50 protein-coding genes and 1 tRNA gene (1 of these 51 running past the window's edge) are annotated in these 57,671 nt (G+C 37.8%); 18 read left to right on the plus strand and 33 right to left on the minus strand.

The window, feature by feature from the left end:
* Nucleotides 1-201 precede the first annotated feature (201 nt).
* A complete protein-coding gene (locus ACHUE4_RS10140) occupies nt 202-1,656 on the minus strand; it encodes a phospholipase D family protein (RefSeq protein ID WP_394189604.1) in 1,455 nt (484 codons plus the stop codon).
* Between the two features lie 651 nt (nt 1,657-2,307).
* Here ACHUE4_RS10140 and ACHUE4_RS10145 point away from each other — a divergent pair.
* Genes ACHUE4_RS10145 through ACHUE4_RS10155 form a run of 3 tightly spaced genes read left to right on the plus strand, consistent with a single transcriptional unit; the run spans nt 2,308 to nt 3,866 of the window.
* A complete protein-coding gene (locus ACHUE4_RS10145) occupies nt 2,308-2,904 on the plus strand; it encodes a TetR/AcrR family transcriptional regulator (RefSeq protein WP_394189606.1) in 597 nt (198 codons plus the stop codon).
* Nucleotide 2,905: 1 nt separating this feature from the next.
* A complete protein-coding gene (locus ACHUE4_RS10150; RefSeq protein WP_394189608.1) occupies nt 2,906-3,604 on the plus strand; it encodes an SGNH/GDSL hydrolase family protein in 699 nt (232 codons plus the stop codon).
* 40 nt (nt 3,605-3,644) lie between these two features.
* Entirely contained in the window at nt 3,645-3,866 is a 222-nt protein-coding gene (locus ACHUE4_RS10155; RefSeq protein ID WP_394189610.1) for an SDR family NAD(P)-dependent oxidoreductase, read from the plus strand.
* A 240-nt stretch (nt 3,867-4,106) separates the two neighbouring features.
* Here ACHUE4_RS10155 and ACHUE4_RS10160 read toward each other — a convergent pair whose 3' ends face one another.
* From ACHUE4_RS10160 to ACHUE4_RS10170, 3 genes are all read right to left on the minus strand, one after another.
* Nucleotides 4,107-4,538 carry a cytidine deaminase gene (locus ACHUE4_RS10160; protein ID WP_394189612.1) on the minus strand — a complete coding sequence of 144 codons (432 nt, stop codon included), beginning with the start codon at nt 4,536-4,538 and terminating at the stop codon, nt 4,107-4,109.
* Nucleotides 4,539-4,918: 380 nt separating this feature from the next.
* On the minus strand, nt 4,919-5,464 hold the full coding sequence (locus tag ACHUE4_RS10165) for an RNA polymerase sigma factor (RefSeq protein WP_394189614.1): 546 nt from the start codon (nt 5,462-5,464) through the stop codon (nt 4,919-4,921).
* 122 nt (nt 5,465-5,586) lie between these two features.
* On the minus strand, nt 5,587-6,849 hold the full coding sequence (locus tag ACHUE4_RS10170) for a CNNM domain-containing protein (protein WP_394189616.1): 1,263 nt from the start codon (nt 6,847-6,849) through the stop codon (nt 5,587-5,589).
* Nucleotides 6,850-7,102: 253 nt separating this feature from the next.
* Here ACHUE4_RS10170 and ACHUE4_RS10175 point away from each other — a divergent pair, with 253 nt between their 5' ends.
* The gene (locus tag ACHUE4_RS10175; RefSeq protein ID WP_394189618.1) at nt 7,103-8,500 is read left to right on the plus strand and encodes a dipeptidase; all 1,398 of its coding nucleotides are present in this window, start codon (nt 7,103-7,105) and stop codon (nt 8,498-8,500) included.
* A gap of 47 nt (nt 8,501-8,547) precedes the next feature.
* Here the strand turns inward: ACHUE4_RS10175 and ACHUE4_RS10180 are convergent, their stop codons facing one another.
* Nucleotides 8,548-9,126 (minus strand): nitroreductase family protein, encoded by a 579-nt coding sequence (locus ACHUE4_RS10180; RefSeq protein ID WP_394189620.1) that lies wholly within the window; start codon nt 9,124-9,126, stop codon nt 8,548-8,550.
* 30 nt (nt 9,127-9,156) lie between these two features.
* Nucleotides 9,157-9,507 carry a DUF3307 domain-containing protein gene (locus ACHUE4_RS10185; RefSeq protein WP_394189622.1) on the minus strand — a complete coding sequence of 117 codons (351 nt, stop codon included), beginning with the start codon at nt 9,505-9,507 and terminating at the stop codon, nt 9,157-9,159.
* A 144-nt stretch (nt 9,508-9,651) separates the two neighbouring features.
* Between ACHUE4_RS10185 and ACHUE4_RS10190 the strand changes: the two genes are divergently transcribed.
* Nucleotides 9,652-10,797, plus strand: coding sequence for an HD domain-containing phosphohydrolase (locus ACHUE4_RS10190; RefSeq protein ID WP_394189624.1), 1,146 nt, complete (start codon nt 9,652-9,654; stop codon nt 10,795-10,797).
* Between the two features lie 55 nt (nt 10,798-10,852).
* On the opposite strand, the gene ACHUE4_RS10195 is transcribed toward ACHUE4_RS10190, so the two are convergent.
* On the minus strand, nt 10,853-12,682 hold the full coding sequence (locus ACHUE4_RS10195; RefSeq protein WP_394189626.1) for a sensor domain-containing diguanylate cyclase: 1,830 nt from the start codon (nt 12,680-12,682) through the stop codon (nt 10,853-10,855).
* 85 nt (nt 12,683-12,767) lie between these two features.
* Here ACHUE4_RS10195 and ACHUE4_RS10200 point away from each other — a divergent pair, with 85 nt between their 5' ends.
* Both ACHUE4_RS10200 and ACHUE4_RS10205 read left to right on the plus strand, forming a co-directional pair.
* Nucleotides 12,768-13,325 (plus strand): glycerol-3-phosphate acyltransferase, encoded by a 558-nt coding sequence (locus tag ACHUE4_RS10200; protein ID WP_394189628.1) that lies wholly within the window; start codon nt 12,768-12,770, stop codon nt 13,323-13,325.
* A gap of 112 nt (nt 13,326-13,437) precedes the next feature.
* Entirely contained in the window at nt 13,438-14,295 is an 858-nt protein-coding gene (locus tag ACHUE4_RS10205) for a DegV family protein (RefSeq protein ID WP_394189630.1), read from the plus strand.
* A 189-nt stretch (nt 14,296-14,484) separates the two neighbouring features.
* Here the strand turns inward: ACHUE4_RS10205 and ACHUE4_RS10210 are convergent, their stop codons facing one another.
* Nucleotides 14,485-14,973, minus strand: a complete 489-nt coding sequence (locus ACHUE4_RS10210; protein ID WP_394189797.1) for an amidase domain-containing protein — start codon at nt 14,971-14,973, stop codon at nt 14,485-14,487.
* A 48-nt stretch (nt 14,974-15,021) separates the two neighbouring features.
* Between ACHUE4_RS10210 and ACHUE4_RS10215 the strand changes: the two genes are divergently transcribed.
* Nucleotides 15,022-15,435 (plus strand): hypothetical protein, encoded by a 414-nt coding sequence (locus ACHUE4_RS10215; RefSeq protein ID WP_394189632.1) that lies wholly within the window; start codon nt 15,022-15,024, stop codon nt 15,433-15,435.
* Nucleotides 15,436-15,512: 77 nt separating this feature from the next.
* Here the strand turns inward: ACHUE4_RS10215 and ACHUE4_RS10220 are convergent, their stop codons facing one another.
* The 4 genes from ACHUE4_RS10220 to ACHUE4_RS10235 all read right to left on the minus strand — a co-directional run bounded on the left by ACHUE4_RS10220 (nt 15,513) and on the right by ACHUE4_RS10235 (nt 18,504).
* Nucleotides 15,513-16,073 carry a DUF6241 domain-containing protein gene (locus tag ACHUE4_RS10220; RefSeq protein WP_394189634.1) on the minus strand — a complete coding sequence of 187 codons (561 nt, stop codon included), beginning with the start codon at nt 16,071-16,073 and terminating at the stop codon, nt 15,513-15,515.
* Between the two features lie 86 nt (nt 16,074-16,159).
* Complete coding sequence (locus tag ACHUE4_RS10225; RefSeq protein ID WP_394189636.1) at nt 16,160-16,933, minus strand: HD-GYP domain-containing protein; 774 nt, start codon at nt 16,931-16,933, stop codon at nt 16,160-16,162.
* 136 nt (nt 16,934-17,069) lie between these two features.
* Complete coding sequence (tnpB, locus tag ACHUE4_RS10230; protein WP_394189638.1) at nt 17,070-18,203, minus strand: IS200/IS605 family element RNA-guided endonuclease TnpB; 1,134 nt, start codon at nt 18,201-18,203, stop codon at nt 17,070-17,072.
* Between the two features lie 228 nt (nt 18,204-18,431).
* A tRNA-Ala gene (locus tag ACHUE4_RS10235) sits at nt 18,432-18,504 on the minus strand.
* Between the two features lie 128 nt (nt 18,505-18,632).
* Between ACHUE4_RS10235 and ACHUE4_RS10240 the strand changes: the two genes are divergently transcribed.
* The gene (locus ACHUE4_RS10240; protein WP_394189799.1) at nt 18,633-19,655 is read left to right on the plus strand and encodes a DUF2804 domain-containing protein; all 1,023 of its coding nucleotides are present in this window, start codon (nt 18,633-18,635) and stop codon (nt 19,653-19,655) included.
* A 50-nt stretch (nt 19,656-19,705) separates the two neighbouring features.
* On the opposite strand, the gene ACHUE4_RS10245 is transcribed toward ACHUE4_RS10240, so the two are convergent.
* Together ACHUE4_RS10245 and kynA are read right to left on the minus strand one after the other, a co-directional pair.
* The gene (locus ACHUE4_RS10245; RefSeq protein WP_394189640.1) at nt 19,706-20,431 is read right to left on the minus strand and encodes a glycerophosphodiester phosphodiesterase; all 726 of its coding nucleotides are present in this window, start codon (nt 20,429-20,431) and stop codon (nt 19,706-19,708) included.
* A gap of 11 nt (nt 20,432-20,442) precedes the next feature.
* Nucleotides 20,443-21,303, minus strand: coding sequence for a tryptophan 2,3-dioxygenase (kynA, locus tag ACHUE4_RS10250; protein WP_394189642.1), 861 nt, complete (start codon nt 21,301-21,303; stop codon nt 20,443-20,445).
* A gap of 301 nt (nt 21,304-21,604) precedes the next feature.
* Between kynA and helD the strand changes: the two genes are divergently transcribed.
* Together helD and ACHUE4_RS10260 are read left to right on the plus strand one after the other, a co-directional pair.
* On the plus strand, nt 21,605-23,833 hold the full coding sequence (gene helD / locus ACHUE4_RS10255) for an RNA polymerase recycling motor HelD (RefSeq protein WP_394189644.1): 2,229 nt from the start codon (nt 21,605-21,607) through the stop codon (nt 23,831-23,833).
* Between the two features lie 124 nt (nt 23,834-23,957).
* On the plus strand, nt 23,958-25,145 hold the full coding sequence (locus ACHUE4_RS10260; RefSeq protein WP_394189646.1) for a GTP-binding protein: 1,188 nt from the start codon (nt 23,958-23,960) through the stop codon (nt 25,143-25,145).
* Nucleotides 25,146-25,252: 107 nt separating this feature from the next.
* On the opposite strand, the gene ACHUE4_RS10265 is transcribed toward ACHUE4_RS10260, so the two are convergent.
* Both ACHUE4_RS10265 and ACHUE4_RS10270 read right to left on the minus strand, forming a co-directional pair.
* Nucleotides 25,253-25,480 (minus strand): hypothetical protein, encoded by a 228-nt coding sequence (locus ACHUE4_RS10265; RefSeq protein ID WP_394189648.1) that lies wholly within the window; start codon nt 25,478-25,480, stop codon nt 25,253-25,255.
* 77 nt (nt 25,481-25,557) lie between these two features.
* Nucleotides 25,558-26,427 carry a GNAT family N-acetyltransferase gene (locus ACHUE4_RS10270; protein ID WP_394189650.1) on the minus strand — a complete coding sequence of 290 codons (870 nt, stop codon included), beginning with the start codon at nt 26,425-26,427 and terminating at the stop codon, nt 25,558-25,560.
* A gap of 121 nt (nt 26,428-26,548) precedes the next feature.
* Between ACHUE4_RS10270 and ACHUE4_RS10275 the strand changes: the two genes are divergently transcribed.
* Complete coding sequence (locus tag ACHUE4_RS10275) at nt 26,549-27,616, plus strand: acyltransferase family protein (protein WP_394189652.1); 1,068 nt, start codon at nt 26,549-26,551, stop codon at nt 27,614-27,616.
* 36 nt (nt 27,617-27,652) lie between these two features.
* On the opposite strand, the gene ACHUE4_RS10280 is transcribed toward ACHUE4_RS10275, so the two are convergent.
* The 4 genes from ACHUE4_RS10280 to ACHUE4_RS10295 all read right to left on the minus strand — a co-directional run bounded on the left by ACHUE4_RS10280 (nt 27,653) and on the right by ACHUE4_RS10295 (nt 34,727).
* Nucleotides 27,653-29,476: an ABC transporter ATP-binding protein gene (locus ACHUE4_RS10280; RefSeq protein ID WP_394189654.1), complete on the minus strand. Its 1,824-nt coding sequence runs from the start codon at nt 29,474-29,476 to the stop codon at nt 27,653-27,655.
* Nucleotides 29,457-31,199 carry an ABC transporter ATP-binding protein gene (locus tag ACHUE4_RS10285; RefSeq protein ID WP_394189656.1) on the minus strand — a complete coding sequence of 581 codons (1,743 nt, stop codon included), beginning with the start codon at nt 31,197-31,199 and terminating at the stop codon, nt 29,457-29,459. Before ACHUE4_RS10285 ends, ACHUE4_RS10280 begins: the two co-directional genes overlap by 20 nt.
* 746 nt (nt 31,200-31,945) lie before the next feature.
* Nucleotides 31,946-33,784, minus strand: a complete 1,839-nt coding sequence (locus ACHUE4_RS10290; protein WP_394189658.1) for a methyl-accepting chemotaxis protein — start codon at nt 33,782-33,784, stop codon at nt 31,946-31,948.
* Between the two features lie 49 nt (nt 33,785-33,833).
* On the minus strand, nt 33,834-34,727 hold the full coding sequence (locus ACHUE4_RS10295) for a DMT family transporter (protein WP_394189660.1): 894 nt from the start codon (nt 34,725-34,727) through the stop codon (nt 33,834-33,836).
* 346 nt (nt 34,728-35,073) lie between these two features.
* On the opposite strand from ACHUE4_RS10295, the gene ACHUE4_RS10300 reads away from it, so the two are divergent.
* Entirely contained in the window at nt 35,074-37,101 is a 2,028-nt protein-coding gene (locus tag ACHUE4_RS10300) for a sensor domain-containing protein (protein ID WP_394189662.1), read from the plus strand.
* Nucleotides 37,102-37,178: 77 nt separating this feature from the next.
* On the opposite strand, the gene ACHUE4_RS10305 is transcribed toward ACHUE4_RS10300, so the two are convergent.
* Both ACHUE4_RS10305 and ACHUE4_RS10310 read right to left on the minus strand, forming a co-directional pair.
* Nucleotides 37,179-37,634: a threonine/serine exporter family protein gene (locus tag ACHUE4_RS10305; RefSeq protein WP_394189664.1), complete on the minus strand. Its 456-nt coding sequence runs from the start codon at nt 37,632-37,634 to the stop codon at nt 37,179-37,181.
* A gap of 10 nt (nt 37,635-37,644) precedes the next feature.
* Nucleotides 37,645-38,391 carry a threonine/serine exporter family protein gene (locus tag ACHUE4_RS10310; protein ID WP_394189666.1) on the minus strand — a complete coding sequence of 249 codons (747 nt, stop codon included), beginning with the start codon at nt 38,389-38,391 and terminating at the stop codon, nt 37,645-37,647.
* A gap of 173 nt (nt 38,392-38,564) precedes the next feature.
* Between ACHUE4_RS10310 and ade the strand changes: the two genes are divergently transcribed.
* Nucleotides 38,565-40,325, plus strand: coding sequence for an adenine deaminase (ade, locus tag ACHUE4_RS10315; protein ID WP_394189668.1), 1,761 nt, complete (start codon nt 38,565-38,567; stop codon nt 40,323-40,325).
* A gap of 208 nt (nt 40,326-40,533) precedes the next feature.
* On the opposite strand, the gene ACHUE4_RS10320 is transcribed toward ade, so the two are convergent.
* The 10 genes from ACHUE4_RS10320 to ACHUE4_RS10365 all read right to left on the minus strand — a co-directional run bounded on the left by ACHUE4_RS10320 (nt 40,534) and on the right by ACHUE4_RS10365 (nt 52,493).
* Complete coding sequence (locus tag ACHUE4_RS10320; protein ID WP_394189669.1) at nt 40,534-41,754, minus strand: hypothetical protein; 1,221 nt, start codon at nt 41,752-41,754, stop codon at nt 40,534-40,536.
* A gap of 13 nt (nt 41,755-41,767) precedes the next feature.
* Nucleotides 41,768-42,601 carry a hypothetical protein gene (locus ACHUE4_RS10325; protein WP_394189671.1) on the minus strand — a complete coding sequence of 278 codons (834 nt, stop codon included), beginning with the start codon at nt 42,599-42,601 and terminating at the stop codon, nt 41,768-41,770.
* Nucleotides 42,598-43,287, minus strand: a complete 690-nt coding sequence (locus ACHUE4_RS10330; RefSeq protein WP_394189673.1) for an ATP-binding cassette domain-containing protein — start codon at nt 43,285-43,287, stop codon at nt 42,598-42,600. Before ACHUE4_RS10330 ends, ACHUE4_RS10325 begins: the two co-directional genes overlap by 4 nt.
* 2 nt (nt 43,288-43,289) lie before the next feature.
* Entirely contained in the window at nt 43,290-43,673 is a 384-nt protein-coding gene (locus ACHUE4_RS10335; protein ID WP_394189675.1) for a GntR family transcriptional regulator, read from the minus strand.
* Nucleotides 43,674-43,908: 235 nt separating this feature from the next.
* Nucleotides 43,909-46,074: a beta-propeller domain-containing protein gene (locus ACHUE4_RS10340; protein ID WP_394189677.1), complete on the minus strand. Its 2,166-nt coding sequence runs from the start codon at nt 46,072-46,074 to the stop codon at nt 43,909-43,911.
* Between the two features lie 353 nt (nt 46,075-46,427).
* On the minus strand, nt 46,428-48,299 hold the full coding sequence (gene abc-f, locus ACHUE4_RS10345; protein WP_394189679.1) for a ribosomal protection-like ABC-F family protein: 1,872 nt from the start codon (nt 48,297-48,299) through the stop codon (nt 46,428-46,430).
* Between the two features lie 103 nt (nt 48,300-48,402).
* Nucleotides 48,403-48,534: an RAxF-45 family protein gene (locus tag ACHUE4_RS10350; RefSeq protein ID WP_394189681.1), complete on the minus strand. Its 132-nt coding sequence runs from the start codon at nt 48,532-48,534 to the stop codon at nt 48,403-48,405.
* Nucleotides 48,535-48,573: 39 nt separating this feature from the next.
* Nucleotides 48,574-49,779 carry an acyl-CoA dehydrogenase family protein gene (locus ACHUE4_RS10355; RefSeq protein WP_394189683.1) on the minus strand — a complete coding sequence of 402 codons (1,206 nt, stop codon included), beginning with the start codon at nt 49,777-49,779 and terminating at the stop codon, nt 48,574-48,576.
* 15 nt (nt 49,780-49,794) lie between these two features.
* A complete protein-coding gene (locus ACHUE4_RS10360) occupies nt 49,795-50,967 on the minus strand; it encodes a saccharopine dehydrogenase family protein (RefSeq protein WP_394189685.1) in 1,173 nt (390 codons plus the stop codon).
* A 47-nt stretch (nt 50,968-51,014) separates the two neighbouring features.
* Nucleotides 51,015-52,493, minus strand: a complete 1,479-nt coding sequence (locus ACHUE4_RS10365) for an aldehyde dehydrogenase family protein (protein WP_394189687.1) — start codon at nt 52,491-52,493, stop codon at nt 51,015-51,017.
* A gap of 176 nt (nt 52,494-52,669) precedes the next feature.
* On the opposite strand from ACHUE4_RS10365, the gene ACHUE4_RS10370 reads away from it, so the two are divergent.
* Nucleotides 52,670-53,470 (plus strand): TIGR00266 family protein, encoded by an 801-nt coding sequence (locus ACHUE4_RS10370; protein ID WP_394189689.1) that lies wholly within the window; start codon nt 52,670-52,672, stop codon nt 53,468-53,470.
* Nucleotides 53,471-53,666: 196 nt separating this feature from the next.
* Here ACHUE4_RS10370 and ACHUE4_RS10375 read toward each other — a convergent pair whose 3' ends face one another.
* On the minus strand, nt 53,667-54,863 hold the full coding sequence (locus tag ACHUE4_RS10375) for an MFS transporter (protein ID WP_394189691.1): 1,197 nt from the start codon (nt 54,861-54,863) through the stop codon (nt 53,667-53,669).
* A 268-nt stretch (nt 54,864-55,131) separates the two neighbouring features.
* Here ACHUE4_RS10375 and ACHUE4_RS10380 point away from each other — a divergent pair, with 268 nt between their 5' ends.
* From ACHUE4_RS10380 to ACHUE4_RS10390, 3 genes are all read left to right on the plus strand, one after another.
* Nucleotides 55,132-56,742 carry an ATP-binding protein gene (locus ACHUE4_RS10380; RefSeq protein WP_394189693.1) on the plus strand — a complete coding sequence of 537 codons (1,611 nt, stop codon included), beginning with the start codon at nt 55,132-55,134 and terminating at the stop codon, nt 56,740-56,742.
* Nucleotides 56,726-57,418 carry a response regulator gene (locus ACHUE4_RS10385; protein ID WP_394189695.1) on the plus strand — a complete coding sequence of 231 codons (693 nt, stop codon included), beginning with the start codon at nt 56,726-56,728 and terminating at the stop codon, nt 57,416-57,418. Before ACHUE4_RS10380 ends, ACHUE4_RS10385 begins: the two co-directional genes overlap by 17 nt.
* 139 nt (nt 57,419-57,557) lie before the next feature.
* Nucleotides 57,558-57,671, plus strand: the 5' portion of a protein-coding gene (locus tag ACHUE4_RS10390; RefSeq protein WP_394189697.1) for a Bug family tripartite tricarboxylate transporter substrate binding protein. The gene runs 894 nt beyond the window's last position; 114 of the gene's 1,008 nt are visible here — the first part of the coding sequence; its start codon is at nt 57,558-57,560; its stop codon lies off the right edge, out of view.

The raw sequence follows: 57,671 nt of genomic DNA on the forward strand, positions 1-57,671 counted from the left end.
TAGCAAACGAAGTGCGGTAGGGATTTAGAAAACGGAATTTTAGTGTTTTTTGTGTAAACTTTCTTGACAGAAGTCCAGCTATTCTCGAATTCGGATGCCTCATTCAAGTATTCATGAATTTCACACAATTGTTTTCTGCTAAAAAGCTCTATGCAACGTTTCTGCATAGAGCTTTTTATTTCTTATTTGCAATCCTGCCGATTAATAAGTTGTCACTTTAAATAATTTTTGAATGGAATAGATACCACGTTGCCAAACTGTAAACTCATCTTGGTATTCTTCCAGTTCTACTGTATATAAAGCATCCTCATTATTCCAAAGTCTTTCAAAATAACTTTCCATTTCCGTAGCCAATTCACTGTCATTCGGTGCAATCACTCTGAGATTAGCCTCTAAATTATAATCATCGAGCGTACGATCCGTATAATTTCCAGAACCATTTGAAATAATGGTATGGTCTTCATTTTGAATCCAAATTGCTTTCGTATGATATTGTCCAATCACTGTATTGTACCAGCGGACATTCATTTTCCCTTCTGTATCTTCAACCATTTCTTGAACGACTGGTCGATTGGGTAGACCTGATTTTTGTTGACCAAAAGAGTTTTCATTTGGATCAAGGATGACGTTAATCTCTACTCCGCGATTTGCCGCATCAATTAAGGTAGTGACAATATCTCGCTTCGCAATAAAGAACATCCCTAACCAAATCTTGTCCCCTTTTTTCGTGTTTTCTAAATCAGCAAGCAGTGCATCTAGAATTTTCTTCTCGGTCAGGTATTGAACCTCATACTGTCCGTCTGATTTCTCCTTATCGACTCGAGGAAGTTCTGGCCCGCCGGAATATCGCGAAACAGCTTCTTCCGCTTCCAAAATATCATTTAATACTGGCCCACTTACCTTCAATGCAATATTGCCATGGAATCCACTCGCATCATGAGGATTCGAAGAAGTGACCATACCTTCTTTTTCAGTTATTACTGCTTTTCGATGGTTGGCTTTTACGTTTAATAAAGTCATATAAGAGGCAACCGTCATTTTTGGTGCATCACTTGCCATTGCATTATCAATCCATCCTTCCCCACCAATATCAAACCATTGGAAGAGAATTCGATAGATGCCTGAGTAAACAGGTGTTGAATCTCTTAAAGGATCCAAATCAGTATAGACAATCTCAACACCAGCTTCTCTCATCTTTTTAAACCATTCGTTTTCATATGATCCATAACCACGATTAATCGGATCTGTTATAAACACAATCGGCATATCCGGATTTTCTTTTTTCTTATCCGCTAACTTCGAAGATAGCGTATCTGCAATCTTCGGAAAATCTTCTTTTTGATCGTAAAAACCATCAAACAAGAAAAAATCAACAACGATGAAATCATCAGCTTCTTCAATCATCTGATAGACTTCGTCGAATATATTTAGTTCATGAACCATGCCCGTCCCTTTTTTATCTTGAGCAAAGGTTAAATCCGTTATCATTTCGATATTGTCTGTTTTATGCAATTCTCCTTTATATGAAATCCCTTCAGGCAAAGGCTTAAATGTATGCCATAAAATAACAGCGATATATATTAATGCGAAAACACCTATTGAGCCCATGATAATACGCTTACGCTTGCTCCATTCTTTACGCGGCTTTTTAGCCATCCGCGGTTCCCCCTCATCAAACAAATGTATTACTACGGATATTCCCGTCTATTTGTTTTAACAAACCAAAATCATCTTCATAAAATAGATTTATAAAAATAAAGTTTCGCATCAAACTTTATCATGAACATATTGGTGCTGCACGCTTCGCTTACGCAGCATTTACTGTTGGCGTATCCTTTTGAACAATTACAACTGAGATGGCGATTTTTCTAACTGAGATTGCCTAAATTCTAACTGAGGCATCGATAATTCTAACCAAGAACCCAAAAATTCTTACTATGCGCGATTCACCCATAAAAAAGCTCAGCCCCTCTTAGTAAGTTTTTAGGTTGATGGGAAGAGAATCTAAAATAACAAGCTACATACCATTTGAATTCATACGTTAATTCACACAGGAATTAACGTACAAAATAGCTCAGAGTAATAAACTAAGCCGTTCTCTTTTGAGGTACCCGCCACTATAAAAACATATATAATCACCTCTATAAACGCAGTGCAATTCGGATAAGAATTCGCACTGCGTTTTTATTAATATTCATTAAATAGTTACATTTTTGTGAATAATACACCAAATTCTTCTTTGATTCGGAAAATGGTGTATATTTTAATTAGAACAAGCGTTCAATATTGAAAGGAGTTTCTATAAAATTGAACAAAAGAAGTTATAACAGCGAAAAGGTAAAATATGACATATCAGAAAAGGCAATTATTTTATTTTCTCAAAAAGGATACATTCAAACGTCAGTGGAGGACATTTCAAAAGCTTCTGGCTATAGCAAAGGACATATATATTATCATTTTGAAAGCAAAGAAAAACTTTTTGTTTTATTAGCACAGAACACTATGCATGATTGGTACTCTAAATGGATGGAGAAGGAACCTTCCTATACGTCTGCTACAGATAAATTATATGGTATGGCAATGCATGTACTCTATAACTATCAAACTCCATTATTAAAAGCAGGACAAGAACTGGCCTCAAATCCTAATTCTAGTTTAGAATCTGTAAAAAAATTATACGAATTAGCCATTATTCCAATGGGTGCCTATCGTTCCATCTTTCAAGAGGGATTGGACAAGAAAGAATTTGTATCTGGGAATATAGACGAATGGACTGTGCTCTTAGGAACCTGGCTTGGGGGTTTATGCCAACTCACAAACACTCAAGAATTGAATTCACTGGAGCCTCTTTTTAAAAAAGCAATTACTATGTTTTTAAAATCAATTAAAACAAGGGGGAATTAGTATGAAAATCGCATTAATCGGTGACAGTTTAACAGAAGGTCGCCCAGGAGTTTCTTTTGTTAAATTTTTAAAAGAAAAATTTCCAACTATTACTTTCGTTAACCTCGGCAAACCTGGAGAGTCAGTTAAAAGCCTGCATACTCGTTTAACAAAAACAAAATTAAATTCCGATTATGACCTTGCTTTCGTTTGGATTGGTGTAAACGATGTTTATTCTAAATTGTTGAGTTTACAAGCACAGCCAGTGGCGAAAGACCATGAGGAATTCAAAGACTATTACAAAAAAATATTAGATTTAGTTCTCGTATCTTCCAAAAAAACTGTGGCAGTTTCACCAGCATTAGTTGGTGAAACAAATAATCCATCTAACAAAGAAATTATGGAATTAACATATCTTATCGAATACATCACAAGTAAAAATGCAAATATTAGTTTTTTAAACCTTCATTCTGTGTTTGAAGAGCACCTAGCTAAAGTAAATAGTTCAGATTATATCAGCACCAAAGTATTAACAGTAATGAAAGATGTGTTGTTTTACAAAAAACACTCTCGAATTGACAAGTTATCTAAAAAAAGAGGGCTACACTTCACTTTGGACGGGATACATTTAAATAGTTCTGGTGCTCAAATTGTGGCAGATGTTTACGCATCCGCGATAAACCAATTTCTATACAAAAATAAAGATGCGATTGATGAATAATTGCTAGTTCATAAAATTTTTATTAAATTGGGGGTTACTCATGGAGGGGTTCAAGAAAATTGCTATTGTAACTGGTGGTGCATCTGGGATTGGTAAGGCGCTTTGCAGCGAACTAGTATATCAAAATGTATTTGTAATAATTGCAGACATAAATGACACAGAGGGAAAGCTTTTTGAAAAAGAACTTAATAAGAACTCAAATAATTCTAGATATATAACCTTGAATGTTACTGATTTTAGAAGTGTTTTCATGTCTTTCTAAAAACTCAAGACACCTTTGCGATTTATAGCGCGATTTCATACCTATAATTATAAAAGTAATCAATTATACCAATAAAAAAGCAGTGCGAATTCATATGCGAATTGCACTGCTAATTGATTTACTTTTATACATACTTTTATAGCTGCGGGTACCTCAAAAGAGAACGGCTTAGTAGTAAACTCTGAGCTTTTCTTTTTCATGGAGCTCGTTCAATTAAGCGCATGTTTGTTGAAGGAGAAATTAGTGTAGATCACTTGTATATTTTTCTGGTAATAACCTCATTACATTGCACTTTACTAATTTACCATTATAGGGAATGATAACATCTGTATTTTTTCCATAATCACTAATTAACTCCCGACACATACCACAAGGAGCAACCACCCAACATTTTTCAATATCTTCGTGTGGATGAGGGTGAGCCACTGCAACAATCGTTTCAAAATCGTGATCTCCTTCTGAAATAGACTTACCAATAACCATTGCTTCCCCACATACTGTTATTCTTCCAACATTCGCTTCTACGTGAACTGCCGAAAAAACATTTCCAGATGGTGTTCTAACTGCTGCACCAATGTGATGTCGCCCATACCTATAATTCTTTTCTATAACTTTTTCGGCTTCTTTAATCAGTTCATAGTCTCTATCTTCTAAAGGTCTAACTTTTAACATAGTTCTCCTCCTTACTAGTTCAGTTCAAGCCTTTTATTCACCAAACTTTCATCCGTTGATATAACAGATCAAAAACAATTTTGCTTCTTCTCTTTATAATTTAATATAAAATACCCTTTTCCCAAGGTATATTTTTCAACACCATTAAACAACAGTTAATCACTTAATCATAACCAAAGTGACAATAGTTATTTTCATCCTGTAATTTAAATGCTTTTTACATTTGTTAAATGGATAGCGAAAGCAGGGTGCACTTTTCTTATCAACAGAAAAATCGAGTATAAAACCTTTTCGGTTTTATACTCGATTATTAATACCAATCCTATTGATTCTTTACTTTATCCCCTATTTGCCTTTTTAAGGCTACACCACATTCAAAATCAAGCTGGAATATAGTCTGTAATCGCGGAATCGGCAATTAGCATTTCTTTTAATCGTTGTTTGGCACGGAATAGGCGGGATTTCACTGTACCTATTGATACCTTCATGATTTCTGCAATTTCGATTAGTGAATATTGATGTACATAAAAATACATGACTGTTGTTTGGTAAATGGAGTCGAGTTCCGAAATTTTGTCTCGCACCATTTGAGATAAATCGCTTTTTTCTAAAAGTTCTTCAGATGAAAGGGTTTCACTCGGGACTAAATCGAGAACCGGGACATCTAGTGTTTCTGGCTGATTCATTACATGCTTACTAATTCGTACATTTTTACGGTAACGGTCTCTAAATGTATTCATACAGATGGTTGTTAACCATGCTTTAAGATGATCAACATCCTTGACGTTCGTTTCATATCTGACTACTTTCAACCATACTTCCTGCATCAAGTCTTCTGCTTCTGTTTGGTTTCGAGTTAACTTTAAACATAGATGGTACAAATACCGATTGTATTCGTCGTATACATGATCAAGTGTAACATTCATTTTTTGTCCTCCGTTCGTCCTTGCTGTTAACTCTATAATGCCAAAGACGAACCTTACCCTCTATCGGAATCTCTTTCAAAATTCTTACAAACGTGTAATAAAGCAAAAAAAGAACAGAAGGACTAGTTGTCCTCCTGTTCTTCCTCTTCTTCTTTTTCTTCTTGAATTGTAATCGTTAATTGCATAATACGGTTTCGGTCCATCTCGTTTACTTCAAAACGAAGATTTTCATAAGTGAATTGTTCTCCGTTATCAGGCATATGGCCTAGTTGTTGAAGGACAAATCCGCCGATGGTGTCGTGGTCATTTGGAATTTCGATTTTGAACATTTCATTCACATCTTCAATTTCAAGGCGACCGTGACAAATGAGTCGATGCTCTGTCATTTCAAAAACCAAGATTTCTTCATCTTCATCAGATTCATCTTCGATTTCTTGTCCAATCATTTCTTCGATGATGTCCTCATGCGTAACGATTCCCAAGGTTCCACCATATTCATCTAACACGATAGCCATGTGTTTTTTCTTGGCTAACATTTGTTTAAATACTTTTTCAACGCTGACCGATTGAACAACAAAAAGCGGATCACGATCGATAAGCGATTCTAATTCAAGGGTTGGATCCATTGACCATTCGATAAATGTCTTTGAGTAAAACATTCCGACGATATGGTCCATGCTTTCTTCATATACTGGGTATCTTGTATAGTAATGTTCCAATATAATATCTCGTACTTCATCATATGTAGCGTTTGCAGGAATTCCTACAATTTCCATACGGTGTGTTTCCAATACATCTTGAACATCTTTATTCGGAAAATCAAGTACACCTTTTAAGCGTTCTGATTCCTCTTCTTCAAATGTTCCTTCCGTAGAAGCGATATCTACCATTGTGCGAAGCTCTTCTTTTGTAAGTGTTGCTTCTTTCACTGCGCCTTTAGAAATTATGCGAATAAAAACGTTCGTAAATTTTGCAATTAAGAAAGTAACCGGACGCATAATTTGAACAAGTAAAGCAATGATCGGTGCTACCAAATACGCAATACGATCAGCAAAAGTAACGGCTAATGTTTTTGGAAGTACTTCTCCAAAAATAATGATAATTAATGTTAATCCAGCGGTTGCAATGGCAATATCCCAACCGTATTCCAAAGCAATTAACGTTAATAATGTAGGCATAGCAATATTTACGATGTTGTTACCAATTAAAATCGTCGTAATCATGCGGTCCGGTTTCGCGATGAGCACGAGGAGCTTTTGCGCCATACGGTCTCCTTGCTCAGCACGAAGCTGGACCTTCATCCTATTTACTGCTGTGAGTGCCGTTTCACTACCTGAAAAGAAAAACGACAACACTAAACTAATGGCTAAACCTATAAACTCCAACCGTGTTTCCTCCTATATGAGTCAAAAAACCCGCTCAATTTCAATATCTATAACTATATCATAATCAGAATTTCCATGTCTCAAATGGGAATTCATTTTTTATAAAAATATTAAAGTGAGTTCTTACTATATACATCTCTTCAGTGATCATTCAAAATTTCTATCTGAATAACGAACTGGTGCTTTACGGATTTCAAGAAATGATTATGATATACTACTCCTATTCTCGAACTATTTAGAAAAGAGGGATATCATGAGTCATTTAAACGAATTGAACAGCTATTTTGAAACAAAACGCGAGGAACATTTAGATGAATTAAAACAGTTTCTTCGCATCCCTAGTGTTAGTTCTTTATCGGAACATAAAGAAGATATGCGCACTGCAGCAGAGTGGTTATCCAAATCATTACAAGATGTTGGATTAGAAAATGTATCGATAGATGAAACGAAAGGTCATCCAGTTGTTTATGCTGACTGGCTTCATGCAGAAGGTAAACCCACTATTTTGGTCTATGGACACTACGATGTGCAACCCGTTGATCCATTGAACCTATGGGAGACAGAACCTTTTAATCCAACCGTTCGGGATAATAAATTATATGCCCGTGGAGCAAGTGACGATAAAGGACAAGTATATATGCATGTAAAGGCTATCGAGGCTTTATTTAAAACAAATGGCACTTTGCCAGTAAACGTTAAGTTTTGTATTGAAGGTGAAGAAGAAATCGGTAGTCCGAATCTTCCCGAATATGTAGAAGCTAATAAAGAAAAACTATCAGCCGACATTATTGTTATATCTGATACAGGAATGCAAGGACCCGGAAAACCAGCAGTATGCTATGGTTTGAGAGGATTAGCAGGAGTTCAAATTGAAGTGAAAGGTCCTAAAGGCGACTTACATTCAGGACTATACGGTGGTGGGGTTCAAAATTCAATTCACGCTTTAGTTGAGTTACTTGCGTCGTTCCGTGATCAAGAAGGCACGATTCAAGTGGATGGCTTTTATGACAATGTTCGTGAAGCGACAGCTGAGGAACGTGCAGCATATAAAGAACTCGATTTTGATGAAGAGGCTCTCAAAAAAGAATTACAAGTCGATGAATTATTTGGCGAAAAAGGATTCACACATTTAGAACGCACATGGATTCGCCCTACTTTAGAAGTGAATGGTGTATTCGGTGGATTTTCTGGTGAAGGAATTAAAACAGTATTACCTGCTGAAGCTGGTGCGAAGATTACTTGCCGTTTAGTTCCTGATCAAGATCCGGATGAAATCGTAGCGAAATTAAAAGCACATATTGAAAAACATAAACCAGTTGGTGTAAATGTTGAAGTCACGGAATTTGATAAAGGGAAGCCGTTCATTACTCCTTTTGATCATCCTGCGATTCAAGCAGCTGGACGTTCGTACGAAAAAGTATACCAAGTTCCAACTTCTTATGTTCGTGGAGGCGGTTCGATCCCAATCGTTGCGGCTTTTGATGAAATTTTAGGTTTACCTGTTGTATTAATGGGCTTTGGTTTAGCATCAGAAAATTTCCATGCCCCTAATGAACATTTCCATTTAGAAAACTTCGATCAAGGCTTGCGCGTTATTGGCGACTACTATTATGAACTATCGAAATTTAACTCAAGTGAATTAGTGAAATAAAAAATCCCGAATCCGCATATTGTATGCTGGATTCGGGATTTCGTATTTTATTCAGTTGCGCCAAAGAAAGTGATGAATTCTTCCGAATCCTTACGTTGTTTCGCTTTCGGCATTTCATCGAAGTAACCAAATTGAAGCATACTTATGATACGCTCTCCTGGTTTCACTCCCATTGCTTGACGGAATTTCGGTGCATCGATAAATGGAGGCGTCTTCCAACATGAACCAATCCCTAGATCCCAAGCAAGTAATTGTGCATTTTGAATGTATGCGCTAGCTGCAGCATAATCCTCTAAACGTTCTTTTTGACGAGCATCTTCAGGAACGATGATAAATGCATATCCACCTGGTGAAGTGAATTTTTTCATATTTTTCACTAAATCTTCTTCAGAAAGCTCTTTCCATTTAGGTACGCCGAATTCACGTAAAAGCTCATGTAATTCAGTGAGTTCTTTTCCGCAAGCAACGACTAAGCGCCACGGTTCACGGTTCCCGTGATTTGGAGCCCATTTTGCATCATCCAAAACGGATATTAAAGTTTCGCGCTCTACTGGTTGTCCATTAAAGTTTTTAATTGAGCGTCTTTGTAGAATCGCATCTCTTATTGATAAAGATTGTTCATTCATGTTTGTATGTTCTCCTTTTTATTGCTGAAGTTAAAACCAAATGTGTGCAATCACACCTAAAATAATGAGATGGAAGATTTGGTCAGCCATTATGATTAACCAGCCAGCATCTTTTCCATTTGTTTTCATCACATTTTTTACCCACCACTGCACGAATGTTCGACGGTCTAAAATAATATGACTACCTATCATAAGTATAATAGCAGTTAAAGGTAATAATCCATAATCCAAATAGACTACGGCGGTTACGATTAGTGTATATATGAAAGAGTGGACCAAAAGTGGAATCCATTGTTTGGTTTTATTCATTGCCATCCAACTCGTTTGAAACAAATAATCGCCGATAAAATGGCCGATTAACATATAACTAAACACCGTCATCCAAGATCCTCCTAAGTGCTAAAGAACTATTTCCCCAACCAATAATCCTTACTATGTCATTCAATAATCCTATGGTAATATTATCATACCAACTAATCGGCAAGAAAAAAAGAACCGCTTTTGAGCAGGAAAGGATTTTCCATGATGACAAATGATAAACCTATCTCCAACTTCAGTGAACAAAACGAGCTACAGTCCGAAGAAATGCTCGCTGTTATCTTTGAATACATGGGAAAAATAACTGCTGAAAATGATTTAGATAAGTTACTGATGATATTAGCTGACCTAGGTAAACGGCTAATCATTGCAGATCGCTGTACTGTTTGGCTCTATCAAGCCGCTGAACATCAGCTATGGACCATTGTAGCACATGGCATTGATAAGGTTGTTATTCCCGCAGATAGTGGTTTTGTTGGCCATAGCTTTATGACTGGAGAGCCGGTCATAGTTGAAGATGCGTACCAGGATGAGCGCTTTAATGATGCGATTGACCGGAGCACTGGTTATTTAACCAAGTCTGTCGTTTGTATCCCTTTTCGTAATTCAGAAGGCGAAATCATCGGTGCCTTTCAAGCTATAAATAAAATGACCGCCAGTCAAACATTTTCAGAGAAAGATATCGAAGTTTTAACTCTAGCTGCTTCGTATTCTGGCAAGTCCTTTGAATCATCCATTCTTCGAAATGAATTAATAGAAACGCAAAAAGAAATGATTGAAACGATGGGTGAAATCGGTGAAAGTCGTTCAAAGGAAACTGGTCATCATGTTCGACGTGTCGCGAAATATTCATATGAACTAGCTAAATTAGCAGGATTGCCCGAACAGCAAGCGAGACTACTAAAATTAGCTTCGCCAATGCATGATATCGGCAAAGTAGCAATTCCTGATCATATTTTATTAAAGCCTGGAAAATTAACAGACGAAGAGTTTGAGTTAATGAAGACACATACGTCAATCGGCTATTATGTGTTTAAACATTCACAACGCGACTTATTAAAAACAGCTGCGATTATTTCACATGAACACCATGAAAAATGGAATGGAACTGGCTATCCAAATGGGTTAGCTGGGAAAGAGATTCATATTTTCGGAAGAATAACAGCCATTGCTGATGTATTCGATGCTTTAGGTAGTGATCGCGTTTACAAAAAAGCATGGCCGCTTCAAGATATTATCGATCACTTAAAGGAACAACGTGGCCAACACTTTGACCCTACTCTTATCGATTTGTTCTTAGGCAACATTGATACATTTTTAGATATTCGAAATGAATTATCCGACGATATTTAAAAAGGCTGCGAGACGATTTTCATAAAGTCATCTCACAGCCTTTTTCTGTATATCTTCACATCATCGTCACTTTGTTTTTCCCACTCATTTTAGTTGCATAAAGAGCTTTGTCTGCTTGTTCAATCCAATCATTTGGCTTATTAAAGTCATGTACGCTTGAAGAAGTACCGCCAATACTAATCGTCGCGACCCCGAAAGTTGAACTGGTTTTATGTTCAACTTCCGCATTTCTCATTTCTCTACAAATCTTTTCAGCCATTTGTCTGCCTTCTTCTTCCTTCATATTTGGAAGAATGATGCCAAATTCTTCTCCCCCATACCGAGCAACAAATCCATCATTGCCCACTATTTCTTTAAACATGGATGCAGCTTTTTTAATTAACTCATCACCCATGACGTGTCCATAGGTGTCATTATATTTTTTGAATTCATCTAAGTCGACTAACAACAGAGTTAACGGTGATCCAATCTTAATAGCATCCATCGAAAGTTCCTTCATTTTTTCATCAAAGAATCTTCTGTTATTCACACCTGTTAATCCATCAAGTAAAGTTAATTCTATTAATCGAGCATTGGTTTCACTAAGCTCTTGTGTTCTTCGTTCGATTTTTTCATCTAACGTTTGATTTAAATGAAGGAGATCACTTGTTAAGTTTTCAGATTCCTGGAACTTTTGTGCATAATTTCGACTTAAATTTAAAGACTGAACAAAAATGTAAATAAAGAATCCGTACGTCGCTATATTAGAACCTTCAATCCAATCGAGTGATAAGAATACGTCATTTAGTACAGTAATAAAGAAAAATATACTAGCTGTTAAGTTAAGAATGGCTGTTCTTCTTTTTCGTTTAACCGCTAAAATTAACACATAGAGCGTGTAAATCATGGTAATGGCTGCAATTATCAAGAAGTAGTCAAAAGCAGTCCGATAAAAAACAGGATTTGTTACTACAGTGAGCAGTATTAAGATAGATGTGATCATAACTGAACCTTGTATCACCCATTTTTTCAATTCGTTTGGATATAAATTACGAAGGAAGAACAAATATAGTAAATAGCCTCCATACATAATGAGAAATTCGAAACGATGCTGCCAAATCCACGAAATATTTGGAAACAATACAGCGATAAACAAAGGTTCCACAAAAAGTGCTCGTAAGGCTACTAAAATACTTAGTAAACCAAAATACAAAAAGGCTCTTTCTTGTCTTCTAAATGCAAAAATACCAAATTGGTAAATTCCCATAATTAAAATTCCACCGATGACAAATAAAGTAGAAGCCACTAATTCGGTGTAATAAGCAGTCACAGCATTAGCTGCCCCAAAATAAATTGGGTTATTTGCGCCACCGATTGGGTGTTCAAAATTAGCAATATGCATGATTAAGCGTACTTCTGTATCTTTAGGGGTGAAAAAGGCAACTTCTTTTATAAACGCAGCTTCACTTGATTGTCTTGTCGTTCCAACAAATCCATTGGAGGCAACTTTAACTCCATCAACCATTAGTGAGTACGAGGAGTATTGATGCGGAATGTAAATCCCCATAACATTTCCTAACCGATTTTCTGGGATTTGAAGTGTTAAAGAATAGGTCGCATACCCATTTCGATCATTCGTAAGTGATGTCCAATCGCTCGGAACGGAAATAAGTTGAGGCGTTTTTAATCGATTCGTTTCTTCAATTTGAGACTCAGTTAAAAACTGTTCCCAGTAAAAAGTCCATTCTCCATTGAGTAAGACTAATTCGTCCTCATTCAATGGACTTTTGGTTAAATCCAATTCCCCATTAACAGCAAGCATGTCATTGGAATTTTGTATAGTTGGCGTTGCGCACCCCGTAAGAAGGAGAACAATTATTAATGTAATTTTCATTATAGGATGCATAAACACCCTCCTCTCTATTTATTTTGATTTCCCAATTTAGTGGTTTCGTTCATAATAGAAAGAAAGACGAATCAGGGGGTACTATATGATTGTCTATTGGATCTCAAGCTATCTCATTGGAAATTTTATGACAGCATGGTGGGTTGGAAAGAGAAATAAGGTCGATTTACGTGCACACCGTAGTGGAAATCTTGGTGCACGAAACGCTGGAGCTGTCCTTGGGAAGAAAGCATTTTTCATGACATTTCTAGGGGATGCAATAAAAGGAGCACTTGTTATAGTAGCTGGTTTTTATTTTGATTTTTCATTATGGATTATTGCACTAGCCGGATTACTCGTGATTGCAGGTCATTTATATCCTTTTTGGTTAAAAGGTAAAGGCGGAAAAGGCATCGCTACTTTTATAGGCGTTGGACTTGCTATTAATCCAGTATTATTCTGTTCGTTTATATTAGGATTTGTTTTATTTATTCCATTTTTAAAAAGTGCCACTTTAAGTATGTTTTTTGGTTATGTTACGTATATTATAACAGTCTTCATGACACAAGAAGTAACAAATATGTGGCCTCTTCTTATAGCCATTGGTCTTATCTTGTATCGACATCGATTTGATTTTCGACAGTCTTTGGATGAAAGAAAATAGTATCATTTGCATAACTTTATTCAGCTAAAACTAAGAGTTTAGGTTGATTAAATACTTTTAATGTTATAATAATTATAATATTCATACTTTCATATAGATAGGATGTTTTATAATGACAAAGAAACCAATTGCCTGGGTAGTGGATAGCACCGCATATGTTAGTCCTGTGCTAGCAAACCACCCTGATGTATTTGTAGTACCATTGAATATTCACTTTGGACAAGTGCAATATGCTGATGGAATTGATTTAACAACAACTGAATTATATGATCGCATCCGAAATGCTGAAGAGTTTCCTAAAACTTCTCAACCGGCTGCCGGTGAATTTGCGACATTATACGGAAAAATAAGTGAAGCGTATGAGGCCATTATTGCGGTTCACGTTTCTGAAAAATTAAGTGGAACGATTGGCTCTTCTAAATCTGGAGCTGAAATTGCTGAAGTTCAAATGGAAGTTGTCGACTCGTTTGCTCTTTCTTCGGGTATTACCAAACTTGTTGAACGCGGTTTACTCTTACAAGAAAGCGGCATGGAGTTACATGAAATTGCTGCTCAGTTACGAAATGAAGTCCAAAACCTAAGAAACTATATATTGATTGGTAATCTAAATCAATTGTATAAAGGTGGACGCATGAGTGGTGTTCAATTCTTCCTTGGAAGTTTACTTCAAGTAAAACCAATCATTCATTTAAATGAACAAGGCGAATTAAAAGCATTAGATAAAGTTCGTTCTCAAAAGAAGGCAATGAATTATATTGTTGATAAAGCGGTTGAGTCTTATGAAAAAGACGGCACTCGATCGATTGATTTAATGCACGGAAACGTTCCTGAGCAAGCGGAAGAAATTAAAAACTTAATTCAATCAAAAACGCCTGACTTAGAAGTTCGAATCGGAGAAATCAGTTCCGTTCTAGCTGTTCATGCTGGAGAAGGTACGATAGCCGCATTGTGGCATGTGCCTGTGCAATAAATAATATAAAAAGGTTCAGCTAGTCATGAGAAATGACTACCTGAACCTTTTTAAACTGTATTGTTTTGTAATGAATAAGTTTACTCGTCACTTTTGTGATTTTACTCGTCAACTTTGAAACTTTACTCGTCACTTTTGGGAATTTACTCGTCACATTTCAACTTTTACTCGTCAAACCTACAAACTTACTTATGTGAATGAATCTAATATATGAAAAAAGATATAAGTTGTTTTCCCGGGTTCATATGCCATCGAGTTCGTATATCGCCAATCTCGATTAATACTATTGTTTGTGTGTGCGTTTACGCGTGGTTCATTGCCATCAAATCCTGTAACAATAGTGGAGTGATTAAATCTTCCATCTCCTTCAAAGTCATAACAAATGACGTCGCCTAATTGAAGTTCACTTGCAGATCCCACTTTTTTCGCACGTAAACCTTTCGTAGAAGTATCTAAATACCATCGAAATGAATGAGAAACAGACCAACTAAAACTCCATGTTCCACCCTGCACCCACCAACCTTGTGCACGATTTGGGTATCCTCTCATCGGTGCACCACCCGCTCTTAAACACTGCGAAACATAATTCGTGCAATCAACGTCAAAGATAGGATAAGCAGGATTGTATGAATTCCACCACTTGTTTGCATATTGCACAGCAGCTTCACGATTATACAGATTGAATCCCTCCTAGTGAAAGGTTATGTGTTTGGAAGTAAAATTAGAATGGAGTGTCGATGGATGAGAAGAGCGGCATTTGGTGTTTTTGTATCGATGATTATTGGAGGAGTTGGATTCATTATTTTATTTGGCGAAATCTATGCCATATTACTTTCATTATACGCGTTTCCTTTTTTAATTTTTTATGGTCTACCAGTTGCTTGGATGGCTCATCAATTGACACATGAGGATATGGAATGGCCATCTTTAAAAAGACTTCTCGTGTATATCGTGATGGGAGGATGGCTACCGATACTTATCGTATTCATTGGTTATTTAAATAATGAGCCCTATGACCCTCTAGCCGTCATTGTCATTGTACTTTCAATGATTTTTGCATTTGGATTTTGGTTGGGTGAAGAATTATTTGACCGAACAAAATTGAACGAATGTACTGAACCGAATTTAATGAAAGTTTAAGTCTCTAGAATATGACTGAAAAAAAAGGATCAACCCATTCAGGAGTTCTCTTGAATGGGGTTTAGTTTTGTACTTATTTAATTAACATTAAAATATTTAGAGATAAAACGTAGTTCCTCTTCATACGTCAAAATTCCAGTCGCACGTCCTACTGTACCGTTTTGTAGTGACCAAATGCTATTGTGATCTTCATCCACTCCACTGAAGTCATCCTCTTTCCAGCGATTTAAGATCTTCAGATACGTACTTTCATGTTTAAAGTTTTCTTTATTTCCCTCTACAACATCTATCAAACGTACGACTCTTTCTTTGGTAAGTGGAATCATGCCCCACTTTTTATCAGCTTTTACTTTTTGATGAGACATTTGGTGAATCGCATTTTGAACTTCCCCATCTGTCATTGTTTCTGGAAATAGTTCAATGACATCAATTTTTTCTTTATCTTTGATTTCAATGACTTTTTCTCCATCATTTTCAATAGTCTCAGTTACAATAACATCCTTTTTGTTAACGATGATTTGGAGATCCGGTTTAATTTTCATATATATAAGAGTGCCAATCAGTCCAATAAAGGCGATCAGTAAAACCGCTTTTTGAATTTTGTTAAATTTGAGTGGTTTTTTATCTGCGATTGTCATCAACCTCCAATTCCATCTACTAATGGTATTATCACCCAGTTGTTTGTTGATAACAACAATAAATTAGATATTAGAAATTGATGTACTTATAACAAAGCATCAGCTTCCACAATTTCAATCGTTTGATTTCCGATTGTTGATAAATCGATTTCATATGGAGTTACGGCGATTTGTTCTTCGTCCCTAATAATTCTAATTTCTGGACGGCCGACCGCTTGATAATTGTATTTAGTTACGATGCCTGTTCGTCCATCATTTAATTTTACAGTTAAACCTGGCGGGTATAGTGCAATTGAATTTTTAAATAAATGAATTTGTTTGCTATCGAACTGCGTCCCGCTCCCTGCATAAAGTATTTCCATCCCTTTATGGGGTAACAATGCTGGTCGGTATGGTCTTGGGTTCGTTAATGCATCAAATACGTCAACTACACTAATAATTTTTGCGTACTTATGAATTTCATCATCTTTTAAGCCTCTCGGATAACCTAAACCGTCGACTCTTTCATGGTGTTGCAAAGCACAATGAGCAACAGTGACAGGAATTTCATGCATTTTTCTTAGCATTTCAAAACCTAGTTCACAATGCGTTTGAACCTGAGCATATTCATCTTTGGTTAGCTTGTCTGGTTTGTTGAGTATTTCAAGGGGCACATATACTTGCCCAATATCGTGTAACATTGCCCCTAAGCCGATTTCTTCAATGTTCTTTAATGGCAACCCATTTTCGATGGCCAATTGACACGCATAGATCGACACGTTTAAGCAGTGATTGTATACATAGTTTTCGTGCATTTTAGTCGTAGCTAGTAGGTTAAGTGCATCTTGATTAGTATTTATGCAACTTTGAACTGCCCCCACTTATCGACCTTACGATCTGATTGAAGTGGGAGATTCTTGGGAACAGAGCGTACTTATTGACGTATTTCTTAGTCAACAGAGGTTTCTCTTATTGATCAAGCTATCCCCGTAGATTCCTACGGTTCTACCCTTTTGTTTAAGCCAAAATTAAGGTTCTTAAGCCTTCGGCTAGGATATTTTTGCTGGCATTAATATCTCTATTGTGATGTTCGTGACAAACAGGACACGTCCAATCCCTTATTTCAAGAGATTTCTTGCCATCCTGATGTCCACAATCGGAACATATTTGACTAGACGGGAACCATCTGCTTATTTTCACGATGGTTTTACCATACCATTTCGCCTTGTATTCTAATTTCGATACAAAAGCAGACCACGATACATCAGAGATTGATTTTGCTAACTTATGATTGCGTAACATTCCTTTAATATTCAAATCTTCGATACAGACAATATCGTGGTTTTTGATGATGTCTGTACTTAATTTGTTAAGGAAATCGTCACGTTGGTTCATTATTCTTTCGTGCAATCTAGCGACTTTTATCTTTTGCTTCTGATAGTTTTTTGCATCAAGAAGGCTTATCCCCTTGTTTTTAGCATTCAATGCACGTCTTGAAAGTTTCCGTTGTTCACGCTTTAGTTTCTTTTCCATCTTTGATGTGAACTTATTATTATCAATCTTGCGACCATCAGAAAGAATAGCAAAGTCAGTGATACCTAAGTCTATCCCAATAGATGATTCCGTTTTCTCCAATGGTTGAACGTCTGTTTCGACCAGGATGGATACAAAATATTTGCCACTAGGATTATGTCTAATAGTCGCACGAATAATACGACCTTCTACTTCACGACTTTTTACAAAGTGAACCAAACCAAGTTTCGGTAATTTTATTTTGTTGTCTACAACGGCAATGTTATGATTGGTTTCTTTCGTTGTGTAGGATTGGACCTTACTCTTTTTAGACTTGAAGCGTGGTGCTTTATTTTGTTTGTTGAAGAATCGTGAATAGGAATTAGCCAGGTTTTTAAGTGAGGATTGAAGGGCAATGCTATCAACTTCTTTTAGCCATACGAGCTCGTTTTTTAAATGTGTTAATTCAGCCGAACAAGAATGGTACGATAACCCTTTGCCAGTTTCTTTGTAAGTATCGTTCCACCGTGCTAAAAAGCGATTGAATACGAAACGACTGCATCCGATTGTTTTAGCAATGAGGATTTCTTGTTCTTTGGTTGGATAGATCCGGAATTTGTATGCCTTATTGACTAACATGATTTTCACCCCTACCGATACGAATGTTTGTTCTCATTGTATCATCGTGAGGAAAGTTTTGGCTACCGCCAACCGACATTCATCTCCCACCTACTCATTAAGCATCTCCTTTTTCATTCCTTGAGGTGGGAGATGAATGTCGGATAAAGATAAAAACAAAAGTGATGTTTATTATTTTTGAAAAAAAAAACGACAAAGCTAATTTGTCGTTTAGGAAGATAATATAAATGGAGACTATCGGGATCGAACCGACGACCTTTTGCATGCCATGCAAACGCTCTCCCAGCTGAGCTAAGCCCCCAAAATTCTATGCGTTATAGAAATAAAAAAGTGAGTCAATACCGCTTTTTTCAGATTTTTGTTACAATGTACAGTATACCTTAAATGGAAATTGATTCAAGGTGCGAGAGGGTGTCAGAGATGCAGAAAATGCAACAGCATGCAGAACGTGAAATCAGTACACCAGTTTCTTTATGTGATTCAAAAGGGAATTTAAATCCGGCTGCCATTGGATTTGCTCGACAGCCGATTATCGATAGCAATTTAACTGGGCATTTTATGCGCAAGAAAAAATGGAACTATTGGTGCGTGTATGGTGAAGATATTCTTTTCTCAGCAACGATTAGTCATCTGGACTATGCAGCTGTCTGTTTCGTGTATTTCTTAGATTACGAAACTCAAAGATTTTTCGAGAAAACAATTACCATTCCACTTGGACAACGGATTAATATGCCTAGTAAGGTTTTAGAAACAGTAAAATTTTCAAATAACGATATGAGCATTCAACTTTTACATATGCAAGGCGAAACACATATGACCGTAACAATTTCAGATTTCGATGGTGAATTACTTCATGCGGATTTGCATATTGAACACCCGAAAAATGATGATTCTTTAAACGTGGTCATCCCATGGAATCGACAACTTTTCCAACATACTGCTAAGCATCACACACTTCCAACAAGTGGCTTTGTGAAAATTGGAGAAAAACGTTATACATTTAACCCAGAAGAAAGCTTCGCCGTTTTAGATTATGGACGCGGAGTTTGGCCGAGATCTGCACATTGGAACTGGGCGATGGCTTCACAAAAAGTTGGGGATCAGCGCATTGGCTTAAACTTTGGTGGGAAATGGACCGATGGAACTGGGATGACAGAAAATGCAATTTTCGTGGATGGAAGAATGACTAAAATTCATGAAGATGTATTATTTGAGTATGATCAGAATGATTTTATGAAACCATGGCGCATTCGAACTAAATTTTCTAAGGACGTTGACTTAACATTTACTCCCTTTTTCAAACGTGTCGCTAAAACGGACGCACGTTTAGTCACATCTTCAGTGCATCAACTCGTCGGTTACTTCAACGGTGTTTTGAATTTAGAAGATGGGTCAAGCTTAGCCATCACTCAAATGCTTGGAAGTTCTGAAGAACATTTAGCTAAATGGTAAATGAAAATCCTCACTGCCCGTTAAAGGCAATGAGGATTTTTTTAATTTCTTTAATTGTGTTGACCAATAAAATTCATCATCTTTTCAGGGTAATCTGTAAAGATTGCGTGAACACCTATCTCATGCAATGCTTGAGCGTGCTCGATTTCATTTACAGTAAAAACGCGAATGATGGAACCCTTTAGCAAAGCTTCTTTTGTCATTTTTCGCATCGCTGCTGGTAAAAAAATATGAAGTGCATCTGATGGAATAAACCGAGCATAATCATATGCATCCACTAATACTTCCATCGTCAATAAAGCGACTTCTATATGAGGCGCACTCTTCTTAAACTCACGAATTGCTTCATGATCGAAAGAAGATACTACGACTCTGTCTGCTATTCCTAGTGATTCAATTTCATGTAATACCTTATTGCCTAGTCCTTCATATGGAAAAATATCTGACTTTAGTTCAATGTTAATATGGTGAGATGTGTCTTTAAAAACATGCAACACTTCTTTTAATGTTGGAATTGATTCATTTGCAAATTCTGATGAAAACCAACTGCCGTAATCATGTGCTCTAAGTTCAGCTAACGTTAAGTCTTTCACATTACCTGTGCCCGTAGAAGTGCGGTCGATGGACTCGTCATGAATAACGACAAGCTCCCCATCTTTCGTTAAATGTACATCCAGCTCGACGCCGAAAATCGGAAGTTTAGCCGCTGCATTGAAAGCTGGGATTGTATTTTCCGGATGTGTTCCCGATGAACCTCGATGTGCATAAATTTTCATCCTGTCACCCCTTAAATTTCTGTCCGTAAAGTCCACAGCTCTGGGAAGAAATATTGATCTAACACTTTTTTCAAGTAATGAACTCCTGATGAACCACCCGTACCTGTTTTAAACCCAATGATTCGTTCAACTGTCTTCATATGACGGAAACGCCATTGCTGTAACCAGTCTTCAATATCAACCAATTTCTCAGCTAATTGATACAGTTCCCAATATGAGTCTACATCTCGATAGACCGTTTTCCATGCTTCTAAAACACTAGAATTTGGTTCGTATGGGCTTGAAACATCACGATTTAAAATCTGTTCATCAATAGGCAAGCCGCTGCGTGCTAGTTTACGAATCGCTACGTCATAAAGCCCAGGTTGATTAAATGCCTTTGTTAAAATGCCCAGCAATTCTTCATCTTTTTCATATATTTTAAGAACATGCTTCGTTTTGTACCCTAAAGCAAATTCAATCATGCGATACTGATAAGACTGGAAACCGCTAGCATTTCCTAGAGATGATCTAAATTCCATGTATTCTGCTGGCGTCAATGTAGATAGGACATCCCAGGCTTGTATAATTTGAGCTTGTATTTTTGATACACGAGCCAATTGTTTCAGTGCTGGTTGCACTTCATCCTTTTCAATATGAGCAATAGCTCCACCTAACTCATGCAATATTAGTTTCATCCACAACTCTGACACTTGATGAATCATGATAAATAATGGTTCATCATGATGGTTCGTTAATCCATCTTGTGCTGATAATAGTTTATCTAAATGAAGGTATTCACCATATGTCATATTTTCTTTAAAATCTGTATGTAGTCCCGCTTCTCCTTGAGCAGCAAAGTTTTGACCATGATCCATTTTTGGCTTTTCCATGTTTTCAATCTCCTTCAGCTCAACTTCGTCTCGATCTCATCTACTTAGATTATGACATGCATCTTTCCACATTAACAGAGTTCTTGCAATTTATTGAAAATTCTACTTGCTCTTGTTAATTTCATATGATAAGATTCAATTCTGTTTTCAAACCCCAACATCACTTGTATTGCTAAAAGCGTATCTTTATTTCTACCAAGACAACGGTTCGAAGTTAAAGATGTTAGCTGTCGCTTTAAGCATTACTTTAAGAACCCATCACGAATTGCAGGACGCAAAAATCAAAATATCGGAGGACTGTATGACACAGAAACATCCTGATTTTGAACAAGAGCAAGAGCGCCTGACTTACACCAAACACTATATGAAACAACTCCTCGACGAATCCATGCGCGATGTGAAATCTGCGCAAGAAAATATTCGTCACGCCATGGCCGATTTGGATTACTTAGATTCCAGTTTAAGTTATATGAATATTTTAACGAATGCTCGGTTTTTTGAAATGGCTCGGTCTCAAAAAGAAGGACTCGAAGCTATTCAGCAAAAGCCTTATTTTGCGCGCATTCACTTTCAAAAAGATGGCGAAGACAGTGAAATGTTGTATATCGGAAAAACCTCTTTATTCCATCGCGAAACACAAGAACCGATTATTGTTGATTGGCGCTCTCCCGTCGCAAACGTTTACTACGATGGACGACTCGGCGACATCGAGTATGATGTCCGTGAAGAACGGTTTTCTGGTCATTTATTTTCAAAACGGCAATACATAATTGAACAAGGCGAACTTCAATCCGTTCGTGATATCGATTTAACAACCAATGACGAATTGCTTCAAGATGCACTAGCCGGGAAAGCGGACGTTCGCCTTACTGAGATTGTTTCAACTATTCAGGCAGAACAAAATGAAATTATTCGTGCACACTTAAAACAACCTATTCTCGTTCAGGGTGCGGCCGGTAGTGGGAAAACAACGATTGCACTGCATCGTATTTCTTACTTCCTCTACACAATGGGTGAACACTTTCCTGCCGACAAATTAATGATTCTCGCCCCTTCTAAATTATTCATGGACTATATTGCCGATGTTTTGCCTGAACTCGGTGTTAGTCAAATTTGTCAAACCACCTATGCTGATTACGTCTTACAAGCAACTGGTATTAAAGTGAAATTATCTGATTCCAATTTAAAATTAGCTGCATTGACAGAGCAAACAGTTCCAGATGCGCAGATGCTTTGGCTTTCACAAATGAAAGGCTCCTTAGACTATAGGGGTTTACTCGATTTGTATGTAACTAATTACGAAAAAGAAATCGCCGCTCAATTTGAAGATATTTTCATTGAAAAATATCGAATCATGAAGGGTGCTCGTCTTAAGAAACTATTTCTGGTAGATTTCGCTTATATGCCAATCGAAAAACGGTTGGAACGAATTAAAACCATCTTACTTTCACATGTTCGCCAAAAAAAGAAAGAAATTTTGTTGATGTTAAATCAAAAATACGATGATGCATTAGACAAAGCACTCTTTGGCATACGGGATGACGCAAAACGGAAATCCGAAGTGACAAAATTCATTGATGAACGCGATCGACGTATTCCATTAATTGAAAAAGAATCTAAATCAACCGCTTCGGTTTATATGAGACGTTTCAAAAAAGCTTCCATCAAAACGATGTATCGGAAATTCGTAAGTGATTCCGTATTTTTTGAATTGTATGCATCGAGTTGGAACGAAGAGCAACTTCAAGCTTTCCATCAGCATCATGTTCGCGATACTTGGGAATTAGAAGATTTAGCTCCCCTTTACTATCTTCATTCAAAAGTAAAAGGAATTTCTGACCAATGGAAAATGCGTGTAGTTTTTATTGATGAAGTGCAAGACTATAGCATTTTCCAACTAGCTGCTTTAAAAGAAGGACTGGATACGGATATGTTCACAATGGTCGGCGATTTAGCCCAAGGTATTCACAGTTACCGAGCGTTAACTTCATGGGATCCAGTTGTCGAACTGTTCCCTAGAGCGACCTATACGACTCTCCAAAAGAGTTATCGAACAACGATTGAAATAATGGAAATGGCGAATACCATTTTGCTTCAAATGGAGGAAGAGTTGCCACTTGTTGAACCCGTAGTTCGCCATGGCATTCCACCAGTTTTTCATGAAATGAAAGAAATTGATGCAAAGAAAATAGCGAGTTTACTGACTGAAATAAGAGAGCGTGGGCATCATTCCATCGCACTGATTTGTAAGACCACAAAGGAAGCTGCTCGTGTTGCACATATATTAAACGAGGAATTTCCGGTTCAATTATTAACCGATCACTCTGACATTGATCAGCAGAAGTTATTAATTGTTCCGAGTCATTTGGCAAAAGGATTAGAGTTCGACGCTGTTCTGGTGACGGCTCTTGACGAACCTTTTAGAGCCCATTCAATCGATCGCAAACTTTTGTATGTGGCTATGACTAGACCCATGCATGAACTTCATTTAATTGGACCGAGTTATTCACATTTTCTATTGAATAATTAAAAGACTTTTAGCCGCTTCCTTCTTAACTTGAAGAAGCGGTTTTTTTATTTACTCTTGCAACCTTATAAAAATACGTGTATCTTTAAATCGTAATGATTACTATTTAGGTTTAAGGAGTGAAAGTATGAATAATCAAATTCCCGTTACAGTCTTAAGCGGATACTTAGGGGCAGGTAAAACTACGGTTATGAATCATTTGTTAGCAAATAAAGAAGGAAAGAAAATCGCAGTTATTGTGAATGATATGAGTGAAATTAATATTGATTCACAATTAATACAAAACAAAGGATTTTCTCGAACAGAAGAAAAATTAGTTGAGTTAACGAATGGGTGCATTTGTTGCACATTACGTGAAGACTTAATGATTGAAGTTGAGAAACTAGCAAAACAAGGAAATATTGATGCCATTCTTATTGAATCTACGGGAATTTCCGAACCTATTCCAGTGGCACAAACGTTTACATACATTGACGAGGAAGTCGGGATTGACCTTTCAAAATATTGTCGCTTAGACAGTATGATTACAGTAGTAGATGCTTTTCGTTTTTGGAGTGATTATGAAAGCGGAGAATCCCTCTTGGAGCGAAAACAAACGGATGACGAACATGACGTACGTGATGTATCTGATTTATTAATCGATCAAATTGAATTTGCAAATATCATTTTAATCAGCAAGACCGATTTAGTGTCTACCGAATATGTACAAGCATTTAAATCCTTTTTGACAAAAATGAACCCAGATGCACTTTTAATCCCTATTCAAAATGGGGTTGTAAATCCTTCTGAAATCTTCAATCAAAATTTATTCGACTTTGAAAAATCAAGTCAATCTGCTGGTTGGATGAAGGAGTTAAACGAAGAACATATTCCAGAAACAGATGAATATGGAATCAGTTCATTTGTTTATAAACGCAAACGTCCCTTTCATCCAGAGAGATGGAATGCTTGGCTTAGTGCATTCCCGCAAGAAATCGTTCGCTCGAAGGGGTTTTTCTGGCTTGCTACAAGAAATAAGATGGCCGGTCTACTTTCCCAGGCAGGAAACTCTTTGCAATTCCAAGGAGCTGGCTATTGGATTGCAAGTTTATCAAAAGCAGAACAAAAGCAAATTATGGCTGAAGATGAAACGATTAGCTTAAATTGGCATGATATACACGGAGATCGACAAACGGAAATGGTTTGGATTGGACTCGATATGGATCAATCTGAGATTGAATCGCAACTTGATGATTGCTTATTAACTGATGAAGAAATGAAGAGTGACTGGACAAAGTTCCAAGATCCCCTTCCACCGTTTGTCGCTGCTAATTAAAACGTATAAAAACCACCACTTTAATTAGTGGTGGTTTGAAAATAAATTCGTTGCCTGTGGGGTCTAGCGTGTTTCGGTTTTCCGCAGGAGTCTTCAGAAATAGCCAATCACTTTCCTAAAAGAATAGTTTGCAGATTCAGGCTTACAGCACCGGTATAATTGCTAATTTCAGAAGTAAATTTGTGAAAAAAACACATAATTAAATTCATATTTACAACAATTTTAGTTGATTGGAATGGAGGCGGCGACTCCGGCGGAATCAGCACGAACTGAAGACTTTGAGGGTCAAAGACTAAAAACGCCACATCATGTGGCAACGTCTTTGAAACCAACATCCTGTTGGCCTCCGCGGAAAGCGTCCGCTGCAATGAAAATCAACAATTATTATTTATTTAAAGTCTGAACCACCACTCTAATTAGTGGTGGTTTTTACGTAATAATCTACTTGTAAATTCGTTTTAAATCCTGCTTTTTCGTAGATGGAAAGTGCTCCAGCATTATCGATTTCTACATCCAGCATAACCTTTTCTACTTCTCGATTTTTCGCTTCTGCCAATACAAAATGCAAGATGGCAGAACCGATGCCTTGACCTCGTTTAGACGGATCTGTTGCAAGCGCAGTAATCCAAAACGACTGATCGTCTTCAACAACTGTTACAGTTCCTACGCAAATCTCATTCATCTTTGCAACGTATACATGGCGACTCGGATTTGACTCATTGAAATTCAATAGTGTGTGTACTTCTTCTTCTATATCTCCAAATGCATTCATGAGTATTTGCGTAATTTCATCATGCTCATTTGTTAAAGGTTGCACGTGAACTTGTCTATCTGATTTCTGTTCAGCAGGGGCTGCTTGCATAGTTGCTTCCGAGAAATTCCATTCGTAATTTAATGAATCTAAAAATTGCTTGGCATTCGGTGCGTCTTTAATCGCGAGTGCTAACTCTGATTCTGCCCCACGCATTTCAAGATTTTTATTCAAAGCCGAAACTAAAGCTTTGCCAATTCCTTGCTTTCGATAACTTGGATGCACAAGTGCGCTCCATTCATAAGAATGAACACCAATCATATCAATAGCGGATACGACTCCAACTAATACTTCTTCATCATACGCTACAACTGCAAACCCTTTGACAGATTCATCTGTCATCGCATACAGATTAAGTACTTGCTCATATGAAAGCTGGTCCTGTTTTTCAGTTAATTGAATGAGTTCCATGATTTCTCTCGCTGTTTCTTGGTCGATAGGAAATGAAACAGTCATTAAGGAAATATCCACACAATTTTCCACCTTTCTATCATTTGTATGTCAAGCCCGTGTCAAATTCATAACAACGGTTTATTTCTCTATGAAAAAGGCTATATAATAACAAAAGTTTGATATTTTAAGGAGCCTTCACATGGAGAAGAAACGTTTAAATTGGGTAGATGTCACAAAAGGATTTTTGATGATTTTAGTCGTCATTGGACATTATCCAGGACAATTAGATTTCCCATTAGGAAAGTATATATATTGGTTTCATATGCCTGCGTTTTTCCTGTTAAGTGGGCTATTTTTTAAGCCTGTTTTGGAAAAAGGCAAATCCAAAGAAGTCATCTACAAACGCTTTATGCAGCTTATCGTACCATATTTGTTTTTCCTTGTAACGATTACTGTTATCCGTTATGGGATGGAAATCGGTTCAGGAAATATGGAGCTTTCATGGTACTTGAATGACTTATGGACACTCGTAATTGGTGGGCGTTTCGCACGTGGAGCTTATGGCGTGTTTTGGTTTGTCACTACACTATTCTTTACATTCTTGTTTTTCTTATGGATGACTAAGTATTTCAATCGTACGAAACAGATTATTATTTTGTCGGTATTCTATCTAATTGCACATATTGAAAGTTTGTTTGCAATGCGCGTGATTGGCGGTGCACCAGACGAAGCTTCTCAAACAATCCCAATGATTTGGAATATCGATGTAGCACTTATGGCGGTCGTCTATTTCGCACTCGGGTACTATATGAAACATATTTGGATGAATATCACCACACCTTGGTTCATTGCTGGTTTAATAGTTAGTATTTCAGCAGTTACTTTGGATTGGTACAAGGTCATTGATTATCATTTAAGTATGAAGTTTTTACGTTATGAACACTTTACGCTCGATTTACTCATTCCCATATCAATCACGTTAGTTTTCGTCGGCTTAATGCAACGCATTACAGCAAAGATTTCACTTTCCTGGTTACAAAATATTGAGAAACACTCGATTTCAATTATGTATTTGCATATTTTCACCGATATCGTGTTGAACGATTACTTTGAATACGGCTTAATTGGCTTTACTGCTTTCGGGCTTATTGTGCCAATCGTTGCTTCGATTGTCATTCAAAAACTTGTGCCTCATGGTCGTTTATTCCTTGGCGGCTTTAATCCTAAAAGAAGAAAACGGATTACACCAACCCCATTACCAAACTAAAAAGAAGGTGGAGCTCAAATTGAGTCCACCTTCTTTTTAAATTTTCGATTCAGCAAGCATATGGTAGTACAAGCCTTTACTTTCGATTAACTCATCTTGATTTCCAGATTCCACTAGCTCACCTTGTTCCAGCACATACACAACGTCTGCTTGTCGGATCGTATTCAAACGGTGTGCGATAACGAAACTCGTTCTGCCTTCCATAAGACGTTCAAGTGCTTCTTGAATCTTCACTTCTGTTACTGTATCAATACTGCTCGTGGCTTCATCTAGCAGTAATATGACAGGGTCTGCGATGAGAGCTCTTGCAATTGAGAGTAATTGTTTTTGTCCTTGACTGATTTCTCCGCCATCCGCGGTTAAGATCGTGTCATACCCCAGTGGCAGTTTCGCAATAAATTCATGTGCATTGGCTTTATTCGCAGCTTCCATCACTTCTTCATCCGTAGCATTCAGCTTCCCGTAACGTATGTTTTCCTTCACGGTTGCTTCGAATAAAAATGGATCCTGCAATACGAATGCAATTTGACTTCTTAATGTTTGCCTTGGCAACTCCTGAATTGGTATATCATCTATTCGAATTTGACCTTCATTGGCTTCATAAAAACGTGCTAACAATTGCATAATCGTCGTTTTCCCAGCCCCAGTAGCCCCGACTAAAGCAGCCGTTTCTCCAGGGTTCACAGTGAAATTCACATGACGAATCGTGTGGTCATCATCCGTCTGTTCATATTTAAATGAAACATTCTCAAACTCCACTTTCCCCTTAAGCATCATATCTTGATACTTGGTTGCATCATCTTTCTCAATCGGTTCACCAATAATGACAAATACACGCTCAGCACCTGCAATTGCCGATAATACCGTATTAAATTGATTCGCCAAATCGTTTAAAGGACGCGTAAACTGTCGCGCATATTCAGAGAAAATAACAATCGTCCCGATCGTTACATGCCCGTTTAATGCAAGCAAGCCACCAATACCTGCCACAATGGCAAAACTCGCGTTATTCAACATGTTCATGACTTTCGGAATGAATCCTGAATAAGTAAGAGCCCAAAAGCCGGTTCTACGAAGTCGTTCACTCTTCACCGTAAATTCATCAATGACTCGATTTTCTTGTGAAAATGCTTTTACAATTCGTTGGCCTGAAATTGTTTCTTCAATCATTCCATTTAAATCACCTACGGCTTGCTGTTGCTCTTTAAATAGTTTGCCTGTTCTTCTAGTAATCCACTTCATGGCAATAAACATAATGGGGATAATGGTCATCGTTAAAAGAGTGAGTAACGGACTCAAAATGACCATAACAATAACAGTTCCGGTTAACGTTAATATACTCGAAAACACTTGTATAAATGAGCTATTGAGCGTGGAACTGACATTCTCAATGTCGTTGGTTACACGACTCATTAACTCCCCATGCTGTCTTTTATCAAAAAACGAAACGGGTAGTTTTTGAAAATGAGCAAACAAACTTGTTCTCATACGATAAATCGTTTGTTGTGCAATACCGATCATCCAATAGTTTTGTAAAAACATCGATACAGAAAGGAACACATAAATGACAATCAACCACACAATCTTCGATTGCATACCTGCAAATTCCCCTTCGACAATATGCGTATCAATAATTTTTCCGATAAGAAAAGGACCAATTAACGCTAGTGCAGAACTGATGACGACAAGTAGCAAAACTGTTATGAGAAGGAACCGTTGCTCATCTACTAACTTCCAAATTTGTTTAAAGACAAATTGCCAATCGCTCGGTCGATCACCTTTTTTCTTTTTGACTGGTTTAATATCATCCTTCGAAAGAACTGGTTCATAGCCAAATGGTTTAGAGAGTATGTTGCGCATTTTCAGACACCTCCAGTTCTTGCTGAGACTCTGCGATTTCGCGGTACAATTTAGAGCTTCTTAATAATTCTTTATGCGTCCCATACCCTGAAATTCGGCCATTATCAAGAAGTAGAATACGGTCTGCTCCTTTGGCTGTTCTAATTTTTTGAGTCACAACTAACATCGTCGCATCCTCTTTTTCAAGAGCTTCCCATAGAGCAGTTTCTGTCTTAACATCTAACGCACTCGTGCTGTCATCTAACAAAAGAATCTCTGGTTTACGCACTAGAGCTCGAGCAATAGATAAACGCTGTTTCTGTCCACCCGAGAGATTTACACCTTTTTGTCCTACACGTGTCTCATATCCTTTTGTAAATTGTTCAACAGATGTATGAATTTGTGCTTGTTTGGCTGCTTGTTCCAACTCTTCAATCGATGCCTCTATTTTGCCCCATGCTAAGTTTTGATAAATACTTCCCGAGAATAAAAGTGACTGTTGAGGAACTAATCCAATGGTTTGCCTTAGTTGATCCAAAGACCAATCCTTCACATTTTTCCCATCGATTTCAACCGAGCCACTTGTTACATCAAAGAACCGAGTTATGAGTTGAAGCAATGTTGATTTACCAGAACCAGTCGCTCCCATTATGGCGAGCTTTTCACCTGATTTCATCGAGAAATTAATGTCTTTTAATACAGGTTCCTTCGTATTCAGATAGTTAAAGGAAACATTTTTAAACGTGATTTCTCCGTTTGCAAACTTTCTCATTTCTCCTGTTTGTTCATTGCGTTCTAGCCCTTCATTCACCAGCAAAACTTCTTCCATACGTTCAGCAGAAGCCTTCGCTCGAGCAACCGCCATGATAATAAAAGCGAACATTGAAAAGGCACCGGTCATTCTCATCGCGTAATTGACAATCGCTACAAGCTCTCCTATTTGAGCATCATTCGTTTGTATTCGATCAGCACCAAACCACAAAACTGCAAGCAAACTGACATTCATGACGAATAAAAGAAGCGGTAAAATGATTTCCATCATTCGTAATGCTTTCACCGTATCCATTTTCAATAATCCAGATACTTGCTCAAACCGTGAAGACTCATATTTGCCACGTAAATAGGCTTTGATCAATCGGACAGCTTGAAGGTTTTCTTGGAGAACGCGATTTACTCGGTCCAGACTTACTTGAACGCGAGCAAAATACGTAACCCCTTTTCTGACCATTATGTATAAAAATATAATAAGAAATGGTACTGCTACTACTAAAAACATGGCAAGATATGCATTAACAATAAAAGCCATGATTAAGCTTCCTAACACAAGGAGTGGTGCTCGAAGCATAATACGAAGACTCATAAACAATACGTTTTGAACCATTGTTACATCACTCGTCAATCGAGTTATAAGACCGGAGGATGGAAAACGTGTAAAAGTCGCCATCGTAAATTGTTGCACTTGTTTAAAAAGGGCACTTCTTAAATCAAACGCAAAGCTTTGCGCCGCATGGGAAGCAAAGTAAGAGTTTGTCGCACCTGATAGAAACGCTAAAAAAGCCATCCCCATCATCACGGATCCCCAAACCCAAATGACCGATTGGTCCTGCTTTAAAATGCCATCATCAATTATTTTAGCTATTAACAATGGCTGGACAAGTTCGACCGCAAGCTCTGTAAGCATAAGGAATAGTGCTACAGCTATTGGCCATTTATATGGTTTTACATACGAAAAGACGGTTTTCATATCATTGTGCCTCCTGAAACTTCTTCGCTCTACGAATTAATTATCTGATTGTTCCCATTATGCCACAATGAACAGGATTGGGGTATCTTATCGACACGATAAATATGCATTTTTTGTGAGTGAGCAGTCGCTCAGTTTGAATTTTGGGGTTCTTGGTTAGAATTTTGACGTTCTCAGTTAGAATTTTGGCCATCTCAGTTAGAAAAATCGACATCTCAGTTGTAATTGTTAGAAGTTGCAAAATGTACAAAGCTTCACCAACAAAAAACGACTGCCAAGCATTGCGGGCAGTCCACATTAGGTTTTACTGATCTTATATAGCCCCGCTCGCCTGCGCGTCGCGGGTGTTCCTGTTGGTGAGCGGTCGCTCAGTTAGAATTCCGGGGTTCTTGGTTAGAATTTTGACGTTCTCAGTTAGAATTCTGTCCATCTCAGTTAGAAAAATCGACATCTCAGTTGTAATTGTTAGAAGTTGCAAAATGTACATTGCTTCACCAACAAAAAACGACTGCCAAGCATTGCGGGCAGTCCAAATCAGGTTTTGAAAATCTTATATAGCCCCGCTCGCCTGCGCGTCGCGGGTATTCCTGTTGGTGAGCAGTCTCTCAGTTAGAATTTTTGGGTTCTAGGTTAGAGTTTTGACGTTCTCAGTTAAAATTTTGGCCATCTCAGTTAGAATTTTCGATATATTGGTTGTAATTAACCAAAAAGAAGAGCCCCCTCTTTTCAGAAGGAGCCCACCCACATTAAATCTTAAATTGTTGTACGAGTTGTTTCAGTTCTCCTGAAAGTCCGTTCAATACATCTGCTGAAGATGTGATTTCTTCCATCGATGCATTTTGTTCTTCTGCTGCCGCTGCAACTGTTTGAGCACGTTCAGATGCTTCAGTTGAAAGAGATTCAACTTCACGAACGCGTCCTTCCATTTGATGAGCTGATGCATTCATTTGTTGGAAGATAGCTGTGATTTCTTCTGTTTGAGCAGAAACTTCGCCAATCATCTTGGCAATCTCGTCATAGCTTTCACTCGATTTTTCAGCTAAGCCAATTCCCAGCGCGACTTCTTTCGTTGAACCTTGCATAGACACGATGGCTTCTTTAACTTCGTGTTGAATTGATCCAATTCGAGAGTTAATATCTTTTGCAGCATTTGCAGATTGCTCAGCAAGTTTTCGAACCTCATCTGCTACAACCGCAAATCCTCGTCCATGATCTCCAGCACGAGCAGCTTCAATTGCTGCATTTAATGCCAATAAATTCGTTTGTTCCGCAATAGCAGTGATAAGACCGACAATTTGACCAATTTCTTCGGATTTCACACTTAATCCACTTACGACATCTGCCGTTTTTTCAGAAACAAGTCGGATTTCATTCATCTTCTGACGTGTTTCCTCCATTACATGAAGACCCGTCGTTGTTAACTCAGTCGTTGATACAGCTTTATCTGAAACGTCTTGAATCGCTACGGAAGCTTGTTCCATACCTGTCGACATTTCACCAATCGATTCTCTTACATGACGAACAGATTCAGCTTGGACGTCAGCACCTTCCGATACATCAGCCATCGATTCTGTAATTTGCTCTGTTGCGCGACTCGTTTCAGATGCACTCATTGAAACTTGTTCAGCCGAAATCGCAACTGTTGAAATAGATGCTTGTAGATCTTTTACAAGCTTTTGAAGAGTCATTAGCATTGTATTAAAATGCCCAGCTAAATCACCAAATTCATCTCTATTCTTGATTTGTATTTGATCTACCGTTAAGTCCCCATTTGACATCGCTTTAAATCGATCCATTAACAATCCAATCGGTTTACGAATTAAACGAGTTAAGAAAGCGGCAATCGCCACAGTTGCAAGAATAGCAAACAAAATACTTATAATAAGGGCTAGCATAACGCCATTGAACGTACTGCTGCTTTTTGCTTCCAGTCTTTCAGCTTCTTCTAAATCAATAAACACTAACTCATCCAATGTTCTTTGGATAGAATCATATTGAACATTACCTTCGTAAGTTAGTGCCACTGCACGGTTTGTATTATCTTTCGTACTAAACACTTGCACTTGTTCATTTTTCTCTATGTATTGATCCCATTTCTTCACAATATCTTCATGTAAATTAATGGCCATTGGATCTTGAAGCAATTTCCCGTAGCTTTCAAGCAACGTATTAATTTCTTGAACTTGCGCATCAATGCGTTCTGACGTTTCTCTTTTAACTGTTACATCAGTTGATAGAACATGTCTTTGCGTTAAGCTCATGACATTTTCCATGCGATAGTTTAAAGACTTCACTGCGTCTACTCGAGGTAAAATACGCGTATTTAGTTCTTTTGTGTTGTCATTCAGCACGATTGTACTGTAAACAGCAATTCCGCTTAAAATTAAAAATAATAGAATAATAGATGAGAACGCGATGATCAATTTTTTTCGAATGTTAAATCTAGCATTATATTTTCCGAATTTCGGAGCTTTCATCTTAAATTTTGAAAGTCCAACTCTTGGTTCTTTCACTTTTTTAACTTTTGGTACTTTGGGTACTTTGACTTTAGAGCTTTTGAATGGATTTCTTTTTAATTTACTCATAATATTAGTCCCTGCTTCCTCGTGTCATAATAATTGTATCGGCAAAACTTTACGATTTTTTACCGGAAATTGATAACCATGTGACAAAAAACAACATGCATATTGCACCTACCCATTGCCACATGCCTAGAAGTTGATTTAACCAAATGACTGAAATCACCATTGCGGTTAAAGGCTCAATGCTTGAAAGAATGCTTGTTTCTGTAGCTGAAATGTATTTCATGCTGCTTAGGAATAAAACAAATGCTAACGTACCGAAAATAATAATTGTTAGTAGCAACAAGACTAACTTCAAATCCATCAAATAAATCCACTCAGATGATTCCCAGATTCTTGTTACAACACCCAAAATAATTCCGCCCATTAACATTGACCAACCCACAACTAATATAACGCCCCATTCTTTCATTAAAGCGGTGGGATATAGAATATAAAAAGCAAAAGAAAACCCAACAGCGATTCCCCAAGCAGTGGCAACTGGACTAATAAGGAGCGTTGACAATGTGCCATTAGTTAATAGCAAAAATAAGCCAAATAACGTCCCGATAATTCCAATCACCTGTATTGATGGCGGCCATTTCTTCAATCTCAAAGAGACGAATAGGATGACAAAAATGGGTGCTAAAAACTGAAGCAGTGTTGCAACTACTGCATTACTAGCTTCTATAGCAGCTACAAAAGAGAATTGAACGCCAAGCATGCCGAACACCGCAAAAATTAAGAGACGTTTAACCCAATAAGAATCTTTCAAAATTTGATAAATATCCTTCTTTTGAAAACTTAAAAATAAAAGTAAACCGAATCCTGCAATAAATAATCGCAAGGTCAACATAAATGCCACTGACAGTGGTGAATTATTTAAGATCCATTCCATTAGAGGCCCGGTTGCACCCCATAACATTGCGCCTGTGACAATCAATCCAATACCTTTTAACCGTTCCATGCGACCACCTACCTATATATCATAACTTATATCCTACTCTTCTCACAGATAAATTCTCAGTTTATTAAAAATATTTTATTTCCAACCTTTTATCGACAATTTTAATGGTAAAACTTAAATCTATGGAAAACCAATTCACTTTTTACTCAGACAACTAGCTTTGTGCCATGTTAGATAACTCCAATTTTAATTAAATAAAAGCCTCAATTAACAAATTCACACAAAAATCGTTATACAAAAATATTTATTTCTCTATTTTTCAGAATAAACTTTTTTCAAATTAATGACGTAATCGTAAGACTTCTTTATAATATAAAATAGTATGGTTTACAAGGAGTCCTTAAATATGAATCGATTGCAACAAATATTGGAATCAGGGAACGAAGTATTTAACCACGTACCATTTCCAATGATGCTGACAACTAAAGAAGGGATTGTTCTTTGGTGGAGTCGAGAAGCCGAAAAAACTTTTGGCTATCGGGCAGATGAGGTCGTTGGCCAATTTTATCCTTTTATCGAAGAAGAGAAATCGGCGATGCATAAGGCTACTTGGGATCAAGTGCTTAGAAGTATCGATCCTATTCGATTTGAAGATTTTCTTTTACATACAAAGCAGGGAGAAGAAGTTCCCGTTTCTGCTGTTTTAAAATCGTTAACGATAGATAACGAGAGATGCGTTATGTTTTTATTTGAACAATATAATTCAACAATTACCAATGACACGACCGGCGCTCAGGAATTGGCGAGTATTAAGAACGGTTTGGACCAAACATTTATGCTTACGTATATTGATGAAGAAGGTCTAATTATTTATGCAAATGATTTATTTTTAAAAACGAGTAAATGGACACCAAAAAGAGTTGTAGGGAAATCCTTTTGGCAATTATTCCCTCCAGGAACTGGTGAAATGTTTGCCAATACAATTTGGACTTCATTAAAGAGTAATCGAGTGTGGCAAGGTTCGGTTGAGAAGATTACGAAAGATGGGGAAACTTATTGGGTTGAAATGACGGCCATTCCTGTAACTGCATCTTCTAATGACACAATGTACTATTGTATTTTAGAAAAAGATATTACAGAGAAGAAACGGCTTCAAACGCATCTCGAGCAAATCGCTTACGTTGATCCCGAGACCAATTTGATGAATCGTCATCGCTTGGAATATATCGTTTCAAATTTCATTGAAGAAAAACGTCATTTTTCGTTTGTTTTTTTAGATATCGACAAATTTTTCACATTAAAAGACATGCATGATGAAGATTCCGAAACAACTCTATTACTTGAGTTTGCTAAACGTATGAAAATGTATTTCCAAGATAGCGATATTGCAAGAGTTGGTGTGGATGAATTTGTTGTACTGACCCCTCTTAGTGAGTGGTTCATACAAGGATTTTTAACGTATTTAAAACAACATCCAATTTATATTCGCAACACCGCTATTCCGATTTCAATTAGTGGTGGTATTACACGATACCCGGAAGATCAATCCACTTTCCTTCATTTAATGAAAGCATCGAACGCAACCATTCATAAAGTAAAGCAAGATGGTGGCGGTAATATTGTGAGTCTTTCAAAATCGACTCACCAAGCACTTAGTCGTAAATTAACGATTGAAAAACGATTAATAGAAGCTTTGCATCACAAGGATTTACAAGTTTACTATCAACCACAACTTGATGTCCGTTCGGGTAGTATCAACACTGTGGAAGCGTTAGTACGTTGGGAAGATGAAGTGCTTGGAACTGTGCATCCTAACGAATTAATACCAATCGCAGAAGAGTCAGGTATGATTCATGATATTGGGACGTTTATGCTTGAACAGTCTTGTAAACAAGCTGCTATATGGCAAAAAGAAGGTCGTCCATTAAAAGTGAGTATTAACTCATCTGTGCGGGAATTCCGTGATCATAATATGGTTAAGAAAATTCGCCAAACTCTTGAAAAATACAGTTGTCCTGCTCACCTATTGCAAATTGAAATTACGGAAAAGTTTGCACTTGAAGCTGAAGCGGAACAATCGATTATTCGTCAAATGCGTTTATTGCAACAAGATGGCGTTGCATTTGTACTAGATGACTTTGGGACAGGCTATGCTTCATTCAGATACATGCAGTTGTTACCAATCTCTGAACTCAAAATTGATCAGTCCTTCATATCATCAATAATGCAGCAAGAAAAGCTTCAGAAATTAGTCCATGGTATGATTCAGTTTGGAAAATCAATGAGTATTCGAGTTTTAGCCGAAGGTGTAGAAACAATTGAACAGTTCGAGCTATTAAAAGAACTTGGTTGTGACGCACTGCAAGGATATTATATTGGTCACCCAGTCACATCTGATGACTTAGAACAAACAATTTCATCAAAAAATTCCTGAGTCTATACGACTCAAGAATTTTTAATATGTTGTCTTTCATATTAAAAAATTGTCACAAAAAAACTGTCATGTGAAATTCACTTCACAATGACAGTTTTTCTTTTGGCCATATATCTAAAAATCAATTGCATTAACACTTCTGCAAATACGAGACCCATAGCAATTGCGCCTGACGTCATAAATGCTTTCGAAGCAAAAGCAATAGCCGTTAAATAATCGTTTTCAACAATATTCCGCATGGCGTTATACGCAAGTCCACCCGGTACGAGTAAAATAATTCCCGGTACACTAAAAATAATCATTGGCATTTTAAATCGTTTTGATAATATATGTGCAGCTAATGCGACTACAAATGCACCAGCAAAGGATGCCTGCACTTGATCTTGTGAGACCATTGTAAAAGCACTGAAAATCATCCAGCCGCTCATCCCAACAACTCCACATGCTACGACCTTTTTACGCGGCGCATTAAATATGATGGCAAACGACACAGCAATAACGAAACTCAGAATGCCCTGTATAATCCACGTCATGACATCCCTCCTAAAATGATAGTACCAATGCAACACCTGCACCTATGGCAAATGCGGTTAGTAATGCTTCTGCACCTTTTGAAACACCAGAAACAAAGTGTCCCGCCATTAAATCGCGAACTGCATTTGTAATTAATAGTCCTGGAACAAGCGGCATTACACCGCTAATGATAATAATATTTAAGTCTTGACCGAGATTTAAAAAGGTGGATAAAAACGCGGTTAGTCCTACTATAGAAGCCGCAATGAATTCAGCAAAAAACTTCACTCTCGTTAACTCGTGTATTAAAGTGACGACAATGAACCCTAATCCTCCTGCAATTGTGGCTGCTGGTACGTCCCAAACAGTACCTTCAAACAGGATAAGAAAGCATCCACTCGCTATAGCTGCTGCGATTAATTGCCAAGAAAAAGGAAACAATAAATTCGCGCTAGCAATTCTTTGCAATTCCTCATAGGCTTCTTCAATTGTCAATTCGGTGGTAGTCAATTTACGAGAAACTTGATTGACCAATGCTATTTTCTCTAGATCCGTAATCCTTAAGCGAATTGCCATTAATCTTGTGGAACCATCCTTACCTAACGAAAACATGATTCCTGTCGGTGTCACGAAACTTTGAGTGCCGATTAAACCTTGCGATATCGCCATTCGTGTCATCGTATCTTCAACCCGATACGTTTCTGCACCACTTTCAATCATTAATCGACCTGCTAGCAGGCAACAGTCAATGGCCAAATCATTTTTCTCATTTAGCAATTTTGCCCACTCCCTTCAAAAATACCTTTTGCATCATATTATCGAACCTGCGTCTAAAAAACAAATTTTGTATGAATCCAAAAACAGGTACTGAAACTACAACTAACACCTCAAAGGCTGTACAATAATACGAATAAGATATAAGAACTTTTTCGATAGGAGGTCAATCATTCATGGAATCCATTCACATACTCCAAAAACGAATTGCCATTTCCCAAGGTTCTCGTCCCGCTGACTTCATTCTTCGAAATGCTAAAATAGCTAACGTTTTTTCATTGACCTGGATTCAAGCTGACTTAGTCGTTTCAGATGGTGTCATTATTGCCGTTGATCGCTCTGGTTTATTTCAAGCCTTGAATGAAATGGATGCGAAGGGTCGTTACGTGATTCCTGGATTAATTGATGGGCATATTCACATTGAGTCTTCTATGCTAACTCCTTCTGCATTCGGAGATGTTTTATTGCCTCATGGCGTGACCACAGTCGTTACGGATCCCCATGAAATAGCTAACGTGGCAGGTATTGAGGGGATTCAATTCATGTTAGATAATGCCGAGAAAAGTCCAATGGATATCTATGTCATGCTTCCTTCTTGTGTACCGTCCACTTCATTTGAGCATGCAGGGGCTATTCTTCAAGCAAAAGATTTATCTCCCTTATTAGCTCATCCATCCGTAATCGGATTAGCAGAAGTCATGGATTTTCCTGCGGTCTTAAATGGAAATGAGGATATGCTAGAAAAAATCGTCATGACGCAACGGGCAGATTTGCGAATTGACGGTCATGGGGCTGGTTTACAACATGAGCAAATTCGTGGATACCGAGTAGCTGGAATTCAAACGGATCATGAATGCATTTCATCTGACGAAGCACTTGATCGAGTTGAGCAAGGCATGTATGTATTGATTCGCGAAGGGTCTGCCGCAAAGAATTTACAGGATCTTTTGCCAGCGGTTTCTGGCCAAAATGCACGTAGGTTCTTATATTGCACTGACGATAAACATTTAGATGAACTCGTTAATGAAGGGAGCATTGATCATGCGATTCGTCTCTCAATTAAAGCGGGGATGGACCCATTACAAGCGATTCAACTTGCTACCATAAATGCAGCTGAATGTTACGGGTTAAATGGCAAAGGAGCACTAGCCCCAGGTTTTGATGCGGACTTTGTTTTGCTAGATCATCTAGAAACTCTTGAAATATCTTCTGTTTGGAAAAAAGGTGTTCAAGTTGCACACAGTGGTGAAGTGATAACTCAAACTACTAGCAATACTGATTGCTCGAGTCGAATTCGACAATCTGTCCACTTGCCTTCATTGACAGCTTCAGATTTAGCCATCCCATTTTCACAGGGTTCGACTGCAAATGTGATCGAAATTGTCCCGAATCAGCTAACAACAAATAGAGTTATTGAAACAGTAGATGTTAATGAAGGAAAATTTATACCTAACATTCATCATGACCAATTGAAATTAGCAGTTATCGAACGTCATCACCATAAGCACACAATAGGACTAGGAATTGTAAAAGGCTTTGGCATTCAAAGTGGCGCAGTTGCTACGACGATCGCACATGACTCACATAACGCGATTGTTCTTGGCACCAATGATAAGGATATGTTAGTAGCTTTAGAAAAGCTTCAATCCATGCAAGGCGGTTTGGTAGTTGTCGATGGAGGTAAAATCCTTGCCTCGTTAGCTTTACCTATTGGGGGATTAATGACCGAAAGCCCTACACAGCAAGCTGTCCATGATCTTCACAAGTTGCACCAAGCACTCCATACAATTCATCCGACACTTGATTACCATTTAATGTTGACCTTATCATTTCTTAGTTTACCTGTTATTCCTTCATTGAAATTAACAGACACAGGATTATTTGATGTTACATCATTTAAACATATACCCGTTGAACATACAGAAAAAGCAGGCTAATAAGCGTTACGGACTAACCCCAGCATAGATCATGAGCCTCAAGTGGTGAAAAATGGGGCTTACAGTTACATGTTTTCTTTAAAATCCTCATATAAGTAGTGTGATTAAAAAAGATGACTCCGATAAAATACCGAAGTCATCTTTTTACAATATAAGCTTGAAGATCATTCAATAAGCTATCCATTAAATAAAACTAAGATTACGCGGACTAGTTAACAGACATCTCATACATATATAATTCAAACTCTTGTATACTTTTGGGAGTGTTTTTCATAACCACTTCCCCCTCATAAAGTAATTCTTTTGTTTTCACATTAACTACAGCAACACTTGCATTCATTTTTGAATTCATAATTTGGGATACTGCATATAACTTACTTTCTTTCACGATTATTAGTGGTGGAACCTCATCGCTTGTTTCATTTGATAACTGGATTGTAAACTCATCACCAACTTCATGATTTTCAATGGTAAAAGGAGTAACAATTAAATTTTGCTCACTAAATTTCGAGAAATAAATCGTTGAACCTTCCAAAAAACTAACTTGATTGTCATTCAAACTCTCTGGCATTTCGATGGTATCTGTTTTCTGCGTCTTTAAATTATAGAATAATATCTCTTTACTCGAACTCGATTCTCTAAGTCCGTCTAATCCTTCTTCATAATTGCTATGAGTTATTAAAAACACAACATTTTCATTAGCCTGTAACGGATTAGTATTGATTAATTGAGCATCAACATATGAATTACCTTGTCCTTCAGGAATGGATAAAATCTTTTCGTTGTTAGTTATCGTTCCAGCCGATATGTCGAGAGTGTAGACATGTTTTTCAGTAAAATATTTGTCATTCTTCCTCATCGTATTTTGTGAAATCACTTTCAACTCGTTATCAATAACCTGTACATCTTCGACAAATATATAATCAGCTGCCGATGCGTCTGGAACGTTAATATTGAAGGAAGTTGTGTTACCATCATCTTTATTTAATATGGATATATCAAATTTAAAGTCTCTTATGTGAGATGCGCCAATTTTATACTTCACGTCTGCATACGCTAGTAATTCATCGTTTTCAAAAAATGAATTGATGCTTTGACTTTTTCCTCGCATGAAATCACGATAATTCTTCTGTAAATCCTTGATGACTGGAGACGGTTGTCCCCTAACCTGATCTATAAGTGAATGACCATTTCTATTTTCAGAACCATCAGAAGTGATTTTTAAATGCGTGTTTGTATAACTCATAACAATTCCTTCATGATAGCCCCCTTCTAACACCAATGATTTAATTTCTTTAGCGTCACCACTCTGTTTTTTAATCGCGAATTTTGGATATTGTGGAGCTGACAAAGCCGAATTGACGTAAAATGCCCCAATGCTAAGTACAATAACAGCTATAGTTGCTGTGAATTTCCAATATTTCTTCATTTCTACACGCTCCCTATACCGTTATTTTTTTCTTTAATAAGAATCCACTCATCCAAATGGACACTGCTAGTACGATGATCCCCATCGCAATCAACATTAAAAATAATTCCATTGGATAGAAAAAGTCATTCAAGATAAATTCTTGCAAAAATAGTGGTGAAATAAATACAGCTAAGGCAATTAAACTATATATGATTCCAGCAAAAATCCCTTTCCATTTATAGCTTCTTTCCAATAAAATTGCTGTAAATAGAATGGACACTACCATAAATCCTGCCCCATAATATACGATCACGCCAAAAATACTTGTTGGTATAAATATGTTTAATCCGGGCATGCCACTAATAATTTCTTTGACAGTTAAATCCACTCGGAATTCTTTTGGCACCATCCATTTCAGAACGGTTGTCTCTAATGGAATCAAAATAAGTTGAAATGCTACAAAACCAAATGTTAATAACAAAATATTTGTTATTTTAGCGTAAAAGATATTCAATCTCGTTGTTGGTAGCATTAATAATCGGTAAATAAATGTATTCTTCCCGAACCAATCGCGATACCAAATGATGAAAATATAAAACACTACGCCTGCCGCGCATAAAGCGATTGGACCAAGAAACCAGACACTTCCTGCTACTGACATAAAACTCATTTGACCAAAGTTTGATAGGAAATCCGCTTTTGACATGAACTCTTCATACATTTTTTCGTTCGCCATGCTTAGATATTTATTCGACAATACAATGACGCCAATAACTTGTATAACTAGTGTAACGCCTAGTAAAACCGCAAATAATTTCGCAGATCGATTAAATTCAAAATTCAACAACTTTAAATAGTTTTTCATCTTTGGTACACCTCTCTCATTACATCTACCACAGATTTCCCTTCATTTTCGCGAGCATCTTCCGCGCTGAATTCCTTGATTACAATTCCCTCATCTAACAGCACTACCTTATCAATTAAATGTTCAATATCTCCTATTTCATGAGTCGTAATGATAACACCTCTATTTTCAATTAAATGACTTGTGAATACTTTAGCGATTTCCTCTCGACTAAACATGTCAATTCCAGAAAAAGGTTCATCCATTAATATAAAATCAACATCCATTGCTAAACCAAGAAGTAAATTAACTTTTGCTGTATTTCCTTTTGATAAGGAAGATATTCGATCGGATACATTTAAATTAAAAAAGCCAAGTAATTCCGTTGCTCGGTTTTGGTTCCAGCAAGCATAAAAGTCATTCATGAACTCCATAGCCTCTGAAATTTTCATGTGTGGGAGCATCGTTATTGCATCAGGAATGAAGGTGACTTTTTCAAACGTTTTTTTATGAAGGGTTTCTCCGTCTATTAAAATTTCTCCATTGTTAATTGGGGTAAGTGCCATTATGGCATTTAAAATAGTTGTTTTGCCAACTCCATTAATTCCTATTAAACAAGTGATTTCACCTTTATTAGCAGTAAATGAAACACCTTTTAAAATCTTTTTTCGACCGAAATTTTTTGTAACATCTTTTACTTCAATCATTTTCAAGCCCCCTTATCATCATTATTTCCTGCGTATTTTGTTTTTACCAAGTTCAATAATTCATCTACTGGAACATTTATTGACCTTACGGATGCCACAAATGTATCGACTGCTTCAACTAGCAACTCTTCTCTTACCATTCCTAAGATCTTTATGTCCGATGTAATTTTGCTTGGGTGATTTTTTTCTGTATGGATCAAACCCTGTTCCTCCATTTCCTTATAAGCACGTTGTGCAGTATTAGGATTTATTTTTAACATGTTTGCTAACTCACGTCTTGACGGTATTTCATCTCCAGGGACTAATTCTCCGTTTGCAATCTTCTCTTTAAAATTCCGAATAACTTGCAGGTAGACGGGATCGCGATTATTAAACTTCACATTCATCAAAGCAACTCCTATACGTAATTTGACGTGGACTACATCATTTCTTTAGTGTGTGTATTAAGTGGTTCATACAGTTATAAGTGTATTGTATGGTTAATACACTTAGTTGTCAATCTTGTTTTTTGAATTTTTTTCCTTCAACCCATTATTTCTTCTTGCTTAAATCTTGCAAGGTACAGTTAAATCAAAAAAAAAGCAAACCACTAAGCGTTACGCGTTAGTAGTCTGCCTTTCTTTAATATGAGACAACACCTATTTCTTTAAACGTTTTCAAATCATAACTTCTAATTTCTTCCATAGATATCGTATATAAAACATCACCTACGTAAATCATTCGCTGGATTGATTTCTCCCATTCTTCATATGGACGTTGAGGATTTTTTTCTTTAATTAAATTCCCAACCTCTTGAATCCCTTTTTCAGCGGTAACTTCATATACCACCGCGCCTTGACCTGCATATTCCCCATAACCATCTTTTCCTTCTTGATAAACAGTTATTGGGAAGCCAAATAAGTTGTTTTTGCGGTGTTGGAATAAAGCCTTGTGATCGTATTGAAGCGCACTAAATGTTCCTTGTCCTCCAACAATCTCTACATCCTTTTCTAATGGATTGGCGAAATCAGATACATCAAATAAGGAAACCTTCATCCCCCCAGTCATGATTGCTGTTTGCCCATTTCCAACGTCTCTTGTAAACGTATCGTATCCGAACCCGATTAAATGATTTTCATCTAATGGGTGTAGGTAATTGCTGAATCCAGGAATTTTTAATTCGCCTAAAACTTTTGGTGAAGTTGGATTTGATACATCCATGACGAATAAAGGATCCGTTTCTTTAAACGTAACCATATAGGCTTTATCCCCCATGAATCGAGCTGAATAAATGCGCTCGCCTTTCGCTAACCCCTCAATTGAACCAACTTGGTTCATACCGGAATCTAGTATAAATAAATTGTTTTCTGATGGCGTCTCTTCATTCCAAGCGAATCCTTTTGTCGTAACGATTCGGAAATACCCCTCGTGTTCATCCATTGAAAACTGGTTTAATAAACTGCCAGTCACTTCACCTGACGACACGAACTTAACATTCGTTCCGTCTAAACTAAATTTATAGATTTCCGTATTGCTCTCTTGTGGATTCCACATCATGTCAATTGAGGCGTTATTGCCTTCTGTTGAAGTTGACATATAAATAGGTGCAGTTAAATACAAAGCTTCTTTCGACATATACAAGGAATGGCTGCTACCGAGATATCCTTTAGTTGTGATTTGAGATTCTTTTGGATTGTTTAAGTCCATGGCTGTGATCACACTATACGTCGCATCCAGTGTTCCAGGTAGAATCGACAAATCCGAATACGAAAGGGGAGAAGCTTTATCGCCTTCTTCACTATCGTATATATAAGGGCGAAGTTCTAGATCGTCTTGTTCATTAGACATTCTAAAATAAGATGCTACATTGGTTACAAAATACAGCATATTATCTTTCTTACGAGCCCCATTTAAATAGCCTTCCGATCCAATTTCACGAATTAATTTTGGTGATTTGGCATCTTGAATATCGTAAAAACGAACATTGGTTGAACTATTAAAAGGCATCATCATTTTTCCACTTGACCCAGAAGTATCTGAGTAATCGTATGGAACATGCTTATCGCCAAATACGATAAGAGTTTTATCATGTAAAAATAGCTGAGTCGGGAAAAAAGTGTCATCCTGTGGGATTTCTGCAACTTTTTGCATCGCATCAGGACTTCGAACATCCGCTATCACCACACGCCCGTTGCCAATCGAATAAATATACGAACCATCTGTTTTCACAGAATCAGATTCATCCACCCCTTCAACTTGGTTATTAGTAGTTGAATACTCGACTTCGCCTCCTACACCTTCTCCTGAACCCGACGACTTGCTATCCATTGCCGACTCCTCCGAAGATACAGATTCTGCTTCATCAACATTGAATTGAGCCGTTATTTTTTGGATTTTTGAGAAGTAGTCTTTTAATTCTTTTTCAGATTTAACCGGTTGTAAATCTTTTTGAACGATAAACGATAGTTCATTAATCGCTATGTTTTTGAGAAAACCACCTTGAAGCGCTTCCCGTTTCATGTGTAATTTGTATGAACCCGGTTTCAATCCCGACACTTCAAGCGTGCGATTTTGATTAGTCATCGAAATCGTCGATTCTGGTTCAATCCCTTGTTGATCAACTAAATATAAATTCCCATCGATGATTGCCGTTTCTTTTAATGGTGACGAGAAATTCACTTTCCACCCCGAATTAGATAATGCCACAGGTGAAGCACTAACTGTCACCTTATCAATCATAAATCCAAATGCTAACACCAATACCGTGATACCCGCTGCGAATAAGAGCCACAGGCTTCTCTTTTTCATTCTGTCTTCTCCCCTTCTTTTCCGATTGTTAATGGATTAGACTTCCAATAAACGATTTTCGTTTCATTAATTAATGAATTATTTTAAATTGTTTCTCATTGGATTACGTTGAACAATTTGTCGCAAGCAGATGATAATATAGCGTTTGGATGACTTTTTCTGGCTACAGTCTTGGATAATTTGGCGTTTGCATTCAATAATTTGGCGTTTCAACCCAAACAAATACCAAATTTCACTCCGAATATGCACACTTTCACTAAGTCAGTGGTTGCTCAGCCCAAAATAGACATCAACATAGAAAAAAGCGAAACCGTTTTTCACGATTCCGCTTCTTCCTTCTATTTCATCAATCATCAAGCTTCATGTTTGAACCACTCGGCCATCAACTCATCTAATTTCGCTTCTAAATTCTTTTTGTCAGCCATCAATGATTCGTAAACTTCCCACTCTTCTTCGCCTTCTGCTTGCGTTGCGATTGCAGCGATATCTTTCTCAAGCACTGCAATTTCCGCTTCATACGATCGTGGCTCTTCACTTCGAACCTTTACAGCCTTCACTCGCTCAACTGGTACAAATGCAGGTGCTTCATTTTCCAATAAAACCTGTTGTTCTGCCCACTTTTTGCGAGCCCATTCGTATGGTCCTTCGAAAGTAGTTAACCTTCCACTATCTAACCATGCGGTACGTGGGAAAAGTTTATTTAAGAAATATCGATCATGCGAAACAGCTAATATAGTGCCTTGGAAGTCTTCTAATGCTTCTTCTAGTACTTCACATGAATCAATGTCTAAATGATTAGTTGGCTCATCGAGCATCAGTAGATTTACGTCTTGATGCATGAGTTGAGCGAGTCTTAGTCGCATGCGTTCGCCACCACTTAAATCACTGACTCGCTTAAACACGTCCGGACCATAGAACATGAATTTAGCTAATATATGTCTTGCTTCTCCTTCAAACACGTTCACTTCATTTCGGAACTCATCGATTAAACGTTTCTTCGGATCAGCAATTTCTAAATGTTGAGAGAGGAACCCTACTCGAACATTGCTTCCTAATTGAACGACCCCGCTATCTGCATCTAATTGACCTCTTAATAATTTCAAGATGGTCGATTTGCCAGTTCCATTACGACCGACAATGGCCACTCGTTCTTTCCATCGCACATTAAAATCAGCTTCATGAAGTAAGGCTTTATCACCAAAAGATTTATTCACCTGTTCCATAATGACGACTTCTTTTCCGCTTCTTGGGGCAGCTTCAAATGATAAATTCATTTTCTTTGGATCAATTAACGGTTTACGCACTTTTTCCATTCGCTCAAGAGCACGTTCCATGTTCCGTGCTCTTCTGTGCATCGCTGCATTTGGAGGCACAGCTTCATTTGCCCATAATTTCAACCGTTTAATGGCTTCTTTCATCTTTTTGATTTTTTTCTGTTGTTCTTCGTATTCTTGGAATTCCCTCATTATACGGGCTTCCTTTTGCACCACAAAGTCAGAAAAATTCCCGTGGTATAAAATTAATTCGCCATCTTCTAAATCGGCTATTTTCGTCGCAACTTGATCGAGGAAATAGCGATCATGTGAAATGCTGACAACCGTTCCTTCATAGTCACGCAAATATTGCTCTAACCACTCCACTGCAAATAAATCCAAATGATTCGTCGGCTCATCGAGTAATAACAAGTCCGGTTTTGTTAGGAGCATTTGACCAAGCATAACCTTGGTTTGCTCTCCTCCGCTAAGTGTATTAAAAGGTCGATTTACAAAAGTTTGTAACTGCAACCCTTGAATGACCTTGTCGATTTCTGATTCATAAGAATATCCATCGCGAAGTGTGAATTGTTCTTGAATATTTCCATATTGACGCAGCAGTTTTTCCATTACATCAGGATTAGCTGTCGACATTTTCGCTTCAAGCTCGCTCATTTGATGTTGCATTTGAAGCAATTCCTCAAAGGCCATGGTTAACACATTTAGTCCAGTCACTTCCTCTGAATAGGAAGGAATTTGCGCTAAATAACCAATTTGAGTTCCTTTTTTGAAATGAATGCTCCCAGCATCTGGCGTTTCAATCCCAGCGATTAATTTAAATAATGTCGTTTTTCCTGTTCCATTTCGACCAACGACAGCGACTTTATCTCCCGTTTTTATTGCTAGCGAAAGGTTTTCAAAAATTAAATTCCCGCCAAGCATTTTGCTAATTTCTTGTATTGTACATATCATGATGTTCGCTCCTTTTTAGTTAAAACACAGCTGGAAGCAAAACAAAAAGACTGCCTGAAATCAGACAGTCTTTGCCTTCATGAATAAAGGAAAGAATGACTTATCAGCTGTGAAGTGTATGATATTTTCCGAAAGTGGACAGACCTGTCCCGTTGGCCGAAATATCATGCGTAATCGCACATGAAGTAGATAAAAATTCCAATATAAATCCATGTGCATTCACAGCTTTTTTCATTCTTTCTCACCACCGTTCATTATAGTTGTGAATATTCTATCATTTTTCTTGGTCAATTGTAAATGGCCATTTCGGTAACATCTTCGATAATTTTTTATCTTCACGGTAACCTAGCACGTACTCGGCTTGCATAATGGTATGGATTTCTCGAGTGCCTTCATAAATGACAGGCGCTTTCGAGTTACGCAAATATCTCGCTACTGGATAATCATCTGAATAACCATATGCACCGTGTATTTGCACGGCGTCGTCCGCTGCTTGATTCGCAAAATCACATGCTTGCCATTTCGCCAAGGATGTTTCTCGTGTATTTCGTACGCCTTTATTTTTTAATTCACCCACACGATAAACCAGCAAGCGACTCATTTGCAGTCCCGCTTCCATTTTCGCGATCATTTGTTGTACTAGTTGATGTTTGCCAATCGGTTTTCCAAACGTTTCACGTTCATTGCAATACTTCACGCTCGCTTCAATACAAGCCATAATAAGCCCTGCAGCACCAGCAGCAACTGTAAATCGACCATTGTCTAATGCCGACATAGCGATTTTAAAGCCTTCACCTTCTTCACCAATTCGATTTTCAACAGGCACTCGAATATCATCGAAGAAAATTTCGCCCGTATTCCCTGCACGAATACCGTATTTTCCTTTAATGGCTTTTGAAGAGAATCCTTCCATCGTACGTTCAACGATAAATGCACTTATGCCGTGATGCTTCTTCGATTTGTCGGTATACGCAAAGACAATAAAATGATCGGCTTTGTCACAAAGAGAAATCCAAGTCTTTTGACCCTTTAAGATATAATGATCGCCATCAAGTTTAGCCGTCGTCGACATAGCTGCTACATCGGATCCCGCTCCAGGTTCTGTTAATCCGAATGCACCGATTTTTTCGCCCTTCGCTTGTGGCACTAAATATTTCTGTTTTTGTTCTTCCGTTCCCCATTGCATTAAAGTCATTGAGTTCAGCCCAATATGGACGGATACAGCTGTTCGAAAAGCCGTATCTCCTCTTTCAAGCTCCTCACAAACAATCGCAAGTGAGTTGTAATCCATGCCACTTCCACCATATGCTTCTGGCACACAAACACCCATAAATCCTAAATCAGCCAACCGCGTCCATACTTTTTGATCGAATCCACCTGTCGAATCCCACTCAGCAATATGTGGAATAATTTCATCATCTACATATTGTCGTACTGTTTTGCGAAGTAATTGGTGTTCCTCTGAAAATTCGAAGTTCATGCTGCTTGCCTCCTGTTATCCGTTTGCAACCGAAGTTGATTGGTGTATGGTCTCTTTAATATGAACGCCTCTTTGTTTCATTGCTTCGATATATGCATCACCCGGAACAATTTGTTCGGGCGGATAGACTCCTCGCTTCGTGATTTCGCCATTGCCAATCATTTGTGCCACTACCGAAATTGTATTAGCTGTCGCTCTCGCCATCGCGGTTACTTGATCATCCATATCCTTCTTCGTCACTAATTCGTATTCATAAGTAACAGGTTCACCTGCTTGAATGCCTGATACCGTCACGCGCAGTAGTACAGCATCTTGCTTATCGCCCAATAATAATCCAGGGGTAAGTGCCTCTTTTAAGACTTCTCTTGTACTCACTTGTTTCCCTTCAATTTCTACCATCGTGTTTTTATTTGTTAAACCAAGGTCCACCAATACTTTAAATTTCTCGGCATGACCCGCATATCGAATTGTTTTATATTCAAGCGTTTCAATATTAGGGAAGGTTTTCGTTAAAGTTGAAGTCCCTCCTGACGTGTGAAATGCTTCCAACTCTCCAAAGTCTTCAAAGTAAATCGGCTCAATTTCCGTTAAAGAAGCAACTTCTTCTAGTTTGCCATTACGCAACACATGTGAAGAATCTGTATAGTGATCCAGCACGCCATCTAATGAAAAAACAATATTGTATTTCAAAGGACCTTCAGGTTCAACCGGAATTCCACCAACATACAACTTAATCGATTTCACTTCGTCAAGCTTACTTGCACCGTGGCCAGACAATATATTGATCATTCCCGGAGCTACCCCTAAATCCGGAATAAGTGTAATGCCTTTTTGTTCGGCTTGTGTTTTTAATTCTAAAACAGCATCAGTTGCACCACCGATATGTCCACCTAAATCAATTGAATGTACACCCACTTCAACTGCTGTGCGGGCTACTTTTTCATTAAACGAATAAAATAGTGCGTTGATTACAACGTCACCTTTACTCATGATGTCTTTTAACTCCGTGTCATTATTAGCGTCTAAGCGAACTGCTTCAATTTTATCGGTTCCAATTTTATCTATAAACGTTTGAACTTGTTCTACCTTAACGTCTGCTAAAAATACTTTTTCTACATTAGAGCTTTTCACTAAATCGCGTGCTGCTTCTTTCCCCATTAACCCTGCACCTAATACGACTACCTTCATTTACAACATCCCCTTTGTAAATCTCTGATTAGACTCTCGTGTTGAAGTTAAGAATTATCGATTTGAGCTCTTTGCAATTTCCCGCTGAAATCTACATAAATACTCTTCCATTCGGTATATACATCTAGTGCCGCAACACCAGAATCTCGATGTCCATTGCCCGTACCTTTCGTACCGCCAAATGGCAAGTGAATTTCTGCACCTGTTGTTCCTGCATTCACATAGACAATCCCCGTATCTAAATCACGTTGTGCCTTAAAGATTTTATTCACATCACGAGAGAAAATAGAACTAGACAATCCAAATGTCACGCTGTTGTTCACTTCAATCGCTTCTTCCAAACTAGATACTTCAATCAACGAAACAACCGGTCCGAAAATTTCTTCTTGAGCGATTCGACTATCTCGATCCACATTTGTGAATAAAGTCGGAGCGTAGTAATTTCCTTTCGATAAATTTTCTTTATCTAAAATTTCTCCACCAACTAAAAGAGTGGCTCCTTCTTCTTTACCAATTTGAACATAGCTATGAATTTTATCTAACGCTTTTTTATTAATCACTGGACCGATTTTAACGGATTCGTCCATTCCGTCCCCAATTGAAAGAACCTTCATCGCTTCTAGTAGACGATTTTCAAGTTCCTCTTTTACATCTTTATGAACGATTACTCGACTACATGCTGTACATCGCTGACCAGCTGTTCCGAATGCACTCCACAGGATTCCTTCAACAGCCAATCCTAGGTCGGCGTCTTCCATGACGATTACCGCATTTTTTCCGCCCATTTCAAGCGATACTTTCTTTAAATGACGACCACCAAGTTCTGCAACAGACCGTCCTGTTTCCGTTGAACCAGTAAATGAAATCACCTTCACGTCTGGATGTTCAATCATCGCTGTACCAACTTCCGAACCGGATCCAAACACGATATTTGCGACACCTGCAGGTAACCTAGCTTCTTCGAACACTTTAGCCATTTCATATGCCATCATGGGTGTTTCTGTTGCTGGTTTCCACAAGAAGGTGTTACCCGCAACAATCGCCGGGAATGATTTCCACGTCGCGATCGCAACAGGGAAGTTCCAAGGTGTAATGAGACCAACTACGCCAATCGGTGCACGAACGCTCATCGCAAATTTATCCGCTAATTCAGACGGAGTCGTTTCCCCAAACAAGCGGCGTCCTTCACCTGCCATATAAAAGGCCATGTCAATCCCTTCTTGTACTTCGCCTCGCCCCTCTTCAATCACTTTGCCCATCTCTTTTGTTAATACTTGAGCCAAATGCTCTTTCTTTTCTTTCATAATACGGCCAATTTCATATAAATAATCTGCACGTTTCGGCGCTGGTACAAGTGCCCATTTTTTCTGAGCTTCTTTTGCAGCTTCAACGGCTAGATCAACGTCATCTTTAGTTGATAATCTCACTTGCGCTAATTCTTCTCCTGTTGCTGGGTTGGTAACAGGAACATATTTCGCATCTCCTGCTTCCTGCCACTTTCCACCGATGTAATTTTTCAGTTTCATGTTCTTTACCCCTTTCGAATTGAAAACGCTTTCAGTTACTTATTCGACAAAAGACACCCTATCCCTTTTCTATTTTTCTAAATAACGGAATATTCCTATAATAGGACGTTTGATGAAACTTTTTGGTTCACGAAGCGTATGAATGTATAGGTTTGAATTTTAAGGAGGCAATATGTATGAACAATCATGAAATTGATTACAAATTACACGGCGATGATATGCAATTTGTAGAGGTGGAATTAGATCCGAATGAAACCGTAGTAGCTGAAGCTGGAAGCTTAATGATGATGGAAGATGGAATCTCTATGGAAACGATTTTTGGTGACGGATCGTCAGGATCAGCTGGAAGCGGGATGCTTGGAAAACTTATGGGTGCTGGTAAACGTTTGATTACTGGGGAAAGTTTATTCATGACAACCTTCACGAATACGGGTTCTGGTAAGAAACACGTATACTTTGCTTCTCCTTATCCAGGCAAAATCATTCCGATGGATTTAAGTGAAATGGGCGGCAAAATTATTTGTCAAAAAGATGCCTTCTTGGCTGCAGCTAAAGGTGTTTCTGTTGGCGTTGAATTCCAACGTAAATTAGGAGCTGGATTCTTTGGCGGCGAAGGTTTTATTATGCAGAAACTTGAAGGTGATGGCCTGGCTTTTGTACATGCAGGTGGAACCATTTACAAAAAGAATTTACAACTGGGTGAAGTGCTGCGCGTTGATACGGGTTGTTTAGTGGCCATGACGCATGACGTTGACTACAACATCGAAATGGTTAAAGGTGTAAAAACCGCTTTGTTCGGTGGAGAAGGTTTGTTCTTCGCAACGTTGCGTGGACCTGGAACGGTTTGGGTTCAATCACTGCCATTTAGCCGTTTAGCAAGCCGCGTGTTTGCAGCAGCTCCTCAAACACCAGGTGGAGGCTCACCGGGTGAAGGCAGTATAACCGGCGGACTGTTTGACCTTTTAGGCGGGAAATAAAGAAAAGCTGTGCACAGGATGATTTCTACCTGATGCACAGCTTTTTTTGAGTTATCTCGTCACTTGAATGGATTTACTCGTCAACTTTTGTGATTTACTCGTCACTTTTTTAGATTTACTCGTCAACTTTATAATTTTACTCGTCACTTTTACACATTTACTCGTCAAACCCATCTCATAACCAAGTTATCACGACTTATGAGACCGTCATTCTGCCCTTCATTCGCCATAGGAAAAAAATCACTGGGACAATGAGGAGTGCTGACGCAGTGATACCTCCAGAGAGAGACGTATACAATGCTAGCAAACCGACAATGGGTCCGCCTGCAATTTGCCCGAATGCATCTAATTGACCAAACATCGAAAGCGTCGTAGCTCTTCCCTTCGACTCTATTCGCTCATTCGTAATGATGCTCATCAGAGGATAATTCACATTTCGCAGCGCACTTGCGACCCAATACATCGCTACTGCCAACCAGAAATGACCAGTCCATGCGAAAACAATCATCGTTCCAATTAACACCGTGTTTGCTAAAATTAACACTTCAGCATATCGACCGTTCACGTTTTTTTCAACCACGTGAAGCACGACAATATTCAATAAAAATGCAACCGCGTAAAATGCTCCGAACCAATAGATCGATTCACTTTCTGATAATTGATAATCCGTTATGAAGTGCGCTCCGTACAGTCGATCAAACCCTTCACTGGCTAACCCCCAGAATAGAGTCACCATCGCGATACTCACCAATACCGTATTTCCGCGTATTTGAGAAGCTCCCGATTGAATTGTCGTCATCATATGAGCCACACCTGAGACGCCTATCTCTCGAGTGATTTTGACAAATTTCGTTTCAGGTAGCTTTACATATGCCCAAACAGCTAAAACAATTAACATCGCTCCTGCAAATAAAATTGCAATTTGAACAGTCCATAACATAGCGATTCCAACGCTTGCTAGAATGGCGGAAAATCTCGCGAATGATGAAAATTGTGAACCTCTCAAAAAGGTCGTTTCTAAATTAGTTCCATCTAATTCGTCCGCAATCCAAGCCTGTTCGGCTCCACTTATAAAAGTCCATCCGATTCCCCACATTGCTGAAGCAACTGCAATCGCCCAAAATTCTGGCATACTTCCTTCTAAGACATGTGCGAGTCCGATTATTAAAGTTCCTAGAGCTAACGATTTCTTCCTGCCAAAATGGTCCGCAAATAATCCAGTTGGCATTTCAAATATTAGGACAGAAACTTCCATGATGGTTCCTATTAATACAAGTTCAAGTGCATTTAAATCGGCTTGCATGACGTAATAGATTGCATTTAACGTAAAAACCATTTGTATAAAGAATGAACGTGTACTTGTCACGGTGTAATAAAAATTTTGTATACTCACTTAAAAATTCCTCCGATATGATCAATTTGCGTACAATCAAATCGGAGATCATATTTTATTTCAACATGCCCTCCGATTTGAATAATGAAGTCAATGTTGTTCTTTTCATATGAATCTCTCCTTTTACTTAAACTTTTTTCATTATAGTTTTTATTCAAATAATTGTCACTCTTTTCATTTTCAAAACACAAATGTCTAATTTCATATCTTGCCAATCTTTGACGGACTCGTCATAATAGCACTAATTATATGAAACGAGAGTGAGCTTTTGCGAAATTTAACCCTGCAATCTAAAATTTTTGTTTATGGTGCTCTTTTTGTTACAGCCATTTCTTTATTAATAGGAACTTCGTTTTATTTCACCATGTCAGAAAGTATTGAACAGCAAATAGGAAATCGAGCGCTTAACATTGCTGTGACAACTGCCAGCCGACCTGATGTTGTTGGTGGTTTTGAATCGACTAATCCGTCAGATGTTTTACAACCTATTGCAGAAGAAGTTCGTAAACTTACTGGTGCAGAGTATGTCGTAATTGGGAATACTCAAGGCATTCGGTATGCCCATCCAGTACCAAAGCGAATTGGACAAAAAATGGTTGGAGACGATAATGAAAGAGCTTTAGTAAAAGGAGAAGCCTATATATCTGAAGCAACCGGTACACTTGGCCCTGCTTTAAGAGGGAAAGCTCCAATAAGGAATTTGGAAGGCAAAATAATTGGGGTAATATCAGTTGGATTTTTAAAAGATGATATCTCTCATACTTTTTTTAGTTATGTAGATTCCATCATCACCATCGTTTTAATCGCCATTTTACTAGGCGTGATTGGATCTTCTATTCTTGCTAGAAGTATAAAGAAAGTGCTTTTCAATTTAGAACCAACTGAGATAGCCCACCTTTTCACGGAACGTAATACGTTAATCGAATCCGTTAGAGAAGGAATTATTATGGTAGATAAAGATGCACGAATTTCTATGATTAATAAAGCAGCTTTTGACATGCTATCCATTCCTGAAAATACGTATCTAATTGGTCGTCGCGTTGAAGAAATATTGCCAAATACTCTTCTTCCTCAAGTTTTAACGACTGGAGAAAAACAGTTTGACAGAAGTATGCAAATTCGAGGAAAAGAAACAATTGTAAACCGCATACCTATATTAGTTGGGAATGAAATTGTTGGAGCTGTATCGAGCTTCCGTTTACAGGCAGATTTCAATCAATTGACAACAGAATTATCACAAGTTAAGCAATATACGGAGGCATTGCGTGCGCAAACACACGAATATCAAAATTTCCTTTATACGATTAGTGGCCTCATCCAATTAAATTCGTTAGAAGAAGCACTCCATCTCATTCATGATGAAACTGAAGAGCATCAGTCTCTGATTCATTTTGTAACCAAAAGGCTACAAGACCCTTACTTAGGAGGTCTTGTGATTGGATTATTTAACAGGGCTCGTGAATTAAAAGTTCGTTTTATTTTAGATGAGGATAGCCAGCTGAATAGTTTGCCCAAACATTTGGAAAAAAGCTTATTTGTATCGATTATTGGCAACTTAGTAACGAATGCATTTGAGGCAGTAGAGCACTTAGAAGAGTCTGAACGAATCGTACGTTTGCTGATCTCTGATAATGGAAATGAAATCTTATTGGAGGTGGAAGACTCTGGTGATGGTCTTAGCCCAGTCATACAAGAATTTATTTTCAAATCACGTGTTTCAACAAAAGAAGGCCAAGATCGCGGATATGGATTAATGAAAGTTTCTAGCGATATTAATGATTTAAGTGGTGTGTCATCGATTGAAAAAGGCGATTTAGGTGGTGCTTTGTTTATCATCTCGATCCCAAAAGGAGGTTTTTTGCATGACGGAAGTCATTGAAATTTTAATTGTTGAAGATGATCTTCGAATTGCTGATATTCACCGTCGCTTTATTGATAGAATTGAAGGTTTTGAGGTTGTTGGATCTGCTCACACAGGTGTCGAAGCGAAAGACTGGATTTCAGCATTGAAACCAGACCTGATCCTTCTTGATGTCTATTTACCTGACATGATGGGAACAGAACTTTTGTCATACATACAAAGAGAGAGTCCAGATTCAGATATTATTTTTATAACAGCAGCATCTGAAGTTCACGTTGTAAAACAAGCTTTTCGAGGTGGCGTTTTCGACTATATATTGAAACCTCTTACGTTTGATCGTTTTCGAGAAAGTTTGGTCTCCTATAAAGAAAAAAGAATCACTCTTTCAAGCTCTGGCCATTTAGAGGAAGAGTCGATCCACCTGTTATGGAACCAACAAAAAACCGTCCTCCCTTCTGAAAATTTATTTACACCAAAAGGGATCGACCCCAAAACAATGGAAAAGGTACTTTTCCACTTAAGTGAGCAAACGAGTGGCATAACAGCTGAAAAGTTTGGTGTGATAAGTGGACTGAGCAGAAGTTCGTCCAGACGTTATTTGGAGTATTTAGTTTCAGAAAACCAAGCATCAGCGGAATTAATTTATGGCACAATTGGTCGACCCGAAAGACGATACTTCCCAAAAACCTCGTGAACAATATGAACAAAATGGATAGAATGCCTTTTATTCCACTTATGACCCAAAACATTGAATTGTATAAAAGTTCTGATAAATTGATGACAGCGCTATGAAAGCGCTGTCTTTTCTATTTCATTCGAGGGGGAAATGATTTATGTGGAAAAAATTATCGACAGTTGCACTTGCCAGTTCTTTGGTATTGAGCTTAGCAGCATGTTCTTCAGAAGGAAATGAAAGCGCTTCATCCAACTATCCTGAAAAAAGCATT

Source organism: Paenisporosarcina quisquiliarum, assembly GCF_043641925.1.
GTDB classification, from domain to species: Bacteria; Bacillota; Bacilli; order Bacillales_A; family Planococcaceae; genus Paenisporosarcina; species Paenisporosarcina quisquiliarum_A.

Excerpts from the sequence above, each read along its gene's own strand:
- ACHUE4_RS10140 (WP_394189604.1), bottom strand. The coding sequence starts at position 1,656 with ATGGCTAAAAAGCCGCGTAAAGAATGGAGCAAGCGTAAGCGTATTATC.
- ACHUE4_RS10150 (WP_394189608.1), top strand. The coding sequence starts at position 2,906 with ATGAAAATCGCATTAATCGGTGACAGTTTAACAGAAGGTCGCCCAGGA.
- ACHUE4_RS10155 (WP_394189610.1), top strand. The coding sequence starts at position 3,645 with ATGGAGGGGTTCAAGAAAATTGCTATTGTAACTGGTGGTGCATCTGGG.
- ACHUE4_RS10160 (WP_394189612.1), bottom strand. The coding sequence starts at position 4,538 with ATGTTAAAAGTTAGACCTTTAGAAGATAGAGACTATGAACTGATTAAA.
- ACHUE4_RS10165 (WP_394189614.1), bottom strand. The coding sequence starts at position 5,464 with ATGAATGTTACACTTGATCATGTATACGACGAATACAATCGGTATTTG.
- ACHUE4_RS10175 (WP_394189618.1), top strand. The coding sequence starts at position 7,103 with ATGAGTCATTTAAACGAATTGAACAGCTATTTTGAAACAAAACGCGAG.
- ACHUE4_RS10180 (WP_394189620.1), bottom strand. The coding sequence starts at position 9,126 with ATGAATGAACAATCTTTATCAATAAGAGATGCGATTCTACAAAGACGC.
- ACHUE4_RS10185 (WP_394189622.1), bottom strand. The coding sequence starts at position 9,507 with ATGACGGTGTTTAGTTATATGTTAATCGGCCATTTTATCGGCGATTAT.
- ACHUE4_RS10190 (WP_394189624.1), top strand. The coding sequence starts at position 9,652 with ATGACAAATGATAAACCTATCTCCAACTTCAGTGAACAAAACGAGCTA.
- ACHUE4_RS10195 (WP_394189626.1), bottom strand. The coding sequence starts at position 12,682 with ATGCATCCTATAATGAAAATTACATTAATAATTGTTCTCCTTCTTACG.
- ACHUE4_RS10200 (WP_394189628.1), top strand. The coding sequence starts at position 12,768 with ATGATTGTCTATTGGATCTCAAGCTATCTCATTGGAAATTTTATGACA.
- ACHUE4_RS10205 (WP_394189630.1), top strand. The coding sequence starts at position 13,438 with ATGACAAAGAAACCAATTGCCTGGGTAGTGGATAGCACCGCATATGTT.
- ACHUE4_RS10215 (WP_394189632.1), top strand. The coding sequence starts at position 15,022 with ATGGAGTGTCGATGGATGAGAAGAGCGGCATTTGGTGTTTTTGTATCG.
- ACHUE4_RS10220 (WP_394189634.1), bottom strand. The coding sequence starts at position 16,073 with ATGACAATCGCAGATAAAAAACCACTCAAATTTAACAAAATTCAAAAA.
- tnpB (WP_394189638.1), bottom strand. The coding sequence starts at position 18,203 with ATGTTAGTCAATAAGGCATACAAATTCCGGATCTATCCAACCAAAGAA.
- ACHUE4_RS10240 (WP_394189799.1), top strand. The coding sequence starts at position 18,633 with ATGCAACAGCATGCAGAACGTGAAATCAGTACACCAGTTTCTTTATGT.
- ACHUE4_RS10245 (WP_394189640.1), bottom strand. The coding sequence starts at position 20,431 with ATGAAAATTTATGCACATCGAGGTTCATCGGGAACACATCCGGAAAAT.
- kynA (WP_394189642.1), bottom strand. The coding sequence starts at position 21,303 with ATGGAAAAGCCAAAAATGGATCATGGTCAAAACTTTGCTGCTCAAGGA.
- helD (WP_394189644.1), top strand. The coding sequence starts at position 21,605 with ATGACACAGAAACATCCTGATTTTGAACAAGAGCAAGAGCGCCTGACT.
- ACHUE4_RS10260 (WP_394189646.1), top strand. The coding sequence starts at position 23,958 with ATGAATAATCAAATTCCCGTTACAGTCTTAAGCGGATACTTAGGGGCA.
- ACHUE4_RS10265 (WP_394189648.1), bottom strand. The coding sequence starts at position 25,480 with ATGTTGGTTTCAAAGACGTTGCCACATGATGTGGCGTTTTTAGTCTTT.
- ACHUE4_RS10275 (WP_394189652.1), top strand. The coding sequence starts at position 26,549 with ATGGAGAAGAAACGTTTAAATTGGGTAGATGTCACAAAAGGATTTTTG.
- ACHUE4_RS10280 (WP_394189654.1), bottom strand. The coding sequence starts at position 29,476 with ATGCGCAACATACTCTCTAAACCATTTGGCTATGAACCAGTTCTTTCG.
- ACHUE4_RS10285 (WP_394189656.1), bottom strand. The coding sequence starts at position 31,199 with ATGAAAACCGTCTTTTCGTATGTAAAACCATATAAATGGCCAATAGCT.
- ACHUE4_RS10290 (WP_394189658.1), bottom strand. The coding sequence starts at position 33,784 with ATGAGTAAATTAAAAAGAAATCCATTCAAAAGCTCTAAAGTCAAAGTA.
- ACHUE4_RS10295 (WP_394189660.1), bottom strand. The coding sequence starts at position 34,727 with ATGGAACGGTTAAAAGGTATTGGATTGATTGTCACAGGCGCAATGTTA.
- ACHUE4_RS10300 (WP_394189662.1), top strand. The coding sequence starts at position 35,074 with ATGAATCGATTGCAACAAATATTGGAATCAGGGAACGAAGTATTTAAC.
- ACHUE4_RS10305 (WP_394189664.1), bottom strand. The coding sequence starts at position 37,634 with ATGACGTGGATTATACAGGGCATTCTGAGTTTCGTTATTGCTGTGTCG.
- ade (WP_394189668.1), top strand. The coding sequence starts at position 38,565 with ATGGAATCCATTCACATACTCCAAAAACGAATTGCCATTTCCCAAGGT.
- ACHUE4_RS10320 (WP_394189669.1), bottom strand. The coding sequence starts at position 41,754 with ATGAAGAAATATTGGAAATTCACAGCAACTATAGCTGTTATTGTACTT.
- ACHUE4_RS10325 (WP_394189671.1), bottom strand. The coding sequence starts at position 42,601 with ATGAAAAACTATTTAAAGTTGTTGAATTTTGAATTTAATCGATCTGCG.
- ACHUE4_RS10330 (WP_394189673.1), bottom strand. The coding sequence starts at position 43,287 with ATGATTGAAGTAAAAGATGTTACAAAAAATTTCGGTCGAAAAAAGATT.
- ACHUE4_RS10335 (WP_394189675.1), bottom strand. The coding sequence starts at position 43,673 with ATGAATGTGAAGTTTAATAATCGCGATCCCGTCTACCTGCAAGTTATT.
- ACHUE4_RS10340 (WP_394189677.1), bottom strand. The coding sequence starts at position 46,074 with ATGAAAAAGAGAAGCCTGTGGCTCTTATTCGCAGCGGGTATCACGGTA.
- abc-f (WP_394189679.1), bottom strand. The coding sequence starts at position 48,299 with ATGATATGTACAATACAAGAAATTAGCAAAATGCTTGGCGGGAATTTA.
- ACHUE4_RS10350 (WP_394189681.1), bottom strand. The coding sequence starts at position 48,534 with ATGAAAAAAGCTGTGAATGCACATGGATTTATATTGGAATTTTTATCT.
- ACHUE4_RS10355 (WP_394189683.1), bottom strand. The coding sequence starts at position 49,779 with ATGAACTTCGAATTTTCAGAGGAACACCAATTACTTCGCAAAACAGTA.
- ACHUE4_RS10360 (WP_394189685.1), bottom strand. The coding sequence starts at position 50,967 with ATGAAGGTAGTCGTATTAGGTGCAGGGTTAATGGGGAAAGAAGCAGCA.
- ACHUE4_RS10365 (WP_394189687.1), bottom strand. The coding sequence starts at position 52,493 with ATGAAACTGAAAAATTACATCGGTGGAAAGTGGCAGGAAGCAGGAGAT.
- ACHUE4_RS10370 (WP_394189689.1), top strand. The coding sequence starts at position 52,670 with ATGAACAATCATGAAATTGATTACAAATTACACGGCGATGATATGCAA.
- ACHUE4_RS10385 (WP_394189695.1), top strand. The coding sequence starts at position 56,726 with ATGACGGAAGTCATTGAAATTTTAATTGTTGAAGATGATCTTCGAATT.